This window comes from Bacillus pfraonensis (assembly GCF_050768835.1).
GTDB classification, from domain to species: Bacteria; Bacillota; Bacilli; order Bacillales; family Bacillaceae_G; genus Bacillus_A; species Bacillus_A pfraonensis.
On the sequence record NZ_JAHCDO010000018.1, the window covers coordinates 1 to 57671 of the forward strand.

Sequence of the window (57671 nt, forward strand, 5' to 3'; positions counted from 1 at the left end):
AGTCCCAGTGTGGCCGATCACCCTCTCAGGTCGGCTACGCATCGTCGCCTTGGTGAGCCGTTACCTCACCAACTAGCTAATGCGACGCGGGTCCATCCATAAGTGACAGCCGAAGCCGCCTTTCAATTTCGCGCCATGAGGCGCAAAATGTTATCCGGTATTAGCCCCGGTTTCCCGGAGTTATCCCAGTCTTATGGGCAGGTTACCCACGTGTTACTCACCCGTCCGCCGCTAACTTCATAAGAGCAAGCTCTTAATCGGTTCGCTCGACTTGCATGTATTAGGCACGCCGCCAGCGTTCATCCTGAGCCAGGATCAAACTCTCCAATAAAGTTTGTCTAGCATCTAAAATAAAAATTGACGTTTCACGTTGTTTGTTTCGTTCAGTTTTCAAAGAACTAAAAGCGGGTGAAGAGAATCGAACTCTCGACCAGAGCTTGGAAGGCTCTTGTTTTACCACTAAACTACACCCGCATGGTCGGGAAGACAGGATTTGAACCTGCGACCCCCTGGTCCCAAACCAGGTGCTCTACCAAGCTGAGCCACTTCCCGTTATGGCGCGCCCGAGAGGAGTCGAACCCCTAACCTCTTGATCCGTAGTCAAACGCTCTATCCAATTGAGCTACGGGCGCTTATTCATGATGTTTTGTCGTTGTTGTATTTCAGCGACTCAATTATCTTATCATACTGCTTTTTCAAATGCAAGTACTTTTTTATTTTTTCTTTGGTGCGGCCGAGAGGACTTGAACCTCCACGGGGTTTCCCCCACTAGGCCCTCAACCTAGCGCGTCTGCCATTCCGCCACGACCGCATAATGCGGGTGAAGGGAGTCGAACCCCCACGCCAAAGGCGCCAGATCCTAAGTCTGGTGCGTCTGCCAATTCCGCCACACCCGCGGAAATAAAAAAGTGAGCCATGAAGGACTCGAACCTTCGACCCTCTGATTAAAAGTCAGATGCTCTACCAACTGAGCTAATGGCTCGTAAATGGCTGGGCTAGCTGGATTCGAACCAGCGCATGACGGAGTCAAAGTCCGTTGCCTTACCGCTTGGCTATAGCCCATCGGAAGATATTCCTTTTTAGTGACAAAAAACATTTTATCACAACAAGAAATAAAAACCAACTGCTTATTAGCAGAGGTTAAAATGGCGGTCCCGACCGGGGTCGAACCGGCGATCTCCTGCGTGACAGGCAGGCATGTTAACCACTACACCACGGGACCATTGGTTGCGGGGACAGGATTTGAACCTGCGACCTTCGGGTTATGAGCCCGACGAGCTACCGGACTGCTCCACCCCGCGACGATACTACTTATATATTATATGGTGGAGGATGACGGGATCGAACCGCCGACCCCCTGCTTGTAAGGCAGGTGCTCTCCCAGCTGAGCTAATCCTCCAAAAGTGGTGACCCGTACGGGATTCGAACCCGTGTTACCGCCGTGAAAGGGCGGTGTCTTAACCACTTGACCAACGGGCCAATATGAATGGCAGAGAAGAAGGGATTCGAACCCTCGCACCGCGTTAGCGATCTACTCCCTTAGCAGGGGAGCCCCTTGAGCCACTTGGGTACTTCTCTGTATGGCTCCGCAGGTAGGACTCGAACCTACGACCGATCGGTTAACAGCCGATAGCTCTACCACTGAGCTACTGCGGAATAAGAAAGACAATTTAAATTTTATATAAATACATATGATAAGTCAAGTCGTTTATACAATATCTTGTACAAACGTGACATGTTTATAATATACTGGATTGCTTTTTAACTGTCAAGGTGTTTTTTTATCTCTTTTAATCTACCTTTACACTTTCCGCAAACATATTTTTTTGTATTCATTTGACGTCTTCTTACATATTGAAGAGTACACTCTATACATTCATACACATGTGTTTTAGACTCTTTTTTCACTCCTGGTATTCTCTTGCAAAACCTAGGGGCTCCAACTTCCTTCAACAACTGCCGAAAATCTCGATCACGATGTTGATACCCCTTCCCCATAATATGCAAATGATAATGACACAACTCATGCTTAATAACGCCAATTAATTCTTCTTTTCCATACACTTCATAATAATGATAGTTTAATTCTATATTATGACTTCGTAACAAATACCTTCCACCAGTTATGCGTAATCGTTTATTGAACATTGCTTCATGTAAAAAATCCCTCCCGAAATATTGTAACGATATTTCTTCTACAAGTTTTTGAATTTCTTCTTCATTCATTTTATTCCTCCCAAAAACTAAAAATAAACTTACACTTTTCTTCTTTCTTATACATATATTAAATAGTACATATACCCATCCTCATTCAAAAAGTGTAGCTTCTATGAAACACCTTCTTCCTCGTTTATTCATAGAACTTCACTAACCAAACTCTTATAAGCAGTTCCCAAGACGGAGCTTTTCACTCACTTCAAATCTTTATCTCAGTCCATAGGGGACTATTTGTTAGAGCCGGATTAAACAAGGAGGGATTCTCATGCCTACATGGCTCCGAAAACAAATGCAACGCGCATATTTCGAAAAAAACCGGTATCAAATTAAGTTACTAAATGAATGCTGGTTTTATTATAGCAAAATACATCAAAATTCCTGATAAAGTGAATGTTTAATCGGCGGGGGTTGAATCCTCCCCCACCGATTAAATTCTCAATAACATCCGTTCATGAAAAAAGAGCAGTGCTATACCTGCCCTCTTCCCATTATTATTCAATAGGTAACATCGATAAGGCAACGCGCCCTTTTTTCATATCAACATCATCTACCCATACCTTTACAATCTGTCCGACAGATACCACATCTAACGGATGCTTTACAAACTGTTTGCTCAGTTTAGAAATATGCACTAAACCATCCTGCTTCACACCAATATCAACAAACGCGCCGAAATCAACAACATTTCGAACTGTTCCTTCCAACTCCATGCCACGCTTTAAATCTTCTAATTTGAGAATTCCCTTTTTCAAAAGTGGTTTTGGTAATTCATCACGCATATCTCGTTCTGGACTAATTAAAGCGTCTATAATATCGATTAATGTTGGCTCCCCAATATTCGTGTCTTGAGATAATTTAGAAAGTTCCACTCCCTCTAAACACTTTTGTAAATGTGGTTGTCCTACATCATCAAGCGATAACCCTAGGCTTTTTAATAACAATTCAACATTTTTATACTGCTCTGGATGAATACTTGTTCTATCAAGTGGATTTTTACCTTCTAGTATGCGTAAGAAACCAATACACTGCTCATACGTTTTGGCACCTAAACGTGGTATTTTCTTTAACTCTGTGCGCTTTGTAAATTTCCCTTCTTCTTCACGTTTGTTTACAATATTTTTCGCAACTGTTTTTGATAATCCTGAAACGTATTGCAATAGTGCCACAGAAGCTGTATTCACATTCACTCCTACTTGGTTAACAGCTGTTTCCACGACAAATGTTAAAGATTCATTCAATTTCTTTTGTGATACATCATGTTGATATTGTCCTACCCCAACTGATTTCGGATCAATTTTCACAAGTTCAGCAAGCGGATCTTGCAAACGCCGTCCAATCGAAACAGCACTTCTTTCCTCAACTTGAAGATCTGGAAATTCTTCACGAGCCAAATCAGAAGCGGAATATACACTAGCACCGGCTTCATTGACAATAATATAAAATACATCTTGTTGTACAAATTGTAAAACATCTACTATAAACTCTTCTGTTTCTCTAGAAGCTGTACCATTTCCAATCGCAATCATCTGAACTTGATATTTGTCTATAATAGAAATAACTTTTGTTTTTGCATCTTCATATTTCCGAACAGGCGGATGTGGATAAATAACATCAATATGCAGAACTTTGCCTGTATCATCTACTACTGCTAACTTACACCCTGTTCGATACGCAGGATCTACGGCCAATACTACTTTCCCCTTCATTGGTGGCTGTAATAATAAATTACGTAAATTCTCAGAGAAAATGTGAATCGCTTGCTCTTCTGCAGTTTCAGTTAATTCTTTACGAATCTCCCTTTCGATTGACGGTTGAATTAATCGCTTATATCCATCTTCAATTGCTAGCTGTACATATAATGCACTTTTAGAAGAATCATCAAGAATCACTTTTTTATGTAAAAATCGAATAATTTCTTCTGTCGGTGGTGCAACAGAAACTTTTAAAACCTCTTCTTTTTCACCACGGTTCATAGCCAACACACGATGTGGCACAACCTTTTGCAAAGGCTCTTCATAGCCGTAATACATTTCATATATATTTTTTTCATCTTTTTCTTCATCTTTTACAGAGGACACAACCATTCCTTTTCTAAAGGTGATATTTCGAATCCAGCTGCGGTACGTCGCATCATCCGATACAATTTCTGCAATAATATCTTGCGAAAATTGCAATGCTTCTTGAGCAGATTGCACTTCTTTCTCAGCATCAATAAATTCCTTCGCCTTTTCTTCCGGATCTTCTTTTGTAAACAGAAGTAACCACTCTGCTAAAGGTTCAAGTCCCTTATCCTTTGCAATTGTCGCTTTTGTTCTTCTTTTTTCTTTATAAGGACGATACAAATCTTCTACTTCTTGTAGCTTTGTTGCAGATACAATATGGTGACGCAGATCTTCTGTTAATTTTCCCTTTTCATGAATCAGACGAAGAACTTCTTCTTTCCGATCTTCGAGTTGCATCATATATTGCCATCTTTCTAAGATTGTACGAATTTGTACTTCATCTAAAGAACCTGTCCACTCTTTTCGGTAACGAGCAATAAATGGAACTGTGTTACCTTCTTCTGTTAATTGAATAACATGACGAACTTGCTTTTCTGTAAAGCCTAATTCTTTCACTAACATTTTCATTAACGCTTGTCGATTATCTACCATTTCCATATACAACCGAAACCTCCTCTAATAAAAAAAGTTGCCCCTATAAAGAGCAACTTAAACTGCCGATTTAAAAATCTATTAGTCCTAAACTAATTTGCAGAGCTTCGTCTACACGACTCATCATCACTTCATCTAAATGAGTGATTTTGTCCGTTAAGCGCTGTTTATCGATTGTTCGGATCTGCTCGAGCAAGATAACTGAATCCCTCTCAAACCCATACTTTTTCGCATCAATTTCCACATGTGTGGGCAATTTCGCTTTCTGAATCTGTGCAGTAATAGCCGCCACAATCACAGTCGGACTAAAACGATTTCCGATGTCATTTTGAATGACAAGAACCGGACGAACGCCTCCTTGCTCAGAACCAACAACTGGGGAAAGGTCTGCAAAATACACGTCGCCGCGTTTTACAATCAAAATATTACCCCCCGCTAACTAAGCGTTCTACTGTATGCGCTGCTTCATACTCTGCTAAGAAAGCTTCAGATGCAATACCAAGATTAATTTTTCCCATTTCAATATACCCACGTCGCATAGATTCATGTTGGTAGCGTTTCTTCGTCTTATGTTGACGCAATAACAGTTGTGTTGCCTGGCAAATTAGTTCATGGCGATTCTTATTCTCTTGTTTTCCAATTCCGTCCAATTCCGTTACCACTTGCTTCGGCAACCGAACCACGATTTCAGTAGTTACACTTGATTCGGACACAAAAATACACCTCCACCGTCAACTACACACCCAAATATATATATGACACCTATTGTAATAATACCATTGTATGGGGCCTGTTGCAAAGACTTCCTTATTCCTTGTTTATGTTTTCCAATTCACAAACAAAACATTCACTCTCTTTTACTTTTTATCTCTTTCTAATAAGAAATGAAGCGAAATCCCCATATGCGGGAGCTTCCATCACTATTGATAACTAACAAGGTAATAGCTACCGCAAAGCCTCTTTCTTATATGTCATTCAAATAATTGATGACTTCGACAACTTTACCATGTCGAATAAATATACGAGGAACTCGAAAGCTTATTGTTGTAATAATTTCATAGTTAATGGTCCCCGAATACTCTGCAACCTCAGTGGCACTAATATATTGGTCATCCTGCCTTCCAATAAGCGTTACCTTTGTTCCAAGAGGAACCTTACAAGGAAGATGGATCATAAATTGATCCATTGTAATCCGGCCTACAATCGGAACTCTTTTCCCATCCACAAGTACTTTAAATCCTTGCAATCTTCTAAGCCAACCATCTGCATATCCAATTGGCACCGTTGCTATCCACTCTTCTGTCTTCGTTCGATAAGTGACACCATAACTAATTCCATCACCTTTAATAACTTGTTTAATATGAGCAACAGTCGTATGAAGTGAAAGAGCAGGCTCTAATTTAATCGGTAAGAAGGGACGTATTTCTACAGAAGGAGTTAACCCGTACATTACAATCCCCAGTCTAACAGCATTAAATGTAATACCATGGAATCTCATAGTAGCTGCACTATTAGCTGCATGAATAAACTCTGGGTCTACTCCAAATTCCTCAAGCCAACTTAACTGTTCCAAAAAAGTATTATATTGCTTATCAAAATAAGAGGTTTCCACTTCATCTGCTGTTGAAAAATGCGTATACACTCCTTCTAATTCGAAAAACGGAGCATCTTCTAAGCTATGCAAAAAACCTTTTAATTCTTTGCGTTCTCGAATTCCGATTCTTCCCATACCGCTATCGAAATTAATATGAAAATGTAATGGTACCGAGCTATCCCAGATCTCTACCGCTTCCTTGACCCACTCTTTTTGGAAAACAGTTAGTGCCACATTATTTTCAGCAGCTACATTCACAACACGCGGTGATGATGGACCTAATACTAAAATTGGTGCAGTAATACCTGCCCGGCGAAGCACTAATGCTTCATCTAAAAAGGCAACTGCTAACCTTGTTGCTCCAGCCTCTAACGCAGTTTGAGCCACCGGAACATAGTCATGTCCATATGCATTCCCTTTTACTACAGCAAAAACCTCAACACTTTCCGGGATAATTTCTTTAATGTGCATTACATTGTTATAAATAGCGTCCAAATTCACTTCTACCCACGTATCACGGTAAAATGATGATTCTTCCATAAAAACACTTCCTTATATACGATATGCGAAGCTTATTCTTTTATATTCGTCTTTTTAGGAAATCCGTTCTTCAAAACAAGAAAAAACGCGGTGCATATACATCACCACGTCTAAGAAGTTTATTTCACCTGTTTTGCCGCAACAGAACGTGCTATCATTAATAATTCATCCGGTTTTAAACCTTTAGACACGAGCATATATTCCACTCCGTTATGTGACCATGTTAACGAGTCTTTTGCCAGAGCACCGATTGTAAAACCAAGATCAACTAACTCTCCACTTACACTTATCGACGCTGAGGCTTCAGCAACCTTCGCCTTTTCTTGTATTAATGTAAAGGATTTCTTATTCCCAGTGTATGTGAGTATTGCGCGTTTGCCACTGTCTGTCTTTAGCTCTTTCTCTTCATTTAAAACCATCCCTTGCGGAGTATCACGCGGATATAGAACAGCAAATGGTTTGTCTTCTTTCACTGTTGTTTGTACATCCACTTGCGCCCTAGACATATTTTGCTTCGTATCAAATGCACCCTTATCAAATTTTGTGTCAAACTTTACTTTTGAAAAATCTACTTTCACAAGAACATTTTGATCATTATCCATCAATTTGACTGAAACAGGCGCTAAATCACTTTTATTAAATTTAATTTCTTGCTTCGGTAGCATATTTTGATGATGGTAATTCGTTTTTGTCTTAAACACGTAATATTTATCTGTCTTCTCAAATGAAAGATTTTTCTTATCCTTTAAAATGTCTCTTACAAGTGATTCATATAAGTAAGCTTGACTGCTATTTTGCGGCCAGTCACTTTGAAATCGAAAACTTTTATTAAGAGCTGGTGTTAATACAAATACACCTTCATTATTTCTTAAAATGATTTGACTCTGATCTTTCTTTGTATTTTTTAAGTTCACACGATAATAAGAAGGTTCTTTATGCCAAACTTCTACATTATACTCTTGTGGTTCATTCCCCGTTTTAATAGATAATTTCGCTTCAGCTTGATAGCTCTTCATGCCCTTAACCTTCGCTTCTAAATCTCGCACGACATCTTCTTGTTTCTTTTCCATACAACCCGCTAACACGAAAACGGTCAATAAACCGACAATCACTAAAAATAGCCGCCTTTTCATCCTTTCAGCCCCTTTGCCCCTATAAATGAATGGAAGATATTCCTTCCTTATCGCTAACTCAAATATATGAGACAAAGATATAAAATATGCAGACTAGCGTGACGAGCTTTCTAAAACAACCTGGGCCACTGCAAATTCTCTACTATGACTAATTGATAAATGAACGATATGTTCCGTATTTGCAGTGAGAATTGGCTTACCTCTATCATCATTCTTTATTTCAATGTCTAAAAAGCTCACTTCTTTTCCGATACCAGTTCCAACAGCTTTAGAATATGCTTCTTTCGCCGCGAACCTTCCCGCTACAAATTCTACAAGACGTTTCCCTTTTAATTCAGAAGCAACACTACGTTCCTCATCTGTTAAAATGCGATCCATAAATTTAAGCTTTCCATCTAACATTTTTTCAATTCGATCCAGTTCGATAATATCAATTCCAATCCCTATAATCATTTCAAAAGTCCCCTTCTTCTATTTGTCTTCCTTCATTCATATTGTAAGAATAACAGAGAATCTTTCTAATGCAAAAGGAGTGAAAATATAAAATGCCAACATCACATATGCGGACCACCTTACAACCCGTCGTTCTCTCTTTACTTTGCTTGCAACTCATCATGATGATACTAGGGGATTTTTTCTTTTCTGATTTAGCTGCTTACAATGAATATATTTCTGTGGGTGAATGGTGGCGACTTATAACTTCTCTATTTATACATGTAGACTTTCAGCACTTTCTTTCCAACAGCATTTGCCTATTTCTCCTCGGTCAATCAATCGAAAAGCAGCTAGGTAGCATTCGCTTCCCTATTTTATTTTTCACCGCCGGCATTAGCAGCAATATTTTTTCTTATATGATTATGCCTGTCGGGTATATTCATGCCGGTGCATCAGGTGGAATTTTTGGTTTACTTGGTGCACAACTTTTTCTTTTATATAGTCGCTATCGTTCTTTTCAACCCAAAGAGTTAATTTTCTTTTCTTCAATTATATTTCTATTACTTCTTTTCACCTTCTTTAATCCTTCTGCTAATCCTATCAGCCATTTAACAGGACTACTAATTGGGGGGATTTGCACTCCATTTTTAACAAAAAAAACGATGGTGTAGAGCTTATTTCACATAAAAGCTCCCACCATCGATTATTTCCACCTCTGATTTTGTACCAAGACCTCGTATTAATTGAAATAAAGCCTCATCCTTTTTCTTCGCTTCTATCATACAATCAATTTGCGGAACACTACCTTTGATTTTCTGTAAAAAGGATAAAAATGTACCTGTATCAATAAAATCCGCATGAGCTCTAGGATCATTTCCTTCTCGCGGACTAGAAATATGCATTTTAATTGGCAATAAAGAAGCTTTCCATGTATCCACTACACGATCCCAATGTTCATACCAATCTTCTTCATCGTTATTCATCATATGGTGATGCAAGTCAAATACGACGGGAACCGCCAACTTTCCACCTAGATATAACGTTTCTTTTAAGGAAAAAGTCGTATCATCATTTTCTAACATAATCATTTCTTGAATACTTGCAGGAACATTTGACCAATTTTCAATAAAACGTTCTAACGCAAGTTCTTTATCATCATATCCACCGCCAACATGTAACACGCAGCGATGCCTCTGCTTTATCCCCATTCCTTTTAGTAACTTCCGATGCATTTGAAGCGTCTTTATCGACTGTTTAAAAATATGTTCTTGCGGCGAATTTAATACAACAAAATGATCCGGATGAAAATCGAGCCGCATCTTCATCTGACGTGCAACTTCCCCTAACTCTTTTAACTTCTCTTTTATAGGACGAATATAGTTCCAATCCAGTAATTCTTCATGGTTTGCTAAAGGAATTAATTTTGAGCTCAGCCGAAAAAAAGACACATCATGTCCCTTATTATGCTTTAATAATCGCAAACAGTTATCCAAATTAGAATTCGCAATTCTTTCTAGTTTATGAATCGCTGCCTCTCGATCTTTAATACGTTGAAACTGCGCGTATGTCATCGTTTGAGATGGAGATGCATTTTTCAAATGTACACTCATCGCTACATAACCAAGTCTTACAAGCATAAAATCCCTCTTTTCTATACAACCCACTATATAGTATGTACAATTACACAAATAAAAAAAGAGGATATCCTTTTTGGGACATCCTCACTTTTATTAAGCTTGTGGCTTACGGCTATGATGTTTTCTTTCGCCACGACCATTTGAAGATCCTGGGCGACCTTGACCTTCACCTTTACGACCACGGTTACGGTTACCATCGCGATTGCGACCATCACGGTTGCGATCACGATTACGACCATCGCCGCTACGTCCGTCACGATTACGGTTACGGTTACCATCACGGTATCCATTTCCGTTACCACCACGTTTTTTAGGACCTCTTGAAACAACTGGTGGTTCTGATGTTAAAGAAATTGGTGTTGTATCCGGCTCTTTTGTCATCATTTTTAAAGCAGCTGCTACTACAGTTACAGAGTCATTTTCTTCTAACATTTCTTCTGCAATACGTTTGTAGTATGATAAGTTATCATTTTCAATTGTGCTTTGAAGTTTTTCCGCGATTAAACGTTGTTGACCTTCTAATGCCTCATCAAGTGTAGGAGCATTCATGCGGTCCATTTTGCGTTTTGTTGTACGCTCGATATTTTTTAATTGTCCTGATTCACGTGGTGTTACAAATAACATTGCAATACCTTTTTTACCAGCACGACCAGTACGGCCAATACGGTGAACATATGATTCTGGATCTTGTGGAATATCGAAGTTGTATACGTGTGTTACACCTGAAATATCAAGACCACGCGCCGCAACGTCCGTTGCAACAAGAACTTCGATAGAACCTTCTTTAAATTTACGTAATACAGACATACGTTTCGCTTGAGTTAAATCACCATGAATACCCTCTGCTGCATAACCACGTAAGTTCAATGCTTCTGATAATTCATCAACACGACGCTTTGTGCGACCGAATACGATTGCAAGCTCTGGAGATTGAATATCTAACAAGCGTGTTAATACGTCAAACTTTTTCTTTTCTTGCACTTCTAAATAGAACTGCTGAATGTTTGGCATTGTTACTTCTTTTGCTTTTACTTTAATGTGTTGAGGCTCAGTCATAAAACGCTCAGCAATACGACGGATTGGATCTGGCATTGTTGCTGAGAATAATAATGTTTGATGTGTTTCTGGCACATCTGTTAAAATCGCTTCAATATCTTCAATGAAGCCCATGTTTAACATTTCATCCGCTTCGTCAAGAACAACAGTTTCTACGTTTTGTAGACGAAGTGTTTTACGGTTAATATGATCTAAAATACGACCCGGCGTACCAACAATAATGTGTGGGTGTTTTTTTAGAGCACGAATTTGGCGGTTAATATCTTGGCCACCATAGATTGGTAAAATACGAACACGTTTATGCTTACCGATTTTGTAAAGCTCTTCTCCAACTTGAATTGCTAATTCACGCGTTGGCGCGATAACAATACCTTGAACCGATTCTTTATGTGTATCCACTTTGTCTAATAGTGGTAATCCGAATGCCGCTGTTTTCCCTGTACCTGTTTGTGCCTGTCCAATAATGTCTTTACCTTGCAATGCATGTGGAATTGTTTCAGCCTGAATTGGCGTAGCCTCTTCAAAGCCCATGCTTTCAACAGATTGCAGTAAAGAATCACTTAATCCTAATTCTCGAAATGTTGTCAATGTTACTTCTCCTTTTCTATCCTATACTTATCATTTAAAAAAAGGCATTTTCCGTGTTTGCGGAAAAGCCCTTTTCCTGAATGCTCACGTATATAAACGGGCGTATATTCTTCACGAAAATACTTCTAAACGTTATTACACTTTATCAATTATAAGTTTTGTATGTGTAAAAAGCAAACCCAACTGTTACCTTATTTCATAATAAAGGGCTTTTTCTTTACTTTTATTTTTCAATTATTTACTGTAAGCGCTTATTAGAAGTTTTCGCTATTTTTTCATCTGTCATTCCTATTTATATCCACCAATTATTTCAACATCGTAATAACTTCTTCTAACTTCATCCCGCGAGATGCTTTTACTAATACAACATCTTTCACATCAACAACTGCTTGTAAATCTTTCACAAGCTCTTCTTTATTGTCATATGCTTTTACACGCTCATTAGAAAAGTTAATTTTTGCCCCTTCAGCAATTTGCGCTCCTAATTTACCGTACGTAAATACATAAGAAATTCGAGCTGGATCAATTAACTTACCCACTTCATAATGAAATTGTACTTCTTGATCACCAAGTTCTAACATATCACCAAGAACAACAACTTTTTTCGAAAATCCATTCAAACCATTCATTAAATGGAACGCTGCTTCCATTGCCGTTGGACTTGCATTATATGCGTCATTAATAATCGTTAATCCACTATCTGTTTTTACAATTTCCATACGCATACCCGTCATTTGAAGTGTTACTAAACCTTGTTTCATTTCTTCCCATGTTACACCAAAGTATTTCGCAATCGCCATTGATGCAAGTGTATTATATACATTATGTTTCCCAAGAACCGGTAGATAAAATACAGCATTCTCATCCTGATTCATCTTAAAGTACGTTCCTGTTGCCTGCAATGTTACAGAAGTTGGATAATAATCATTCGCCATTGCATCACCAAATGTAATCTTCTCAACAGCTAGGTCCATGTTCGGAACACGATTTGTTAAAAGCGGCTCATCACCATTGTATACAAATACTCCACCATCTTGTAATCCTGTAACAATTTCAAGTTTCGCTTCAGCAATCGCATCGCGAGATCCTAAATCCATTAAATGCGCTTCTCCGATATTCGTAATGATTGCAGCATTTGGACGAGCTAACTTAGATAAAAATTCAATTTCACCGCGGCTAGACATTCCCATCTCTAATACAGCCATTTCTGTATTTTCTTCTAGATTTAAAATAGTAAGCGGCAAACCGATATGGTTATTAAAGTTCCCCTCTGTTTTTTGAACCTTGAATTTGGTTGCAAGGAGACTTGTCACAATATCCTTCGTAGACGTTTTACCGTTACTTCCTGTTACCCCTATAACTTTCACATCTAACTGATCACGATAGCTTTTCGCTAATGTTTGTAACGCCTCAAGTGTATCTTCTACAAAGATCACCGGTATATTCGTAGGAGGGTTTTGTACATCCTTTTTCCAAAGCGTAGCTACAGCACCATTTTCAATTGCTTTTTCTACAAAAGAATGACCGTCAAAACGATCCCCTTGAATCGGAACATATAAATTACCTTTTTCAATTTTTCGTGTATCGATTGATACACCTTGTATAGTAATTTCAGCATATTCCTCTACTAAATCCGTTCCATTCGTCATTTGCTCTACTTGTTTTAACGTTCGCTTTATCATAAAAACACTCCTTACATAGAGGAAGCACTATTCTCTTGAATAGTGCTTCCTCCTTTTTTTGTTAGATTGTATATTTAATTTTTTGCTTTTCTTCGTGACGCTCAATCGCCAAACGAATTAATTCTTCAATTAATTCTGGATACGGCAAGTCAGTATGTTGCCATAATAATGGGAACATACTAAATGGTGTAAATCCTGGCATTGTATTTACTTCATTAATATATACTTCTCCATCTTTCGTTAAGAAGAAATCAGCTCTTGTTAAGCCCGCACCATCTAAAGACTGGAATGCACGAATTGCATCTCTTTGAATCGTAGCTGATTCTTCTTCTGTAATTTCAGCTGGAATGATTAATGCCGTATCACCATCGATGTATTTTGATTTATAATCATAGAACTCTTTCTTCGGTACAATCTCGCCTACAACCGAACATTTTGGCTCATCATTACCTAAAACGCCAACTTCCACTTCACGACCTACAATGTTTTCTTCTACGATAATTTTGCGGTCAAATTGGAATGCTTCCTCAAACGCTTTTTCTAATTCTTCACGATCTTTACATTTATTAATCCCAACACTTGAACCAAGATTTGCTGGTTTTACAAAGCATGGGTATCCTAATTTTTCTTCTACATTCTCATAAGCTAATTGAGGATTTTTCTCCCATACACTACGAATGAAAGATGCATACTTCGCTTGCTTCAATCCTGCTTCAGCAAAAATGTTTTTCATAACAACTTTATCCATACCAGCTGCAGATGCTAATACACCGTTACCAACGTATGGAATATTCATTAATTCTAGTAATCCTTGTACTGTTCCATCTTCACCATTCGGTCCATGTAACAGTGGAAAAATAACATCAATTGCATCTCCTTGATTAGAAGAAGCAGCCGGGATAATTTCTGTACTTAATGCTAATGGAGAGATTGCATTTTCCTCACCATTCATTTGCAATGCTTGCACATTCGTTACTTCACCTTCAATGCGTTCACCGCGCATCCATTGGCCTTGCTCTGTAATATAAATTGGATGAATCTCGAATTTTTCTTGATTTAATGCTTTAATAGCAGCAAGAGCTGTTTGTAATGAAACTTGATGCTCCGCTGATTTCCCACCATATAATAAACCTAATTTAATTTTCGTCAATGAAATCACCCTAACCAATTGTTTTCATTTTTCTATTTTAGCACTTTTTATAGAAATAGGTAGTTCCTATTTGAAATAAAGTGAAACTTTTCTCAACACTGGTCTTACTACCTGTGGGCAATGAACCAAAACGAAATTCCCATAAATTACATTATGATTTCATCAATCGTATTTTTATGAACAGTTATTCTAAATTCATAGATTTTCCTTATAACAAAGCTGTGTTATGACCTATTCTATATAAATCCATTTTGATTTTTCAACATATAAGTCGCGGTTATGAAGAACAAAAGGTGATCTCACTCATTTTTCTCTCTTTGTTTTAACTTGGTATGGGACAGGAAGAGAATCTGATCGCTTCTATGCATGGACGGATACTCTCTCTCGCACCAAAAGGATTGTATATCGATTTTCCATTTGTATTTATATCGTTATGTACCTAATATATATGAAGAAATACCACTTTTTGTGTATGTCACCTATTGATTAAGAAGAGTGTTTTACCGCTGTTCCTTTTTGTCCCCGTTCTACAAGGCGATCTAAAGAAATATATACAAGCCCCGCTACAATACAGCCCACCCCTAATATCGTAAACAATAAATGCCCTAACAATCGATCAAGTAAAAACCCGCCAAGAAGCGGTCCAAATGCATTTCCTGTAATCCACTGTAAACTTGCTGCCCCCATATATGTCCCGCGTAAATGTTCTGGTGCTAAATTGGCCACAAATGTCATTTGCACAGGTGACATAATCATTTCACCTAGCGTATATACCGCATAAACGACTAATAATGTTATTAAAATAATCGTAGCACTTGTACCAAACCCACCAAACCACTTTGGAAGCCAACCGATGAAAAATAATCCAATTCCAAATAACCACGCCCCATATAACATCGTCCTTCCAACAGGTTTATCTGTTGCCCATTTTGAAATTTGGAATTGGAATAAGACAACTAGTAAGCCATTTAAAGCCATTAAATATGGATAAGGGTTATTTTTACCAAATATCTCTTTCATTTCATTATCAAAATGAAGGGGAAGCATACCTTCTGTTTGGGAAAAACCCATGGAAATAATAATACCTGCCAACAAATAAATCATTAGTACCTTATCTCGCAGGACAATTTTCCAGACGGCTTCCGATTCCTTTTCCTTATCCTTTTGTTCTTTCAATACAGTTTTCGGCATCGTTTCTTGAATAAGTATTAACACAAGAAGCGCATAAAGTAGCATTGTGGATGAAGCAATAATAAAAACTAGATTTTTTGAAAGTACAACTACCGAAGCCCCCATAATGGGCCCGATTGCTGCCCCAATATTATGCCCCATTCGTAATAAACCGTACGCCTCCGTCCTCTTTTCAGGTACCGTCACATCCGCTACCATTGCCGATGCCGCTGGATGAAATAGCGAATTACTTAATCCTAAAAGAATAGACAAAATAGCATAAGGAATAAATCCTTCTATAAATAAAAAGCCGAGCATCAACACTGCATTACTTGCCATAGAAACAATCATAATCGGCTTTCTACCATATATATCAGCAATCCTGCCTCCTATCAAAGAACCAAAACTTGCTGCAATCGGAGAAAGTGCCATAATAATCCCCACTTGTAATAAGGAATCTACTTTATCTTTTAAATACAACGCAAAAAATGGCATTAACATCATCATTGCAATTCCATTCAATGTTTCTCCGATAAAACGGATCCATACGTTGCGATCCATCGCTTGTAACTCACGCCATGTCTGTTTCATTTACAACACTCCTTTAATCGACCACTCCTTATCTTATATTAATTTTAGAAAAATGTAAATTTTCAAAAACAAAAGATCCGTTCTATTCTATTTAGAACGGATCTTTTCTCTATAAATTCGCTACATCTTCTTCATCTTTTTTATTATTTAAAACACTATGCTTTCGACTATATAGGAAGTAAACAGCTACACCAATCACCATCCATATGCCGAAGCTCATCCATGCAGTTCCTGATAATTGAAGCATTAAATATAAACAAAAGATAACTGTTAACGCAGGTAAAACTGGTACAAGTGGTGCTTTAAAAGCACGTGGTAGATCTGGATGTGTTTTTCTCATTACGATAACTGCAACTGCTACAAGTGCAAAAGCAGATAATGTTCCCATGTTTACAAGATGTGCTAATACATTTAAGTCGATAAGCCCCGAAATAAGCGCTGCAATAATCCCTGTTGTCCATGTATTTAAAAATGGTGTTTTAAATTTCGGATGAACTTTTGCAAGACGCTTCGGCAATAGTCCATCACGACTCATTGCATATGAAACACGAACTTGCCCATACATCATAACTAACATTACAGTTGTAATCCCTGTAATTGCTCCTACCGAGATAACACCCGCTAAACCATCTTGTCCAATAAACTGAAGTGCGAAAGCTACCGGATCAGAAATATTCAGCTGACCATAAGGTACAATCCCTGTCAAAATAAGTGAAACAATGATATAAAGAATTGTACAAGTAAGTAATGATGCTATAATGCCAATTGGTAAATCACGTTGCGGACGTTTTACCTCCTCAGCTGCCGTTGATACAGCATCAAATCCAATGAATGCAAAGAATACTGTTGCAGCCCCAGCCATTACACCATCAAGACCAAACGGCATGAACGGTGTCCAGTTTTCCGGCTTTACATAATTAAAGCCAGCAAAGATAAAGAGTAATACAACTGCTATCTTAATAAAAACCATAATATTGTTTACACGGGCACTTTCACGTACACCTCTAGATAAAAGAGCAGTCATAATTAAAATGATAATGACAGCTGGTAAATCGATAAGGCCACCCTTTCCTGTTCCAGGTGCAGAAGATAAAATGGTCGGAATATGAATTCCAAAGCCTTTTAATAAGGATTGGAAATAAGCAGACCATCCATTGGCTACCGCAGATGTCGCTAATAAATATTCCAACATTAAATCCCATCCAATTAAAAATGCAAACACCTCTCCCATCGTCGCGTACGTATACGTGTAAACGCTTCCCGAAACTGGGACAGAAGATGCAAATTCTGCGTAGCAAAATGCAGCAAAGGCACATGCTAATGCAGCTATAGCAAATGATAAAATGATAGCTGGTCCAGAATGTTTCGCTGCCACAACACCAGTAAGAACAAAAATCCCTGTTCCGACAATAGCTCCAATCCCAAGCATTGTTAAATCCAGTGCTCCCAATGTTCTCGCTAATGTTTTTTGTTTACTTTCTTGCATTAGTTTCGCAATCGGCTTTTTTTGAAAAATTTGCTTCATAGCATGCACCTCTAGTTTTTAATTTTCAGAAAATTTTTAATTCGTGTTTTCATTTTACTCATAACATGTTTTTTAGTCAACACTTTTGTCGAAATAAACAGAAAAATATCTAACCAACAAAAAGAATGTAATATAATCAATGTATAGCATCCTTCGTTATCCTATTTGTTCACCAAATTAAACAAATTTATCATTCGACATAAAAAGATAAATAATATACAAATAATGTATATATTTATATCCCTATATCTTTTTATAATTATTTTTGATATTCTATACATTGTCGATTCCAACTAAAAAAGAGGAATGCTCAGAAAATGAGCATTCCTCTTTTTTTATTTCGTAGTATATGAACCTTCCTCAATCCAACTATACATATATTTCTCATCTTCCGTCTCATGCGCTTGTTTCACAATGCGAAGCGGACGGAATGTATCGATCATCACTGCTAATTCAATTGTTTCTTTTTTCCCTAAGCTCGCTTCTGTTTTTCCAGGATGTGGCCCATGCGGGATACCACTTGGATGAAGGGTAATTGAACCTTCTTCTACACCTTTTCTACTCATGAAGTTACCTTCTACATAATAAAGAACTTCATCACTATTTACGTTACTATGATAATACGGCGCTGGAATTGCGTCTGGATGATAATCATATAAACGCGGCACAAAAGAACAAATCACAAAGTTATGCCCTTCAAAAGTTTGATGGACTGGCGGTGGCTGATGAATACGACCTGTAATTGGTTCAAAATCCTCCACATTAAAGACCCAAGGATATAAATATCCATCCCATCCGACAACATCTAACGGGTGATGCTGCATAATATGTTTATGCATGTAACCTCTCGACTTTGTCATGACGACAAACTCGCCTTTTTCGTCATATGTCTCTAACTTCTCTGGTCCTCTAATATCCCTTTCACAGAAAGGACTATGTTCTAACAATTGACCATACTCATTACGATAACGACGTGGCGTTGTAATTTGGCTATTCGCTTCTACAACAAGAAACTTAGACTCTCCCTCATCTGGAATAACACGATAAATTGTTCCGATCGGAATCGTTACATAATCACCTTTACGGTAATGAATCGTTCCAAACATTGTCTCAATTTTCCCAGTTCCATAATGAACAAATAACATTTCATCTCCATCACCATTGCGATAGAAATAATCCATTTTTTCTGTCGGATTCACAACACCGATTAATAAATCCTCATTCCCTAATATAAAGTTCCTTCCACTTACTGCATCACCAGTTTTTCTATTTTCCTTCGTACGAAAATGACGATGAGCAAGCGCTACATCTTCTTCATACTGCAACTGACAGGAATGCGCTAGCGCGGCGTGTCCTACTTCAGTTGGCATATAATGATGATACAAAATAGATTGTGTACCAGAGAAACCTTTCGTTCCCATCACCTGTTCACGATAAAGTGATCCATCTTCTTTACGAAATTGCACATGTCGTTTATGAGGAAGCTCCCCCATGTGACGATAATACATGCCCATCACCCGCTTTCATTTCTTTTTTCACTGTATTACGTAATGTGCCAAGTCCAGTGATTGTAAGTTCTACAACGTCACCATCTTGTAACCACTTTTCTGTACCAAGTTCTAAAATACAGCCAGTACCAACCGTTCCCGAACCAATTACATCTCCTGGATATAACGTAACATCCGCTGAGGCACGTTCTATCATTTCTGCAAACGTATAGTAAATATCCTGAAGATTCCCTTTAGACAAAAGTTCTCCGTTGACGTGAGTAGTCATTTCTAAGTTATACTGTTCACCTATGCGATAAGCTTCTAACTCCTCTTTCGTAACAAGATATGCTCCTAATGAAGTCGCAAAGTCTTTTCCTTTTGCAGGACCAAGCCCCACTTTCATTTCCTTAGCTTGCAAATCCCTTGCACTCCAATCATTCATAATACAGTAACCAAAAATATATTCTTCGGCTTGTTCACGCGAAATATTTCTTCCCTCTTTCCCAATGACACAAGCAATTTCTAATTCATAGTCAAGCTTTTGCGATTGTTTCGGGCAAGAAACTGTAACGTCTGGTCCAATAACAGCACGGTGATTTGTAAAATAAAAAACCGGAATATCATACCACTCAGGAACAACATCTAAACCACGTCGCCCGCGAGCCGTTTTGACATGTTGCTCAAACGCATAAAAATCACGAATACTACCTGGATTAGGAATGGCTGCACAAAGCTGCACATCTTCCAAAGCGTACACGCCACTTGTTGGTTTTCGAATACCACGTACGATTTCTATATATTCATCCGCTTTCTCTAAAAAAGCGAGCATAGATGAAGGAAGAGTTCCATTACTTGCTAGATTCATATCGATGACTTTGTCACCTTCCAGCCAACCTGCACGCATTTCTCCTGAAGGAAGACGAAATGTAATAAATTTCATCACTATTCCTCCTCACCGTTTATATAAAGTGAAACTTTAATCAGTGAGGGTTTTCTCTATCCCCCACTGACCGATAACAATTTTATAGATTTCCGCGGCGCTCTTGTTCTCTTTCAATGGATTCAAATAAAGCCTTAAAGTTTCCTTCCCCGAATCCACGAGAACCTTTACGCTGAATAATTTCAATAAATAATGTTGGACGATCCACGATTGGCTTCGTAAAGATTTGTAGCAAGTAACCTTCTTCATCACGATCCACAAGAATCTTAAGTTCTTTTAACTTATCAACTTCTTCATCGATTTCACCGACGCGCGCTGTTAACTCATCATAATACGTGTCTGGTGTATCTAAAAACTCAACTCCATTGGCACGAAGCGCTTTAACTGTTTTCACAATATCATTTGTCAATAATGCTAAATGTTGTACACCTGCACCATTATAAAACTCTAAGTATTCTTGGATTTGTGATTTACGCTTTCCATCTGCCGGTTCATTAATTGGAAACTTAATACGACTTCCATTTGTCATAACTTTTGACATTAAAGCGGAATATTCCGTACTAATATCATCATCATCAAAATGAATCATTTGTTTAAAGCCCATAACATTTTCATAATAGCTAACCCATTCTTCCATTTTTTCAACGTTACCAACAACATGATCCACAGCGATTAATCCTGATTCTTCACTCGGAATATTGAATTCAACTTCTTCATAACCAGGCATAAATTTACCTTTATAATTTTTACGCTCCACAAGAGTATGGATTGTATCGCCATACGTACCGATAACCGCCTTTTTTAATGTCCCATGCTCATCCGTTAATTCTTCCGGCGGAGCAATCGCAACAGCACCTCGTTTTACAGCTTCTGAATAGGCCTTTTCAACATCGTCAACAAGTAAAGCTACGTCTTTTACTCCATCACCATGAGTTTTTACAAATTCCGCAATACGACTTTCACTATTTAAAGTTCCAGACACAACAAAACGCATGTTTTTTTGCACAAGAACATACGATACCTTTTCGCGATTTCCTGTTTCCAATCCAGAATAGGCAACAATTTTAAACCCAAACGCTCTCGCAAGGTAATAACTCGATTGCTTTGCATTTCCTACATAAAATTCTAAATGATCGACATCACGTACCGGAAAGAAATCCTCCATTTGTGCAGCTAACGTATCCATAGATTTTTGTTTCATAAATTCCTCATCCCCCTGTAAATAAATTAAATATTACATACTTTAAACCAATCGAAAGCGCTTCCAGCTATCACTAAAAAAATTAGTTAGCAAGCTAACAAATTTCTGACTCTTAAAATTTTCTATCTTTTCTGTCAAATTCCTCTTTTTTTCTCTCATATAAAATTCGACTTTTTTCTCTTTCAAGTAATAGGGAATTCCTACATATAAGGATATGATTGAATGCTGTGGATATAGAACAAATAAAAAACTAGTAGAATACAAAAAAGACTCTAACATATTAACAATCTATAATATGTTAGAGCCTTTATTTTTTTTGAATAATGGTACGAATAGCATATGAGAAATTCCTCTTATCTATACTCATCATACTAATACATTTGCAAGGAATACAATAAGTGATGTTAATACTACTGCTCCACCTGCTGCCCCTAAGAAATCCATCTTTGTTACTTGTAATACTTGTTCCATACTCCTCATTCTCCTTTCAACTTTACTTTAAACTCTGCATACTCTTTATCACTTATGCAAACTTCTATTATACTAAAACGTTAGAAAGAAATACGATTAATGCTGTTAATACTGCTGCTCCACCTGCTGCCCCTAAAAGATCCATTTTTGTTACTTGTAATACTTGTTCCATATTCCTCATTCTCCTTTCAACTTTATTTTAAACTCCTTATACTACTTTATTACCTGTACAAAACTTCTATTATACTAATGCACTTGAAAGAAATACGATTAATGCTGTTAATACTGTTGCTACTCCTGCTGATCCTAATAAGTCCATTTTTGTTAGTTGTAATACTTCTTTGTTTTTCATATTTCCCATTCTCCCTTCAATTCATAACTTTCTTTTTATGTAATACGATCCGTTCTACTGCTTGTACAAAGTTTCTATTATACTAAAACGTTAGAAAGAAGTACGATTAATGCTGTTAATACTGCTGCTCCACCTGCTGATCCTAAGAAATCCATTTTTGTTACTTGTAATACTTGTTCGATTTTCATATTTACTCTCTCCTTATTAATAGATATTTATATGTAATTCCGAAGAAATGATTAATTCATAGTTTTTATCTTAACGTTACATTGAATTAACTTGTGTAACGTTTGTAACATTAATGTAACATAAGTTTTTTCACACTGCAATATAAATACGTAAAATTTATTACATTTTTTTTACGAAATTATTCAAATGTATCCATAAACCCCTTTATATAGCATTTTTCAACACGTATAGACTTGTAATACTAATGTAACATTACAGTTACACAATAAAAAAAGTAGTAAAAAGAGTCATAAACAGCTCTTCTACTACTTTTTGTTAACATTAATTTAAAACTCCCTTAACATTATCCGCTTACAATGAAACTATAGCGTCTTATTGTAAAGGAAGGATATCCATTGAACACACAATCTTTCTTCAAAAAGCAACGTCTCATCGCCGCGTGCACATGCGAAAATATTAACAAAGCCCTTACCTCTGATGCTGATGCAATACTATTGATAAATGGATCATTATCATTTTTCATCAAATATAGAAAGGTATTAAAAAATGTCCAAAACCGCTCTTTATTCATCTTGATTTAATAAAAGGGTTATCTAATGATATAGAAGCAATTACTGAACAAGGTCATACAAGCACATACCTCTCTCTAAAGTAGACTGTACGCAGTCTTTTTTTATTCCTTACACTAACATTTCCATAAAGTCCAAGATAAGTTTATATGTTTCCTAAAGATAACTATGTATAATAAAAACAAAGAGGTGGTCATTTTGAAATTAATCGCACTAGATATGGATGGTACATTACTATCATCTAATCTCGAAATTTCCAAAGAAAACTTACAAGCTATCCGCACTGCTCAAGCAGCTGGTCATATTGTAATGATTTGTTCTGGTCGTGCAAAAGAAGATGCTTTAAAGCTATTGGAAGAGTATCAATTATCACTTCCAGTTGGAGCAAGCAATGGGGCAATTGTTTATGTTGATGGAAAAGTAATTAACGCACGTTGTTTACAAAACGATAAAGTATACAAACTAGCTAAATTACTAGAATCTCAAGGATTCCCATATAAACTGTACACAAACAAAGGAGTTTATTCTCCTTATAATTGGAATGAAAAGGTAATGCATACATTCGAAGAAAATAAGCATGCACTTGATGTTACAATTGAAGAACTAGAACGAATTACAGAGAAGCAAAAAAAATCGAACTTAATTACTGATTTCCAAAAAATCGAAGATGTTGTAAATAATCCAGATTTAGAAATCTCGAAATTCTTCATTTTAACATTTAATGCAGAACATCGTTCACAACTACTGCATTCTTTACAAGAAGATAAAGAAATTATGGTCACAGCATCGGCTCCAACAAATTTAGAAATTATGGACAAGCATGGCCATAAAGGAAATGGGTTGCAAGAAATGGCATCTTATTTCAACATTCCAATTCAGGATACAATTGCAATCGGTGATAACTTTAATGATGTACCAATGTTAGAAGTAGCTGGCTTATCTGTTGCAATGGGAAATGCTGAGGAAGATGTAAAGAAATTATGTGATGTTGTTACATTAACAAATGATGAGCATGGTGTTGCGCATGCAATTGAGCTGTATGTATTGCAACCATCATCAAGTAAATAAAATAAGGACTCTTCCGTATTTGGAAGGGTCCTTTTCTTAAAGCGTTGGGAAACTAAAGACAACAGATTCTTTTTCTGTATCGCTATTTGCCGAATGGTCGATACCCTCGCCGATATATGATGAGAAACGATCGATATATTCAAAAAATCGCCAATAAAATTTCATTTACCATTTTGCGCGCTCATCCTCATCTACGATATTTTTATAAAGTTTCCTTATAGTAAGTCCTTTTCTTTTATACATGATGGCAAGCAACAAGATGTCCTTCTCTAATATCACGAAATTCCGGTATAGTCTGCTTACAAATATCTGTTGCAAACGGGCAACGTGTATGAAAGCGGCAGCCTGAGGGTGGATTCGCTGGACTCGGAATATCACCTTGCAAAATAATTCGTTCGCGCTTAACAGTGGGATCTGGAATTGGTACAGCTGATAACAATGCCTTCGTATACGGATGAAGTGGATTTGCAAACAATTCATCACGAGGTGCAGTTTCCACGATTGTCCCTAAATACATAATTCCAATTTTGGTACATAAATGTTCGACGACACTTAAATCATGTGAAATGAATAAATAGGATAAACCTTTTTTCTCTTGCAATTCACTAAACAAGTTTATAATTTGCGCTTGAATCGATACATCTAATGCTGCAACGGGTTCATCAGCAACAATAAACTCTGGATTTAATACCATCGCCCTTGCAATAACAATGCGCTGACGTTGTCCTCCAGAAAATTCATGCGGATAACGATCAATATGATATGGTGCTAACCCACATAACTCTAGCACTTCTAATACTTTTTCACGAACGTTTTCTTTCGTCGCTAGCCCATGCGCCAACATTGGTTCACCAAGTGCTTCACCAATTCGCATCCGTGGATTCAATGAACTAAATGGATCTTGGAATACAAGTTGCATATTCGGACGATGTTTTCGCAGTTCTTCTTTCGATAACGTATGAACATCTTTTCCTTTAAATTTCACTTCACCTTCTGTTTTCTGAACAAGGCGAAGAATCGTTTTTCCGATTGTTGTTTTTCCGCTTCCGGATTCACCGACAAGGCCAAATACTTCGCCTTTATTAATTGTAAAACTTACTCCATCTACCGCCTTTACATGTCCAATCGTTCTACCAAATACGCCGCCTTTAATTGGAAAATGTGTTTTTAAATTCTTTACTTCTAATAACGGTTCACTCATTGCTCAGCACGCTCCTCATATAACCAGCAAGCTACTTTATGATTCTCTTCATGCACCTTAAGCTCTGGTGCTTCATTCTTGCATATGTCCATGCAATGTTCACAGCGACCACTAAAGTAGCAAAACTCTCCTAAGCCAACTAAGTTTGGAACTTGCCCCGGAATGGAATACAATTTATCTGTTCGTTTTCCCATTATCGGTTTTGACTTTAGCAACCCTTTTGTATATGGGTGTTTCGGATTTTGGAATAGCTCTAGTACAGGTGCTTCTTCAATGACTTTACCGCCATACATTACAACAACATAATCTGCCATTTCTGCGACAACACCTAAATCATGTGTAATTAATAAAATAGATGTTTTAAATTCTTCTTTTACTTGTCTTAATAAATCTAATATTTGTGCTTGAATCGTAACATCAAGAGCTGTTGTTGGTTCGTCAGCAATTAACAACTTCGGATTACAACTAAGTGCGACAGCAATCATAATTCGTTGTAACATCCCACCACTTAACTCATGTGGATAGGAATGTACAATTTCATCCGCACGCGCAATACCCACCTTACGAATGAGTTCAATCGCTTTTTTATATGCCTCATTTTTACTAAGGAGTTCATGTTCTCTTAACGTTTCCACAATTTGTTCTCCAACAGTAAATACTGGGTTAAGGGATGTCATTGGCTCTTGGAAAATCATCGCAATGTCATTTCCTCTTAAACTACGAAGTTCCTTCTCTTTCATTCCTAAAAGACTTTGCCCTTCATAAAGAATATCACCGCCAACAATGCCTCCAGATTCAGCAATAAGTCCCATAATAGATAAAGCTGTTACACTTTTCCCACAACCTGATTCTCCTACTACACAAACTGTTTCACCTTCTCGTACGGAAAAGCTAACATGATTGACGGCCTTTACCGTACCTTCTTCTGTCTGAAAGTGTGTTTGTAAATCCTTTAGCTCTACTACCGCTTTACTCATGCTTCCTCACCTACCGCTTCATCTTTGGATCTAATGCATCACGAAGTGCATCACCAAGTAAGTTAATTGATACAACTGTTATAAAAATTGCAAAACCAGGCGGAATCCATAACCATGGACGCTTTTGGAAATCAATTAATGAGTTCGCTGCACTAATCATATTCCCCCATGATGGCGTAGGAGGTACAACTCCAAGGCCTAGATAACTTAATGCTGATTCACTTAAAATAGCTCCTGCTACACCTAATGTTGCTACAACAATTAATAAAGGGAATACATTCGGAATTAAATGATGTACGATCTTTCGGTAATCCTTTAATCCTAATACATCAGCAGCTTGCATAAATGATTGTTCTCGAAGCGACAAGATCTGTCCTCGTACCAGACGTGCAAGTCCCGGCCATCCAATCAAACTTAACATGATCATAACAACATACAGTCGATATTCAGATGGAAGTTTCCATTCTGATAAAATAGCACCCATAATAATAAGTAATGGTAATCCTGGAATAGACATTAACACGTCTGCAATACGCATAATAATATGGTCTACAATACCGCGATAAAAGCCAGAGATAGCTCCTAATAATGCACCGAGTATGACAGATAATATCATCGAAGCTAAACCAATTGTTAATGAAATTCGTCCCGCTTGCATTAATCGTGTTAAAATATCTCTTCCAAGTTGATCTGTACCAAGCCAATGAGAAAAACTCGGTGGCTTATTAATTTGTGTTACTTGAATTGTTCCAGAAGCATATGGTGAAAAAAATGGTCCAATAAAACAAAATACAAACATAAAAATTAGGATATAAAAACCAAACAATGCTAATTTATTTTTCTTAATTCTAGTAAATGCTTGACCCCATGGTGAAGTCACATTTCGTTTTTCTCTTTTTTTCTTCTTTACTGTTACAATAGACTCCATCTTTCTCCCTCCTTACTTTAATCGAATACGTGGATCGACAATCGCATAAACGATATCTGCCAAAAAGTTTGCGATAATTGTTAGGCAAGAGAGAAACATTGTAAATGCCATTAACACTGTATAATCACGAAAACTCAACGCTTCTAATTGAATACTCCCAATACCTGGCCAATTAAAGATTTGCTCAATAATAATTGCACCGGAGAACAACCCTGGTAATTCAAATGCAAGTAACGTAATCGCTGGTAAAATTGCATTTTTCAATGCATGTTTATAAATGACAACTCTTTCCTTCAACCCTTTAGCACGAGCTGTTCGAATATAATCTTGTCTTACAACCTCAAGCATGCTTGTTCTAAAATAACGAGTTAATGATCCAACACCAAGAAGTGTTAAAATAAATACCGGTAAAATCATGTGCCTTAGCACTTCTAGTATGTACGTAAGACCTGTCGAATTACTTCCTATATCAATCATGCCACCAATCGGTAATAAATGAAAATCAACAGCAAATACCTTAATTAAAAACAAACCAATAAAAAATGATGGAAATGACATCGCTGCAAAGACACCAATTGTAACAAGTCCATCGAACCATGAATGCTGCCTTGTCGCCGAAACAACACCGATAATAAGAGCAATTAACCAAGTAAAAAATAAAGCGGCAACCGCAACAATAAAAGTATTCCAAATAAATTTATTAAGCAATGATGTTACAGGCTCTTGATATTGCAACGAGAAACCAAAATCTCCATGTAACGCATTACCTAACCAATGAAAGTACCTTTCAATAATAGGCTTATTTAATCCATACAGTTCTCTTAACTCTTGCGCTCTTTCTGGCGTCAACTTTGGATTTGAATCCACATAATCCCCCGGCAAGAGAGCGAATAAGAAAAAGATAATAATAGATGTACCAAAAAGTGTAGGAATCATTTGCAGAAACCTACGAATGATATATGTTTTCACCTTTTTGTCTCCCCAATCATATTGACTTAAAAATAGAAGAACACTTTTTCAAGACAGCACACTCTTATAGCTGTATGAAAAAATGTCTTCTATTTTTCCTTACTTATCCTTATTGTTCAATAGATAAAACAGGTAGGTTTGAACTAATGCTATCGTATTTTTCTGGATCAATTCCTTTTACACGTGCATTGTGCGCTGAAATACCTTTACGATAATTTAATAAAATTACTGGTGGATCATCGCTTAGTTCTTTATATAACTCTTTATAAATTGGTTTTCTTTTTTCAATATCAACTGTCTCGATACCTTTTTGAATTAATTCATCTACTTTTGGATTACTATAACCTGCTGAATTATCTGGATGTGTAGATGTAAATTCAGCTACTGCGTCATTTGGATCAGAAAGAATTGGCGTTGCAACAGCAGCTAAATCATAATCAAACTTTCCAAGCTTCGACACAAGAGTATTAAAGTCCATAATTTCCGGATTGAACTCCACACCTAATGCTTTATAGTTCTCTTTTGCAATTGGGATAAATACTTCCTCTTGCTTTCTTCCACTTGCTGCATAATAGCTTAACTTTAATTTCTGGCCATCTTTTTCACGAATACCATCAGATCCAACTTTCCAACCAGCTTCGTCTAACAATTTTTTCGCTTTCTCTAAATTGTATTCATACTGATTTATCCCCTTATCATCATATGCCCATGAAGTCGGTGAAATCGGTATATTTGCAACAGAAGCATTTCCTTGGAAGTTTGTATCTACATATTTTTTACGATCTAATCCATAAATAAGTGCTTGACGTACTTTTTTATCTTTTAAATATGGCTTTTTATTATTCATGTAAACAAATGAGTATGAACTCACTGTTTCAATATTGAAGTTAGCAAAGCCTAGACTTTTTAACTGTTCAATATTGTCATTGTTAGCAGCAAATCCATCATAATCTGTTTCTCCCGTTTGGAATAACTGGAAGCTTGTGTCCGGTGATGTAATTTTATAAATAAAGTTTTTCACTTTAGGCTTGCCAGCATAGTAGTGCTCATTTGCTACAAATCGTACCTCTTGACCTGGAACATATTTTTCAAATTTATAAGGTCCTGCCGCAATTGGCTTACCATATAAATCTTTTAAATAATCTAAACTTGTATTTTGTTTATAATCTTTCCCATAATAAGCTTTAGATAATACTGGTCCACCTAGAGCAGTTAACGCCTGAGAATTTACCTTCTCCGTCGTAATTTCAATTGTTTGTGGGTCAACAACCTTAATTCCTTCAATCGATGTTGCTTTTCCCTCTTTATAATCTTTTCCACCCTTAATTGCATATTGTGAAATATCTGAGCTCCCCTCATAAGCCTTATCGTGTAGCAATGTTAATGTGAATGCTACGTCATCTGCTGTTAACGGTGAACCATCGCTAAATTTTAAATCTTTACGTAAGTGGAACTTGTACTTCAATTGGTCAGAAGATACATCCCATTTCTCTGCAAGCTCTGGAACTGGTTTCCCTTGCTTATCTGTTGATACAAGAGAAGCAAATATAACAGATGTTACGTTACCATCCCATCCATTTTCTTGGAAATATGGTAAGAACACGCCACCAGGTTTTGAAATCCCGACAATAAGCGTATCTTTTCGTTGTTTCGCTTTCTCAGGATTTTTTGACTTGTCTGTCGCTGTAACCTTCTCTATTTTTAAATCTTTTACATCCTGCTGTTTAGCCGGCTCAGTTGAAGCCTTATCCTCCTGTCCCCCACAAGCGGATAACACAAGCGAACTACTCAGTAAGACCGAAAATACCCCAGCCCATTTTTTTGACTTTTTCTTCATTGTCCCCACCCTAACTTTTTTAATAATTACACTTTATGAACTGCTTGCCTAATGTATGCCTTCCAAGCAACATGTTTTATAATCCATCGGAAAAGTCGGTTTTAAATATAAAAAAATAGATGTTTTATGAGGGGTAACAATCTTATTCCGACTTTTCCGGTAGACTTTATGGTTATTAGCTTATATCGTTCATTATATTTTGTCAATTCTTTCTATATAAATATTTCAAGAATTTTTACAAAATTATTGTTGAATCTGTAATTTAGGTAAGCTTAATAATATTCCGTTATAATTATCTTCCTGTAATCCTTGTATTCTCGCATTATGTGCAGATACAATTTTACTATTATTTAAGAATATAACTGGCGGATCTTCACTAAGTTCTTGATACAGTTTCTTATAAATCTCTTTTCTTTTTTCAATGTCTAATGTTTGCAACGCCTCTGTTGCCAATTCATCTACTTTCGGATTATGATATCCATCATAATTTCGCTTACTTATTGAAACGAATTCTTCAATTGTTCCACTCGGATCATCAATCATTGGCGTAGATACCATCGCTAAGTCGTAATCTCCCTTAATTACTTTTGAAATCATCGTATTAAAGTCCATATATTCAGGGTTAAAGTCTACACCAAGCTTTTTATAATCTTCTTCCATAACCGGGATCATGACATCATGGATTTTACTTGCTGATGAAGCAAAGTAACTTACTTTCAATTTTTGACCATCTTTTTCACGGATTCCATCCGTGCCTTCTTTCCACCCAGCCTCATCAAGTAATTTTTTCGCCTTATTTAAATTATACTCATACTTATTAATACCTTCTTCTGTATACGCCCAAGAAACAGGAGTAATCGGTACATTAACGAGTGAAGCATATCCTTGGAAGTATGTATCAATCACTTTTTGGCGCTCTAATCCGTAAATGAATGCTTGGCGGACACGCTTATCTTTAAAGTACGGTTTCTTATAATTCATTTTAATATAGCCGTAAGAACTTCCCGTATACACATTAATATTTGCGAACCCCAATCCTTTTAACTGTTCAACCGTTTCCTCATTTGTTTGAAAACCATCATAATCTACTTCACCTGTTTGAAATTGCTGAAGCTTCGTATCACCTTTTGTAATTTTATAAATAAAATGTTCAATCTTTGGTTTTCCTTCAAAATAATTTTCATTTGCAACAAAACGAACTTCCTGCCCCGGAATATATTTATCTAATTTGTACGCCCCTGCCCCCATTGGCTTTCCGTATAACTCTTTTAAATACTCTAAATGCCCTTGCTTATATTCCTTACCATAATAAGCTTTTGATATAACTTCTCCACCTATCAGAGACAATGTTTGTGCATTTACCTTTTCTGTCGTAATTTGAATCGTTTTCGGATCAACAACTTGAATACCTTCAATTGTATTTGCTTTTCCTTCTTTATAAGCTTGACCACCTTTAATCGCAGTCTGGCTTATATCTGTTGCTCCGCTATAAGTTGGGTCATGTAATAGCGTTAATGTAAACGCCACATCATCTGCTGTTAATGGCGAACCATCACTAAATTTCAAATCGTCTTTTAAATGAAACGTATATGTAAGTTGATCAGTAGAAATATCCCATTTCTTCGCAAGAATCGGGATTGGTTTCCCTTCCTTACCTAATCCTACTAGCGGTGCAAAAATGGCTTGCGTTATATTACCATCCCAGCCATTTTCCATAAAGTGCGGCAGGAAGATTCCTCCTGGACTTGGCATTCCAATTACAAAGGTATCTTTTCGTTCTTTTGCTTTTGCCGGACTTTTTGATTTGTCACTTGCTTCAATAAATTCATCTTTTACTTTTGGTACGCTTGCCTTTTCATTTGTACTCGCTTCTTCTTGACCACATCCTGCAAGTAGTACAGAAGTACTCAAGAAAGTGGCAAGCAAGCCTGTAAATACCTTTTTCACATTCCTCACCCTTACTTTATAATTTTTGCCGATGCAACGAAGTTAGCCCCCTTCCTGTAACTATCTTTATTTTACCCATAAAAATACTATGGATTGATTTCAAGATTATTCCTTTCTTTCTATTGTGTCAATCATTCCTTTTTACAATAAAGAAATAATAAAAAGGAATTCTATTATTTGCTAGACAGGCATAGGATAATAACAACTTATCAAAAAGGGGGCGAAAATATGGACAAACTATTCCAATATGTCTTGCACTATGTTGCATTGACACTCATGATAGTTGGGGCATTGCTACTATTCCCGTTCTTCCCAAAGTTCGTCCTCTTTTTAGCATTTTTATTTATGCTCGGAATTGCAATCACTATTTCTATAGGGGAAGACGATACACAAAAAGAAAGCAGGGTTCAGCGGGCGAAGCTGTAGACTCTGCTTTCTTTTTTTCAATCATAACGGATTCTTTTTAAACCAATTACAAAGAATACACCAGCAAATAAAATGAGTACACCAACATACCCTGCTATATCTAGCAATGTGCCTCCCCTTGCAATTAATTCTGTAAATCCACGCATTGCCCAAGTTTGTGGAACAAAATTTGCTACCTGTTGCATCCATTCCGGTTCTATTTCAATTGGCCAATACAGCCCACTAATCATGCACGTTGAAATCACAACGATATTACCTAAAGCTGATTGTTGCTCAGTTGTTTTCACAATACTTGCTAATAATAATGCTAAACCAATTACCGCTAACAACAACGCTGAAACAAGTATGATAATTCCTAATAAACTTCCCCACTGAACACCGAACAAAACATTCGTTAACAACATTAAAATCCCAAACTGAATCCACCCAATTAAAAAGAAAGAAAGTATATATCCCCCAAGTATTTGAGCCTTTGAAACGGGAGCCCCTAATAACCGATACCAAACGCCAAGCTGTCTTGATTTTAAAATCGTGCCCGTTGCACTTAGCATCACAATCATTACAAACAGAATAGAAAATCCTGCAGATCGCCCTGATACGTTATTCAACTTTATCTCCCCAGAGACAATTGATTCCTTTTGAAGCGAAACTGGTTCTGCCTTTGTATGGATCGTTTCATACAGCTTCTCCCAAGACGTTCCTCCTCTTTTCTCCACATCCCTTGCTGCTGCTACTTCTATTTTCATCTTTTTCATTGCGCTTTGTAACACTTGTTCTACAGATGCTCCTCCTGTAAAATCAGCGCTTGATTGGAATTTAACCTTCTCTATCTTCCCGTCTGCCATACTCTTTTGAAATTCTTTTGGGATTATCACAATACCCGAGGACTTTTTATTTTCGATTTTCTGTTTTGCTTCTTCGTATGTTACCTTTTCTATAGAAACTAAATCACTTTTCTCTATTTCTTTATAGTAGGAGTTAGATAATATAGACCCATCTTGGTCAACTAAACTAATATTTACTTTTTCGTTTCCACTTCCACCTAAAAGCCCACCAAAAATAAGTGTAAAAATAATCGGCATTCCAAACATTACTATATAGCTCTGTGGCTTAATTAAAATTTGTTTTAATTCGAGCCAGCAAAGCGCCCAAACTTTCTTCATTGATTCTCCTCCTATCTTGCTTGCAAACGAAATGTTCCGATAATAACAGAAACAACACCTGCAATAGATAAACTTAAGATAACTGGAAGTAACGCATACCAAGATGTATCTAACATAATGTTTAAGAAACTTGTAAGTGCCCATTTATTCGGAGCGATGCCAGCAATTGTTTGAAGAGTATCCGGAAATACATAGATTGGTAACATTGATCCTCCTAATATGGCTAACAACTGAATTCCAATGCCACCCATTAAATCCGCTGTTTTTTCTTCATGAATAAATGCCGCGATAAGCATAGATAAACCAGAAACACAAATCGCATACGCAATTCCTAATACCGCAATTTGTGAAACATCTTCACCCCAATTCACATGAAATGCGTAATGGGTAGCAACTACAAATACCCCAAATTGTATACAAGCAAATAGTAATGTGCCAAAAAATTTACCTAATAAAATAGCAAAAGAGCTTGTCGGTGTGCTTAATAGTCTCGCTAATGTTTCTGTTCGTTGCTCTGTTATAATCGATTTTGCTCCTACTGTTATGTTAAATAATAAAAACATGACTAACATCGCAGCAGCATAATATTGCATCGCAGTCACTGTTTTTTTACCGATTGTTCCTTTTTCAACTCCATCGGTATTGGACGTCGCCACTGTTTGCAAATTCGTACTTATCTCTTTTGCAACCTGTTCTATACTCCCGGGCTGTAATTTTGCAACATCTGTTACGACAGTCTTAGTAGAAATAGCAATTGTTTGTGCACGATCTGTAAAAGAACGAATGAATGATTCAGCAATTTTTGTTTGTATATCTTTTGATGGATCAGTAATCAATTTCACTTCTTTTAATCTTCCATCCTTTATATGCTCGCTCCAACCGCTTGGAATTATAATCCCTACATCAACCTTCTGTTTCTTTAGCAGATTCTCTAACTCTTTTTGCGAGGCTACAATTTCTATTTTCACATCGTCTTTTATTTCTTTTGAATGTAATATATCCTTTTGAAATATATCAGCAAAATCATCTGTATCTTCTTGATAGTAACCAATTACCGTTTTCGGTAACCCTCCGTTATCAAATATGTTACTTAGTGCTGATCCTAAAATAGCTGTTAATAGAAGTGGCATAAGTAACATCATCATAAATCCACGCCGATCTATGAAACGAATTTTTAAATCTTTCCATGCAATAATAAAACTTTTCATAAGCTTATAACCTCCTCAATCACGAAGTGAACGTCCTGTTAACTGTAAAAAAAGAGCTTCTAAATTTGGTTCTTGTACTTCAAGCTTTAAAATTTGTGCCTGATTTTCTACAACTACCGAAACAACAGTACCAACAGCTTCCCCGTTCTTCAGTCCAATATCAAGAGTATTTGTTTTCTCATCAACGACAACTCGTTCTACAGTGGGAATTGTCTTTACACTCTTCAATAGCTCCTGGGTAAAGCAATTTAATTGCACCTTCACCATAAAACCATCTGCTAGACGGTTGCATAATTCCCTTTTCGTTCCTAATGCAATTACTTTTCCATGATCTACAATCGCAATCCGTTCACATAAATACTCCACTTCTTCCATGTAATGACTTGTATAAATGACGGTCATACCTTTTTCATTTAATCCCTTTACCGTTTCTAAAATATGATTTCGCGATTGCGGGTCAATCCCAACTGTCGGCTCATCCATAATTAATAGCTCTGGTTCATGCATTAATGCTGCACCAATATTAATGCGGCGTTTCATGCCCCCTGAAAATGTTTCAATTTTATCTTTTGCACGATCTTGTAACCCTACATATACTAATACTTCATCGGCTCTTTTCCTTGCAACAGCCCCGCTTAACCCATACATTTTCCCCCAAAAGATTAAATTTTCTTTCGCTGAAAGTGTAGGATATAAAGCAATATCTTGAGGAACGATTCCGATTTTCCTTTTTGCATCTAATGGATATTCTTTTACAGATCTCCCTCCAACTTTAATATCACCACCATCATATGGAATCAGCCCACAAATCATTGATATCGTCGTCGACTTTCCTGCACCATTTGGACCAAGCAAGCCAAATGTTTCTCCCTTCTTCACTTCAAAAAATACATTCTTTACAACTTCTTTCTTCCCAAACGATTTTGTAATATGATCTACGACTAACATGTCGATTCAGCCCCTTTGCATTCGTCTTCACTCTCATTTTAAAAAAATATCCTCTTTCTTCCATCACCCTTAAGATAGAAATATAAAATAAAAAAAGCAGCATCATTTGCTACTTTTTCGTTCTTCTCTATGCTAAAAGTCATGTGTATGTTGTAATACCGTATCTCACCGCGTATATAGCTGCTTGTGTCCGATCTCTTAGCTCAAGCTTACTAATTACATTAGACACATGATTTTTTACAGTTCCCTCTGTAATAAACAACTTTTCTGCAATTTCTTTATTGTTTAATCCAAATCCAAGCTCCCTTAATACATCTATTTCACGCTCTGTTAATTGTTCCATTTGCTTTGGCTGATTCTGCTCTGATATATCCATTACTTTTGTTCTTTTTAATTCCTTCACAATTTGAGCAGTTATATCTTGTGGAAGAACAGCTCCGCCTCCATGGACTGTTAATATTGCCTGAACAATTACATCTGTCTCCATATCCTTTAATAAATAACCACTTGCTCCTTGTTCCAAAGCTTCAAAAATAAGTTCACTATCATTAAATGTCGTCAGCATAAGAACTTTCATATTGGGAAACCTTTCCCTTATAAGACGAGTTCCTTCAACTCCATTGGTACGAGACATACGAATATCCATTAAAATAATTTCAGGTTGTAATTGTTCTGCTCTTTGAACTACTTCATCCCCATCATTCGCAGTTCCTACCACTTCAAGTTCTGGGCGTAGATTTAATAACATTGCTAAACCATCCCGAATCAGTGACTGATCATCAACGATCATAATACGAATCATATCGTTCCTCCTATTACCCACAATTTCTCCTTAAGTGGGAATTCAACCTTTAATCGAAATCCCTTTTCACTTTCACTCTCAAATCGAATCATTCCACCATGTTCCTCTACGCGCTCTTTCATATTCATTAATCCAAAACCAGGACTCACTTCATTTACACCGATGCCATTATCAGAGATCGATAATATCACTTTTTCATCTAGACAAGATAACTTTACTTCACATAAACTAGCTTTCCCATGGCGTTTCGCGTTCGTTAATGACTCTTGCATAGTACGTAACAATGTAGGTTGCAATGACAACGGAATGATAATTGGGTCACCTTGTAAATGAAAAGTTACTTGTACTTTTGTTACTTTTGAAAAGTCTTGGATCATTTCTTTCATACTTTCTATTATATTTCCTACATTTTTTTCTTCCTTCAATGCACGGACTGAAGCTCTTACCTCTTGAAGGGACTTTCTAGCTAATTCATGACATGTATGTAACACTTCTTCCGTAATATCTGACTTTTGCTTCCATAAAGCCTCCGCTAGCTGTAACTGAACAAGCAATGCCGTCATATTATGACCGACTGTATCATGAATTTCTCGGGCAATATCGTTCCTCTCTCGAACTGTAGTTAATTCCTCTACTTCTTTTGCATAAAGCTGCAACTGTTCATGCGCTTCTTTTAGAGCTGTATGTGATAATGCCAATTTTTCATATTGATCATCAACAGTTTGGCGAGCTACTGTAAGTTTTTTAATTAAGTTTCCCGCTAAAGCACTGAAGACAATGAACATAAAATTAATAGCATTTTCCCAACCCCTTATCTCTCCAACATCCCAATATGTATATAGTAAAATAGCAAACCAACATACAAAGAAAAAACTCACAAAAAAATATACAACTATTTTCCGCTGTACATTTATAAATAATCCTACTGCATCAATTCCAAATATAATTAAATATAAAGATGTTTCTGGAAATAAAAACCCTAACAGAGCTGTAATTACTCCATTTGAAAGTAATATATATATATCACGCCGCTTTCCTTGATGTGGTTGCATAAGTAAAATATGATTTACAATGTAAACAAATAATGAAAAACCAACAAAGATTTTCAAATCTACTGTTTCACGTGAAACATAAATCATATATACAATGCAAATAATAACAATCGTAATGATACGCGCATACCCTAACATACAATTCTCCTCACATTTTGAAATATTATTTTCAATCACACTAACTTTTTTATAAAGTGAAACTTTAATCAGCCCTCACCAATTGGGCTGTTACGGGCAGTTTATAGTTTATCTCCCACCTACCTTCTTTAGAAAAGCGGAAGCAGCTCGCTCAGAATCGTAGGACGCCCGCGCCCCTGGCAGAGAGGCGCTTTTTGCCTCGTCCGAGGGGGCGGAACGACCGGAGATTCTAGCTGCTAGAGTTGGACAATGCTTTCGCCGAATTTTGAGGTGGGAGTATTACTGCTCGTTAATGCGGGGTAAACTGTTCTCATAATATAACAACAAGAAAATTATACCATTTACACCTCAATTTAATAAAACAAGTCACCCCCACATATGTTGAGAGGATGACTCGTTTTTTCATCTATTCCATCATACTATCTAATCGATTATATAATTCCGCCCGTAATCGTTCTTTTTCTGTCTTCTCTTTGTATAACTGTTCCAATACTTCAACCTCACTTGTTTCTTCCATTATACACTCCAGTCCATATATCTCTTCTTCTATATGCACAAGCTTATTTTCAAGTTCGGCTATACCACTAAATTCTTTCTCTTTTACTCTTACATTCATTCCTTTAATTTTTGGAGTCCTTTGTTGTTTCACTTCTTCTTTCTCTATTCTTTCTGCCCATTTCTGACGTGCCCAAGCATAATTCCCCGCAAATTCAAATAATCTATGTTCATCAATCCAATACGTTTTCTCAAATAACTTATTTAAAAAATAACGGTCATGTGAAACAGCAAGGATTGTTCCATTATATTGTTCGATTGCTTCTTCTAGCACTTCCCTTGATTCGATATCAAGGTGATTTGTAGGTTCGTCTAACACAAGGAAATTTATATCTTGATACATAAGTTGTGCCAAACGCAATCTCATCCGTTCACCACCACTAAGCTGATTGACCTTTTTAAAAACGGCTGGACCATAAAATAAAAAGCGAGCTAATATATGGCGAGCTTCTCCTTCACTTACAGCTACATATTCTCTAAATTCTTCTAACACATTACATTTCACATTCCCATATGCATGCTGCGATAAATAACCAACTTTCACACCACTACCAATTCGAATCTCGCCAGTATCCGGTTTCATTTCCTCTAACAATAGCTTTAATAATGTTGTTTTTCCTGTACCGTTACGTCCAACAATAGCAGCGCGCTCTTGAAAACGAACATGTAAATTTACTTTTTGGAATAAAGTACGATTAGCAAAACCTTTGCTAACTTCCTTCATTACAACAACATCTTTCCCACTTCTCTCTTGTCCTTCAAATTGGAGCCCCATCTGTTTTCTTTCTAAAATCGGCTTTTTTAACTTTTCCATTCTTTCTAATGCACGTTCCATATTTCTTGCTCTCTTATGCAACCCTTCATTCGGAGGATTCGCTTGATTCGCCCATTCTCTTAAACGCTTAATTGCTTCCTTCATTTTCTTTATTTTCTTTTGCTGTTCTTGATAAGATTGAAACTCTTGCAGCAGTCTTTCTTCCTTCTCTTTCACAAACTGCGAGTAATTCGTATGATAGACATGAAGTTCTCCGTCTTCTAAATCAAAAATTTTCGTAACAACTTCATCAAGAAAATAACGATCATGCGAAATGACAACAACTGTTCCTATATACTCTTTTAAAAATTGTTCAAGCCACTCCACTGCAAATAAATCTAAATGATTCGTTGGTTCATCTAACAGCAATAAATCTGGTTTCTGCAATAACATATAGGCCAAACTCACCTTTGTTTGTTCTCCACCACTTAACTGCGTAAAAATTCGTGGAAATAGCTCCTTCACTTGTAAACCATTTGCTACCTTCATGATATTCGCTTCTATTTCATAGCCGCCCAAGAACGCGAATTGTTCCTGTACCGCTCCATATTTCTCCATCAATTTTTGTAAATCAGCTGGTTCTTGTTCCTTCGTCATACGTTTCTCTAAACGACGCATTTCTATTTCTAATTCTTTCTCTTTTACAAAAGCAGCGCTTAATACATCATATACAGTCATTTCATCAGCGAACTTCGGAATTTGTGCTACGTGACCAATACGGGTTCCTTTCTTCATATGAATAGCACCCGCATCTACGTTCTCAGTTCCTGTTAACAATTGAAAAATCGTCGTCTTTCCGCTACCATTTCGGCCAACTAATCCAATTCGTTCACCAGTCTTAATTTCAAGTGATATATTTTCAAATATGATGTTTCCACCAAAAGATTTCGTTATATTGTTTACACTACAAATTGTCATTTTCCGTACTCCTTTCAACGTAAAAAAAACCATGAGGAAAGAAACTTTCCCCATGGTTTTTGGCATAGAAAAAGGAAGCAAAATAGCCTCCCTTTTCACACGTTTATAAAATGGGTGAAGAGATTTCTATCGTTCAATAGCTACTATGCAATTGCTAAAAAAGGGCATACGTATCCCGTTAGCAACCACATCATGAAAAATCGCACGACAAAAATAAATAAAATCTAAAAATTTTGCGCGCGCAGCTAAAGAACGTTTCATCTCATTCACTCCTTTCGTACGAAATTTAATACTTACTTCTATATTATACTGCCCCATTCCATGTTTGAATAGTCATTTTTCTGAAAATAATGAAGATAGACTAAACATTTCAACAAATGACATCCAATCTTACAAAACTGTTATGTTCACGTAATGGAAAGCGATAGTACGAAACGGTGCCTCCCTTTACAATAAAGATGTAAACAAGAGATAAACAAAAGGAGGAACCAATCATGATGAAAGAAATCGTAAAAGCAATCTTCGAAACGTTAGTGAACGGACAAGCAGTGGTAAAAGAACTAAACCAACTATAAAAGGAGGAATAAAAATGATGAACATGGTAAAAATGCTTCTCCACGCTTTAATTGATGCAAAAGCAGTTAGCCAAGAATTAAATGAAAAGTAAAAAGGGGTAAAGGAATATGAAGAAAGCTATTATTACAATCGCAAGCACAATTGTCACTCTGTACACACTAAAAAATAGAAAAAAGAAACAGAATGAAAATAATCTATATTATCCATACACATTATTACAGAAAAAATAAAAGACAAGATACCCTCATGCAACTAGGATATCTTGTCTTTTGTTTTTTTGTTGTTCCTTCTCCTCTTCTCACGATACAGGATTTCTCTTCTCCTTTCACGAATATAGTAAACGGGAATTTTACATACATTTTCAAAGGGGCATATACGAATGGATACACAACAACTTTATTTTTTAAATGATATTAGCAAACAAAAACCAGAAAGCATTCACAACAAAAATACCGCTTGTCCTTTTTGCGATAGAGATAGTCTTACTGATATTTTAGAAACAGAAGGTTCTATTATTTGGTTAAAAAATAAATTTCCAACACTGAAAGATACATTCCAAACCGTTCTTATTGAAACAGATAATTGTGATGATCATATTGCAACCTATACACAAGAGCATATGCAGAAATTAATTCATTTCTCAATTAAACATTGGCTCGCATTAGAGAATAGTAATGAATTTACTTCTGTTATTTTATATAAAAATCACGGTCCATTTTCAGGCGGGAGCTTGCATCATGCACATATGCAAATTATCGGAATGAAATATGTAGACTACTTGGAAAATATCGCACCTGAAAACTTTCAAGGTGTAATTGTTGAAAGAGATGAACAGATTGAACTCAATATTTCTACACGACCAATTATCGGATTTACGGAATTTAACATCGTCATTAAAAACATCAAAGCCATCGACATAATGGCACATTATATTCAGCAAACTGTGCGTTATGTACTCACAGACTTTCACAAAGGGTGCAGCAGCTATAATTTATTCTTCTATCACCTTGATGAAAAAATTATTTGTAAGGTGGTTCCACGCTTTGTCGTTTCACCATTATATGTCGGATATAAAATCCCTCAAGTTTCTACAAAGCTAGAAGATGTAAAGCAACAACTCGAACAATACTTTATAAATAAAGGTGAGGAAAATAGAACTTTTTCTAATAAAAAAATAGAGTAGGTGCGAGGCCCCTACTCTTTCATTATCCCTTTATTTCGATAGTACACGTCCTCTAGCCCAACGTTATACTTCATATTTTTATCTGTCCACTCAGGTCCTAAATTACCTGGCCATCCAGATGTATTTGCTATATATTTTAGTAATTGGAAATCAGTCAAACCTTTTTCCATACCTCTTTTATACCCTTTCATTAAATGAGGCATGGCAATTTGAGCATTTGTCCGTGGATCTTTCAATTGATCGTCCGTTAAGTGATCAGGAGCAAGCCCCCCACCTCGATGTAACTGAAACAATCCAAAAGAAGTACCATTGTCCCCAATACTTCGTGGATTCAAACGACTTTCATGCTCGGCAATTGTAAGAGGTATCCATTCTGGAAGATTTACTTTTTTTGCTTCTTCAATAATAATTTGTTTCATTTGTTTAGCTTCCTCTGAATCAACATAACTTACTTGATTCTTCGATCTTTCCATTCCTTCAGACTCTCCTTGGAAATACAAATACATCCCAAGAACAACTAAAAATCCTACAAAGAATTTTTTCACTACTTCTACCTCTTTCTCTGCTGAAATTTTTCCCCTTTCAGCCTTTCCTTACAATCACCTGCATTCTATTACTCTTCAATCATACCAGACAATTATCTACCTTCACATCATTCTTGAGACTGATTTTCTAAGAAATAAACCGTGAAACATAATAAGGAATGTAACATTCTTTCATGTGTAATTTCTTCCAATCTCTATTTCAAATGGATTCCCTCTGCCCCTTTATATATAATTAATTGAATTCTATTTACAGAATAGGAGACTGACCATATGAAAAGAAAGTTATTAATCTTTCTCACTATTTTACTACTCGTTCCTATCCATACTTCTGCTCAAATAACAAAAGTACCAAAAGTACTAGTTTTATATAGCACAGAAAACGGACAAGTTACAAATAATATTCAAATTTTAAATACGCTACTCGGACACTTTACAGGTGATGTGACACTGAAAAATGCAAATCAATCAATGGAACACATCGCACAATCCTCTTATACACATGTCATTTACATAGGAGAGAAAAGGGAACACTTGCCCGATGGAGCAAAACAATTTTTAGAAAGCTTTTCTGGTCCCTTATTATTTCTTGGACAGAATATAGAACAGTTCTCAAGCCGCTTTTCTTTTATTACACTTAAGGAAGAGCAAGTACAAATCCGGAACTTGCAATACCCTACACGTCATTTCAAAAACAGCTTGCATGAAGAGCGTTTGATTCAACAATTTGATACAACGGGAGAACCTCCAATTGCATATGCAATTGGTTCAAACGGTACATATCCCTTTATCGTCAAACAAAATCAATCATACTACGTAGCAACATCCCAACTTTTTGATTGGACATCTCATTATGTTGGCGAAATGCTTTTTTCTTACTTTGGCCAACAGCCAGAAACTAGTAAACATCGTGCTTATTTACGCTTAGAAGATGTACACCCAGCAGCTGATCCGAAACAATTACAAACAATCGCTGAATTATTGAAGGAAAAGAATATACCTTATATGATTGCTGTCATCCCAGTATATAAAGATCCAAACACAGGGAAAACAATACATTTCCAAGATAAACCTGAGTTATTAGATGTGTTACGTTTTATGCAGAATAATGGTGGTTCTATTATTATGCATGGTTATACACACCAATTTTATGATAGTGAAACCGGAGAAGGATTTGAATTTTGGGATATAAAAACGGATCAACCTATCCGTTATCCGAATCATGAAATGCCAAAAACAATACGGGATTTCAAGTCAAAGGAAGCTTATGACAAATACATGAAAAATGCTAAAAATTTCGAAGAAGCTTATATAACAGAACGAATCGAAAAAGGAATTGAAGAGCTCACATTAGCTAAATTATACCCGCTCGCTTTTGAAGCACCGCACTATGCGATATCACAAAAGGGATATGAAATCTTATCGCGTTACTTTTCAACTTATGTAGGCCAATTACAGTTAGAGGATACAACATGGAAAGCTATGCACGCTCCAGCCTTTCCCAGTAAGCCATCCTTTTTACATGGAATGAATCTACTTCCTGAAACTGTCGGATTCATAGAACCTAATCAGCCCCATGCAGCTTCTAAGATGAAGGAACATGCCTTATCGGTCACAAAACTATCAGATGGTATCATTGGTGCCTTTTATCATCCATACTTAGGTGTCAAACCTTTCAAGGAACTATTAAATGAGCTAGAAACGATTCCAAATATAGAATGGATCGATTTACAAAGAGAATCAAATGAAGTGAAGATGAAAGATATCCATATTACCTCTAATAAAGATGGTATCCATATTGATAAACCTTTTTCCTTAAGTGACACGATTGAACCTCTGAAAAAGTATGGTTTTTTCCTCATACTTGGCATCATCATGATTGTATTTCTTTTATTAGTACGACGGGCAAAGCGACTCGAATCATAAAGTGAAACTTTAATCAGTAGGGGGTTCTTCATCCTCCGTTGATTATTAGCCCTCACCAATCGGACTTTTACGGGATAAAAAATACCAAGCACAAATTTGTGCTTGGTATTTTTTTATTCTAAATCAAAACGAGGAATGTTATCTACTACCCATTGCTTATTTTCATAGATAAACTCTATTTCTACTTCTTTTTTCGCATCTTCATAATCATTATATGTTTCTGCCGTTGTCAAGATTTTTCCTTCTTTTAGCTTAGCAGAAATAATTTTTGTATATTTCGTACCCGCTCCCGATCCTAGATCTCCAACCACATAATGCATTTTTCCACCTATTTCTTTCACATATTCACTTTTCATATACTTCGTAATAAAATCTGTTGAGAAATAAGTAGCTAATGATGTCTCTAATGCTGCCTTCGTATTATATGCAGGAGGTGTTAATTCTCCATATGAAAAACGGTCTATTGGTTTCGTATTCTCTGGTGATGCTGAAACTGAAATTTTAATAATTTCTTGCTGAGCGTTAACTACCTTTTGTAGTAGTACATTATTAGATGGCTTTTTCTCTTGCTTTTCATTTGATTTTTTTGTATCAAGATTTAGAATTAGACCATTATCTGTATACAAATACATATCACCGTCTATAAAGTATAAATAAGATTTAGATGGTTCAACAACTCCATCATAAATTTGCTTTTCATTGCCACCAGTAATTTTCCGCTTATAGACACCGTCTTTTTTTAAGTAATAGAAGAAATCTCCTTTTATATTCATCTTTAAAGCATCTTTTATTTCTAATGTCTCTTTATTTTGTTGAATATCTAACTCATATATACCATTATCTCTTTTTTGATTATCTAAACTTAGCGAAAAATCTACAATTGCATACAATTTGTCTTTATTGTATGTACCACTGGATATTTCTGCAAAACTTTCCTTTGACCAAGTTTTGTCACCTTTACTTACTTGTGTGCCACGAAATTTATTCCAGTACACAATACTATCATCGATTGTTTCAGCCCAACCAGATGTTTTAATCGGTGACTCTTCTGCTTGTCCTGTTTTCAAATCCTTTTTTACAATTCCTACAATATCAAATCCACCATGTTCAGAATACTTTTTCTGATAGAACAACGATTGATCCTTTACGTAAACATAATTTGTATTTGTTTTCAGTGTATCTAGTTTTTTTGTAGAAATATCATACTTCATTAAAGAAGGCATTACATTTGTATTTGTATTTTTGTCCTGATCCCAATGGATAAAATATAAAATCTTATCTTTTATATTTATATAAGAAGCATTTACCCCTTTTACAATATGCTCTGATGTTTGAAACTTATCTTTCGTACGATAAATGCCCCCCGTGTTTTTATTACCATTTACCGCATAATACACCCAGCCATCACTATCTGCCATTTTTCCCTCATTAGAGATATTGCCAACTACATTTCCCCTTTTCTCATTTTCTTTCATTTGTTCTTTTACTACTGAATCAATTTGTTCTTCTTTTGTTTCTTGCCCCATACTTGTAGTCGAAGTTTTCTTCTCTGTTCCACATCCTAATACAGAAATTGACATGGCTGCCGTCATAATAGTAGCCGCTATTTTTTTATATACTCTCCCCACTCTTTTTCCCCTTTCCTTTTATTAAAACATCGATGTATATAATAAATTATAGAAAACCAAGAAATTTATATCCATATATTTCAAACAAAAAGGTAGAGGCTTTTCTTTACCTCTACCTTTTCCCATAAAATTGAACTGTATTTTGATATATTTGCTCTGCAACCTTAGCTATAGAAATATTTTTTATCAAGCTAATTTCTTTTAACACATCTTCAATCATATACGGATGTGTCATAATACCTGATTGAAATTCCCAAGGTCCATCAGTTTCTACCATCATATATTCTAGTGGATAGAACGATACGATTTTTCTAATTTTCTCCTTCTGTAAAACATCCGGTGTAATTGAAATGTAGTATCCGTTTTGAATCATGCGCTCCATCGTTTCTTTACTTCCCTTAAACCAATGAAAATGTGCACGTGCAATCTTATACTGCTCAAGTAGATCACATACAATGTCAGCATCTTCATAAACTGCATGTAGCACAATTGGTAAGTCGTACCTTTTTGCTAAATCCACAAATTTCTCTAATATTTCCATATAAGGCTCTATTACAATACCTTTCTTTTCTTGATGTAAATAATACGGTAAGCCCACCTCACCTATCGCAACAAGCTGTTCTACATTTGCTTCAATTAACTTATAAATTTCTTCGCATTCTTTTTTGTTAATTTCCTGCTCTGGATGAAATCCAAGTGCCGGATATACAAATGTATGTTGCCCCGCTAAAGACAGTGTTTGTTGACAAGAACGATAGTTCATGGACACCGAAATCAATCCAGCAATCTCAGTACTTCTTTTCACATCATCAATGAGTTTCATTTGCTCTTTATGCTTATATTGATCCAAATGGATATGACTATCAATCCACTTCATTTCTGTCACCTCTCTTATCTATATAAATCCAATTTGATTTTTCAACATATAAATTACGGCTATGAAAAATAAAAAGAGACTTCCACTCATTTCCTCCTTCTGTTTTCACATGGCATGGGACTAAAAAAGGAACTGACCACTTCTATCCACTGGCGGATCCTCTCTACCATCTAAAAAGAATGGTTTTATGTCGTTTTTCCAATCCTTATTTATATATTTTAATGCACTGCTCCAAATTAAGGACAATAAAAAAACAAGAAGGAATCACCTTCTTGTTTCATCATCTATATTATTTAACAATTAAATTTGTAATGATATCAAAAAGTCCAATACATATGGCAGCAACAGTAAAGTAGCTACAGAAATCTTTTACTTGAAACTTAACTACTTCTTCTTTTCGCATCCCATTCTTCTCCCTTCGCAGTCTCTCCCTAATTTCTTATCTTTTTTTATTATGCAAAAAATATGACAAACAAGCCATCGAATTAACTTACGTAAATCTTACAATGTTGTAAGGTTTAAAAAAATAGCCTCATCTCATAAAGAGAAGAGACCTATTCAATCATTAGTTGGTTTTCAAACATTCATCATCATTTCAGACAGAAAGTTGTATGTTCAAACTTTCTACTTGTATTGTAATAGAATTCGTAAATGCAAACTATCGAATTACCTTACATGTACCTTACAATATTGTCATGAACAATATCACTTTTAACAAATTAACTATAATCGTAAATTTCTATTTTTAAATTTATATATAATAAAAAACACTGTAACATACTCAATGTGACAGTGCTTTACAATAACTTTACCTCATCAACAAAAGCTTACTTCTTGCCTGCACAGGAATACTTTGAGCATCTATCTCTACGAACGATTCACCATAACGTCCTTTTGCGAAAATCTTCAAAGGTTCATCTCTCTTTAACATATGTTTTACAGTTTTCTTTATCTTTTGTTTTCTTCCTTTTTCATCGTAAGCGACAAATTCATATTCATACCAATCATTACCAACATGCTGACCAATACCATTTACAATCGTATAATATTCTTTCGTTTTATAAAATGGATTATATTTATCAATTACTGGTCCAAGCTTTGTTGGTAATAGTAGTATAATTACTACTACCGCCGCAATTACAGTAGCTATTACTCTCTTTTTTATTCTTCCCCGCCTCAAGGTAGCTTCCTCCTCCACACAATTATGTGTAGTTTTCTATAAACTTATTTTAAAGAGAATCCTTTCATTCTGCTATTGATTCCTATTACATTTCCCTTACATTTTTGTAAGAATCCAAGTGGAATTTTATATGATTTTTAACAATTTGTGAACCCTCCAAAACTGTGATAAACATCACACTCTCTATTTTCTAAAGGTTTTATAATACAAATATAAAAATTTGTTAAACATTTCACATTTAAGAGGGGAAATGAATATGAAAAAACGTTTAGTCATGGTCGGGAATGGTATGGCTGGTATACGCTGCATCGAAGAAATTTTAAAGCAAGATCCAGAGCTTTATAATATTACTATTTTTGGTGATGAACCTCATCCAAACTACAACCGCATTATGTTATCTCACGTCTTACAAGGAAAAACAAACATCCAAGATATCATTATGAACGAATACAGTTGGTACGAAGAAAATGACATTACGCTGTATACAAATGAAAAAGTAATAAATATTGATCGGGAAGAACAAGTCATTGTTACAGAAAAGAACCGTATTGTTATGTACGACAAGCTTATTATCGCAACAGGTTCTAGCGCATTTATCTTACCTGTTGAAGGTTCACAGCTTCCAGGTGTAACAGGCTTTCGTACAATTGAAGATACACAATTTATGATAGATACTGCTAAGCAATATAAAAAAGCTGTTGTCATCGGCGGAGGATTGCTTGGTTTAGAGGCCGCACGAGGGCTTATTGATTTAGGAATGGACGTACATGTTGTCCACTTAATGCCTTATTTAATGGAGCAACAACTCGACGCCAAAGCTGCTTCATTACTACGTGAAGATTTAGAAGCACAAGGCATGAAGTTTCTTATGGAAAAGAAAACAGTGAAAATTCTTGGTACTGACCATGTTGAAGGTATTCAATTTGAAGATGGCAGTGTTGCAGAATGCGACTTAATTGTAATGGCTGTTGGGATACGTCCAAATACACAGGTAGCTAAAGATGCTGGTTTACTTGTGAACCGCGGCATCGTTACAAATGACTATATGCAAACAGATGATGAATCCATCTATGCAGTTGGCGAATGTGCCGAGCATGACGGTATTGCCTATGGTCTTGTCGCTCCTTTATACGAACAAGGTGCCATACTGGCAAAACATATAACGAACTCACAAACAGATGGGTATACAGGTAGTATTGTCGGCACACAACTTAAAGTTGCAGGATGCGATTTATTCTCTGCCGGACAAATTTATGAAGATGATAAAACAAAAGCAATCTCAATTTTTAATGAGTGTACACGTTCCTATAAAAAAGTATTCATTCGTGATAATAAAGTCGTTGGTATTGTTTTATATGGAGACACTGCTGAAGGTACACGTCTCTTTAGCATGTTAAAAAAGGAAGAAGATATACAAGAATACAAACCAGTCTCTCTACTTCATAAAGATGGTGAAGAAAACGGCATTGATGTTGCAAGTATGAGTGCTGATGATACCATTTGCGGGTGTAACGGTGTGACAAAAGGTGCAATTGTCCATGCCATCTTAGAACAAGATTTAACAACTTTTGAAGAAGTAAAAGGATGCACAAAAGCTGCTGGATCATGTGGGAAATGTCGTCCACTTGTTGAACAAATTTTATCTCATACACTCGGGGATAGCTTCGATGCATCTGCGCAATCTGTTGGTATGTGCGTATGTACAACTTTATCGCGCGACGAAGTTATAACAGCAATTCACGAGAAAGGTTTAAAATCGCCAAAAGAAGTACGAAATGTCCTTGGTTTCGCACATGAAGACGGCTGTTCAAAATGCCGCCCTGCATTAAACTACTATTTACGTATGACGCGCCCAGAAGAATATGCAGATGATAAATCATCTCGCTTCGTAAACGAAAGAATGAACGGTAATATTCAGCATGATGGTACATTTTCTGTTATTCCTCGCATGTACGGCGGCGTTACTACTGCAGATGACTTAATGAAAATTGCCGAAGTTGCGAAAAAATACGATGTACCGCTCGTAAAAATAACAGGTGCAAGTCGAATCGGCTTATACGGCGTTAAAAAAGAAGATTTACCAAAAGTTTGGGCTGACCTTGATATGACTTCAGGTTATGCTTATTCGAAATCCCTTCGCAATGTAAAATCATGCGTCGGCTCTCGCTTCTGCCGCTTTGGTACAAAAGATTCATTAGGCCTTGGTATGTTACTGGAACAATCGCTAGAAATGGTAGATACACCTCACAAAATGAAAATGGGTGTAACGGGTTGCCCACGTAACTGTGCGGAAGCATTAACGAAAGACTTCGGCGTCGTTTGTGTTGAAAATGGATTCCAACTTTATATTGGTGGTAACGGTGGTACAGAAGTTCGTGAAGCTGATTTTGTCATGATTGTCCCTACGGAAGAAGATGTACTGCGCATTGCCACAGCTTATGTACAACATTACCGTGAAACTGGTATTTATGGTGAACGAACAGCTCCTTGGGTGGAACGAATGGGCTTGGATTGCATAAAAGAAATACTGCAAGATAAGCAAATGGTCACTATGCTAAATGAACGTTTCCAAAAAGCACGTAACACATATGAAGAAGCTTGGGGACAAGCGCTAGAAACTCAGTCACTAAAAGCCATGTATGAAGTAGAAACTGTAAAGTAAGGAGAGATCTACATGTTACAAACGAAAGAAAAAATAAAAATAATGCGTGCCGAAGATCTTCCCGTGCAAATCGGTAAGGAAGTGCGAATAAGGGATTTGTCCATCGCCTTATTTCACCTTTCAAATGGTGACATTCATGCTGTAGAAAATCGTTGTCCTCATAAAAATGGGCCTTTGGCTGAAGGAATTGTTTCTGGAGAATTTGTCTTCTGTCCGTTACATGATTGGAAAATTTCCTTAATAACAGGTGAAGTTCAAAAACCTGATGATGGTTGTATTCAAACATATGAAGTAGAAGTTATTGATGGGGATATTTATATATATATGTAACTTGTACAGGAAATCCCTTTTGGGGTTTCCTTTCAAGTAAAAATAGATGAGGTGTAGAGATGAACGGATACGTATATTTAGTTGGTGCAGGGCCTGGTGATGAAGAACTTATTACAAAAAAAGCAATAAATTGCCTAAAAAAAGCAGATGTTGTTTTATATGACCGCTTATTGAATCAAAATTTACTTCGCTATACAAAGCCAACATGCGAACTCGTTTACTGCGGGAAAATGCCAACAAATCATATTATGCGACAAGAAATGATTAACGCGCATTTAATTCAGTCTGCCAAAGAAGGTAAAATTGTCGTCCGCTTAAAAGGCGGAGATCCATCGATTTTTGGCCGCGTTGGTGAAGAAGCTGCAGCTTTAGCAACGGAAAATATTCTATATGAAATTGTTCCAGGGATTACATCTAGTATTGCCGCTAGTGCGTATGCCGGCATCCCTCTTACCCATCGCAACTATAGTAATAGTGTAACGTTGCTAACTGGTCATACAAAGGGAGCAATTAGCGACCAAGTCAACTACAGTGCCCTCTTAAACAGCGATACAATCGCCTTTTACATGGGTGTTAAAAACTTACCGATCATTTGCGAGAACTTATTGCAAACAGGAAGAAAAAAAGATACACCCGTAGCAGTCATTGAATGGGGTACAACGGGAAAACAACGAGTTGTTACAGGTACATTGTCTACAATCGTTGATTCCGTAAAGAAAGAACATATTTTAAACCCTTCGATGACAATCGTTGGTGAGGTTGTATCTTTACGTAAACAAATTGCTTGGCAAGAACACAAATCACTACACGGAAAAAAAGTTTTATTTGCCTCTGCAACAAACAAAATAAGTATACTAGCGCAAAAGTTACAAACAAATGGAGCAGAAATATATCAAATACCAACTTTCAAAAAGCAGGAATATCAGTTAACATTCGGGCAACTCTGTGAAATATTTAAAGCCGAGCGCCTTGTTTTCTGTTCACCTGAAAGTGTAGCAATCTTATTACAATCATGTGCGCAATATCAAAAAGATATTCGCTCCTTACAAGCAACACTACAACATATGAATAGCACTACTCAAAAAGCACTTATGCAGTATGGATTACTAAGCGAATCAGCAAGATTCTCTACCGAAACAACTATTTACTTAGGACGAAATATTAATCGCATTGCCATCATTCAAGAAAAAATAGGTGCGGGTTCTCATATTATGACGCATGAATATCAAATTGATCATCGTTTTGATGAAATTCATACACGTACACTAACTGAATTCAAATGGGATAGTATTGTATTCGAAGGACGCGCTGCAATTGATACGTTTATAACAGAAGTAAATCGCCTCGGGTTCATGGATGTTCTTCATTTACCATTCTCATATGCCGACGAACCAACTCTGCAATATGCAAATAAAGTCGGCTTCCATAATACCGATACTCAGCTGCAAGCTATCATCGATGAGAAAGAAGTGGTGGCAGAGTGAAAGGTATCGTTTATATGGGACATGGTAGCCGATTACACGAAGGCAACGAACAGTTCATTCACTTTGTTAAGTCCGTTATAAAAGAACGAAGCGAAAGCATCCAAAAAATTGGATTTCTTGAACTAACCACACCGACTGTACAAGATGCAATTGTAGCAGCCATCCAAGACGGTGCGACTGAGGTTTTACTTGTCCCTGTTTTATTATTTGCAGCAGCCCATTATAAACGTGATGTCCCTTTTGAAATTGAAAAAATAAAAAAGCTCTATCCACACAGTACATTTTCAGTTGTACCACCCTTTAGTACGCATCCGCTTATGATTGAACTTGTCGTAAAACGAATACGTGAAGCTATGCCAATGCAAAATAGTGAAATCTTACTTGTCGGTCGTGGTAGCAGCGATTCTCAACCTATACATGAATTAAAACAAATTGGAGCAGCTGTCGAGCAAAGGCTTTCCTTGCCAGTTTCCTGCTCCTTCTTAACAAAAGGAACACCTTCTTTTCCTGATGAACTCAATGAAAAAGCAGCACACGCAAGGCATGTATATGTCATGCCTTACCTGCTCTTCACCGGGTTATTACTTCAAAAAATAAATCGGTATGCAGAAAAATACGCAAACGCTACAACTTGTAACTGTCTTCAATTTGATTCCTATATGAAGTCCGCTTTATTAGAGCGAATGGAGGAACATGTACATGCATAACATCTATCCTATTATGTGTAATCTTGAGGGCAAAACGGTTGTAATTATAGGTGGTGGAAAAATTGCATACCGAAAGGCAGCTGGATTAAAAAATACAGGAGCTTTTGTCACTGTGGTGAGCCCAAATATTTGTGAAGAAATGGAGTCTCTTTCCTACATTATGTGGAAACAAAAAACATTTTCAGAAGAAGATATTAAAGGTGCACACCTCATCTATGCGGCAACAAATCATCACGATACAAATATGATGGTCAAACAAGCTGCACACGATTTCCAATGGGTGAATGTTGTAAGTGATGGAAAAAAATCATCCTTTCATACCCCCGCAGTTATTCGCAGTGATGAATATGTTATAAGCATATCCACTTCGGGTAAAAGCCCATCCTTTGCAAAACGAATAAAAGAAAAACTAATGCAGATTCTTCCTCAAATTATAAAATAAAAAAGATGAACGAAATCCCTCGTTCATCTTTTTAGCTTGCTTTAAAACCACCGCCAAGTACATCTCGTACGTCATGAATAACAACAAACGCATCTTCATCCACGTTACTGATTACTTGTTTTAATTTCACAAGCTCTTGCTTATTAATTACGACATATAGTACTTCTTTATTTTTCCCAGTATAGCCACCGCGTCCTTCTAAGACAGTCACACCGCGTGTCATATGTTTCGTAATCGTTTCACGAATTAAATCTGGTTGACTTGATATAATTGTAACTGCTGTTTTCGTATTAATTCCTTCCACAATGAAGTCGATTACTTTTGCTCCGACAAATACTGCAACGAGCGTATACATTGCTTTTTCTTGTCCAATGATAAATACCGATCCTACAATTACAACAATATCAATAATAAGAACACCTTTCCCAACGCTCCATCCTAAATATTGATTTGCTAATTGCGCTAAAATTGCTGATCCTCCAGACGTACCTCCCGCTCGGAACATACAGCCTAATCCAATACCAACAAACACCCCAGCAAATAAAGCTGCTAATAACGTATCGCTATTTACCCTGTGTCCAATGTGTTCTGTAGCATATAAAAACAAAGAGGTTTCTACAATACCAAGGATTGTGTAAACCATCGTTTTTTTATCAAAAAATTTATAACCAATAGCTAATAGAACCGCATTGAATACAAAGTTCATAATCCCTGGTGACCATCCAAATAAATAGTAGGTGACGACTGTTAAACCGATGATTCCACCTTCCGATAAACGGTTTGGAATCGCAAAATAGTTAATACCAATCGCAAATAATAATGAACCAATTGTAATTAATGCAATTTCTTTCATTCGTTGATTAAACATAAGTTGTAACCTCCTCCATTTGACATTGTATCACTATCTTACAGAGGCATAGAAATAGTTTTTACCACACTCTTTTTTCTTATAACAGCTATATAATTATGTTTACATAAACATTTGTTTAGTTATGCAAATTCGCCCTAACAGCATCAACAAACTTCTTCACGTTTCCCGCCTGAATATACTTAGCCACCACAACTTCACTATTATGAATAAATGCTAAACGCGGAAACATTTCTATTTCATCTATACAAAAATACGAATATTCTTCAAGAATTATAGGATAATACAGGCGTTTCCCATAAAAAAGAATTCGCTTATTAGTAGCAACAAATATACCTTGTTGATATGAAAAGGTGAAGTTATCTCTCTCAAATATTCCTACCACAAAAGATAAAATTTGTTCATCAGATTCTACATACTTTTTTACATTCAATAATAGTTCTTTCATGAATATTCCCCCAAATTCAATTCATTGTCGTAACATTTGAAAAGAATCCATGGATTACTACATAACCGGTGTAAATTAGTTATAAAGTATGAAACGCGTTTCCAGTCAAATACATTCTCAAAAAAATCCGTTATGTGTCATTACACATAACGGATTTCAACTAAACAGTAGAGCGTTCTACCAATCTATAAGGAATCTCCACTTTTTCTTGTTTCCGATCATCATTACTTATTTGTTTGTAAAATAGTCCAAAAGCACTTTTACCAATCTCTTTCACATGTTGATCAATTGTGGTGATTTGTAACACTTGGGAAATTGGCTGATTATCAAAACCAATAATCGCTAAATCCTGTGGAACACTTATGCCTAATTTTTTAGCTTCTGTCATAATTCCAATAGCAACTTCATCCCCAGCTACTAGCAACGCTTCAGGAGAATTCTCCATCTCTTTTAACTTATGGGCGACCTTCACACCATCCTCTAACGTAAAGCATTCCGTAAAGATTCGATTTTCGATAATTTCTTCATCTATCAGTTGTAAGGCTTGCTTATAGGCCTCAAATCGCTTTTTACTACTAGCTCCTTGCTTCCTCCCTGTACAATATCCAATTTTTTTGTAGCCTTTCTTGATTAAATAATTCATCCCTAATTGAAAAGCCCCAAAATGATTTATATATACGCTGGATATGCCCAAAACATCAGTCTCTTCACAAGCAATAATCGTCCCATATGAAGCATAGTGCTTAATTACATCCCAATCATTCGCACGTGAACAAATTATAATACCGTCTAGTTGTTTTGTTTTCAACATATGTAAACTTTCTCTTTCTTCTCGCTTGTTATAATTTGTCTGACACAGAAGAACTCGGTAATTATGAGCTAATGCCCCTTCCATAACTCCTCCAACAATCCTATCGAAGTGCGGGTGGTCAATGTAGGGCAAGATCACACCAACAATATTCGTTCTTCCTTTTGATAAATGAACCGCATTTGCATTTTGTGAGTAATTCAATTTTTCAACTACTTCTAAAACTGCTTTCCGTTTTTCCTCACTTACGTATGGATGATCATTCAACACCCGTGAAACAGTCGTAACCGAAACACCTGCTAACTTCGCAATATCTTTAATATTAGCCATATGCTCACCTCTTTTCTTAACGTAATCAAATTCATAAGTATGTGTCAAATGTTCTCATCCTTACATCTCCATGCAATTCTCTTACAAAAGTGTAATCTTTCTGTAAGCTAATTCGATAGTGACTTCTCTCTACATTTCGTACAATTAAGTCAGAAAGTAACTCAGAACATTCGAAAAGGAGCGGATACACATGATGAACAAAATGAAATCAAACAAATTCGTAAATACAATGAGCATGGTGCTATCCACTCTTGTCGATGCAAAAGCAGTTGCTCATTCATTAAACAAGTAAGGAGAGATTAACTATGAACAAAATTACTTTTAACAAATTTGACTTTATTGGACTAGCTAGCGGCTCTGCTCTTCTTACAGCTTTCATTTATGCTGCTACGCTTATTTAACTTTGTGTCCCCTTTCCCCTTTATATAGATAGTAATAGAAAAGACGACCGTCTATGCCCGGTCGTCTTTTCCTATTTGCTATTTTTTTTTAATGTTTCTGTTAGTTCTTCAAATGTTTCGTTCAATTGATCCGTCATCATTTTCATCGCTGTTTTTCGATCCACTGTCTCTCCCACTTCTACTTGAATTGGATCACCGAAAATCAATTGTGCCCTTTTTCCTTTCATTAATTCTTTTACACTTGATGGACCAACATAAGCTGCCGGTACTAAAGGAACATTAGAGCGCATTGCGATTGTAACAGCTCCTGCTTTCAATGAAACATCCTCAGTTGATCTCGTTCCACTTGGAAAAATCCCTACTACTTTACCGTCTTTTAATAAACGGGATGGAATCTTTAGCGTACTTGGCCCTGGATTTGCACGATCTACCGGAAAAGCATTTACATTATTAAAAAACCAATTTGTAAACTTACCTTCAAACAATTCTTTTTTCGCCATATAATGAATTTCTGTTGGATACATGCCTGTTGCTAACATTAATACATCCATAAAGCTTGTGTGTGTGCACGCAACAACATATGGTCCACCTTCAGGTAATTTTTCTCTTCCTTGAACCTCCACTTTCCCAAGCGTTTTAAATATATATTTCAACAAAAATGTAATTAATTTATACATTCGTTTCGTCCCTTTCTAAACATTCAAAGTTTAATCATATCTTTAAAACAATTATAACACTAACCCCTAGTAGTTGGTAATAAAATTAAGTATTAATTTTCAAAATTTAATTCTTACAAAATTGTAATCTTACTGTAAGCTAATTCAATAGTGACTTTCCTCTATATTTCGTACAATTAAGTCAGAAAGTAACAAGCAATCATTCGAAAAGGAGCGGATACACATGTTAAACAAAATGAAAACAAATAAATTTGTAAATACAATGGGCATGGTATTAACCGTTCTTGTCGATGCTAAAGCTGTTGCTACTTCATTAAACAAGTAAGGAGAGATTATGATGAACAACATTACTTTTAACAAATTAGATTTTATCGGACTAGCTAGTGGCTCTGCTCTTCTTACAGCTTTCATTTATGCTGCTACGCTTATTTAACTTTGTGTCCCCTTTCCCCTTTATATAGATAGTA

55 protein-coding genes, 13 tRNA genes and 1 rRNA gene are annotated in these 57671 nt (G+C 36.4%); 14 read left to right on the plus strand and 55 right to left on the minus strand.

Features of this window, described 5'->3' with window-relative positions:
• The 15 genes from KFD70_RS17940 to KFD70_RS18010 all read right to left on the minus strand — a co-directional run.
• A 16S ribosomal RNA gene (locus tag KFD70_RS17940) occupies positions 1-331 on the minus strand; the annotation flags it as partial.
• A 72-nt stretch (positions 332-403) separates the two neighbouring features.
• Positions 404-474: transfer RNA gene (locus tag KFD70_RS17945), tRNA-Gly, on the minus strand.
• A 1-nt stretch (position 475) separates the two neighbouring features.
• A tRNA-Pro gene (locus tag KFD70_RS17950) sits at positions 476-552 on the minus strand.
• 3 nt (positions 553-555) lie between these two features.
• A tRNA-Arg gene (locus KFD70_RS17955) sits at positions 556-632 on the minus strand.
• Between the two features lie 93 nt (positions 633-725).
• Positions 726-811 (minus strand) — tRNA-Leu (locus KFD70_RS17960).
• 4 nt (positions 812-815) lie between these two features.
• Positions 816-896 (minus strand) — tRNA-Leu (locus KFD70_RS17965).
• Positions 897-909: 13 nt separating this feature from the next.
• Positions 910-982 (minus strand) — tRNA-Lys (locus KFD70_RS17970).
• Between the two features lie 5 nt (positions 983-987).
• Positions 988-1062: transfer RNA gene (locus KFD70_RS17975), tRNA-Gln, on the minus strand.
• A gap of 84 nt (positions 1063-1146) precedes the next feature.
• Positions 1147-1222: transfer RNA gene (locus KFD70_RS17980), tRNA-Asp, on the minus strand.
• Between the two features lie 2 nt (positions 1223-1224).
• A tRNA-Met gene (locus KFD70_RS17985) sits at positions 1225-1301 on the minus strand.
• A 22-nt stretch (positions 1302-1323) separates the two neighbouring features.
• A tRNA-Val gene (locus KFD70_RS17990) sits at positions 1324-1399 on the minus strand.
• 5 nt (positions 1400-1404) lie between these two features.
• Positions 1405-1479, minus strand: a tRNA-Glu gene (locus KFD70_RS17995).
• Between the two features lie 8 nt (positions 1480-1487).
• A tRNA-Ser gene (locus KFD70_RS18000) sits at positions 1488-1578 on the minus strand.
• Between the two features lie 3 nt (positions 1579-1581).
• A tRNA-Asn gene (locus KFD70_RS18005) sits at positions 1582-1656 on the minus strand.
• A gap of 105 nt (positions 1657-1761) precedes the next feature.
• A complete protein-coding gene (locus KFD70_RS18010) occupies positions 1762-2226 on the minus strand; it encodes a SprT family protein (RefSeq protein WP_336453722.1) in 465 nt (154 codons plus the stop codon).
• Between the two features lie 256 nt (positions 2227-2482).
• On the opposite strand from KFD70_RS18010, the gene cmpA reads away from it, so the two are divergent.
• A complete protein-coding gene (gene cmpA, locus KFD70_RS18015; protein WP_174103523.1) occupies positions 2483-2599 on the plus strand; it encodes a cortex morphogenetic protein CmpA in 117 nt (38 codons plus the stop codon).
• 109 nt (positions 2600-2708) lie between these two features.
• Here cmpA and KFD70_RS18020 read toward each other — a convergent pair whose 3' ends face one another.
• The 6 genes from KFD70_RS18020 to acpS form a co-directional block, all read right to left on the minus strand.
• Complete coding sequence (locus KFD70_RS18020) at positions 2709-4877, minus strand: Tex family protein (RefSeq protein WP_336453723.1); 2169 nt, start codon at positions 4875-4877, stop codon at positions 2709-2711.
• 64 nt (positions 4878-4941) lie between these two features.
• On the minus strand, positions 4942-5292 hold the full coding sequence (gene ndoA, locus KFD70_RS18025) for a type II toxin-antitoxin system endoribonuclease NdoA (protein WP_000635965.1): 351 nt from the start codon (positions 5290-5292) through the stop codon (positions 4942-4944).
• Positions 5293-5296: 4 nt separating this feature from the next.
• On the minus strand, positions 5297-5584 hold the full coding sequence (locus KFD70_RS18030; RefSeq protein ID WP_000004571.1) for an antitoxin EndoAI: 288 nt from the start codon (positions 5582-5584) through the stop codon (positions 5297-5299).
• Positions 5585-5835: 251 nt separating this feature from the next.
• Positions 5836-7005, minus strand: coding sequence for an alanine racemase (gene alr, locus KFD70_RS18035; RefSeq protein ID WP_336453724.1), 1170 nt, complete (start codon positions 7003-7005; stop codon positions 5836-5838).
• 119 nt (positions 7006-7124) lie between these two features.
• Complete coding sequence (locus KFD70_RS18040) at positions 7125-8138, minus strand: LolA family protein (RefSeq protein WP_489618141.1); 1014 nt, start codon at positions 8136-8138, stop codon at positions 7125-7127.
• A gap of 93 nt (positions 8139-8231) precedes the next feature.
• Positions 8232-8591, minus strand: coding sequence for a holo-ACP synthase (gene acpS, locus KFD70_RS18045; RefSeq protein WP_336453725.1), 360 nt, complete (start codon positions 8589-8591; stop codon positions 8232-8234).
• Between the two features lie 92 nt (positions 8592-8683).
• Between acpS and KFD70_RS18050 the strand changes: the two genes are divergently transcribed.
• Positions 8684-9244 (plus strand): rhomboid family intramembrane serine protease, encoded by a 561-nt coding sequence (locus tag KFD70_RS18050; protein ID WP_336453726.1) that lies wholly within the window; start codon positions 8684-8686, stop codon positions 9242-9244.
• A 3-nt stretch (positions 9245-9247) separates the two neighbouring features.
• Here KFD70_RS18050 and uvsE read toward each other — a convergent pair whose 3' ends face one another.
• The 13 genes from uvsE to KFD70_RS18115 form a co-directional block, all read right to left on the minus strand.
• The gene (uvsE, locus tag KFD70_RS18055; protein WP_336453727.1) at positions 9248-10210 is read right to left on the minus strand and encodes a UV DNA damage repair endonuclease UvsE; all 963 of its coding nucleotides are present in this window, start codon (positions 10208-10210) and stop codon (positions 9248-9250) included.
• A 93-nt stretch (positions 10211-10303) separates the two neighbouring features.
• Positions 10304-11854 (minus strand): degradosome RNA helicase CshA, encoded by a 1551-nt coding sequence (cshA, locus tag KFD70_RS18060; protein WP_336453728.1) that lies wholly within the window; start codon positions 11852-11854, stop codon positions 10304-10306.
• A gap of 305 nt (positions 11855-12159) precedes the next feature.
• Positions 12160-13536, minus strand: coding sequence for a UDP-N-acetylmuramoyl-tripeptide--D-alanyl-D-alanine ligase (locus tag KFD70_RS18065; protein ID WP_336453729.1), 1377 nt, complete (start codon positions 13534-13536; stop codon positions 12160-12162).
• Positions 13537-13597: 61 nt separating this feature from the next.
• Positions 13598-14686 (minus strand): D-alanine--D-alanine ligase, encoded by a 1089-nt coding sequence (locus tag KFD70_RS18070; RefSeq protein ID WP_336453730.1) that lies wholly within the window; start codon positions 14684-14686, stop codon positions 13598-13600.
• Between the two features lie 486 nt (positions 14687-15172).
• Entirely contained in the window at positions 15173-16447 is a 1275-nt protein-coding gene (locus KFD70_RS18075) for an MDR family MFS transporter (protein WP_336453731.1), read from the minus strand.
• Positions 16448-16556: 109 nt separating this feature from the next.
• Positions 16557-17972, minus strand: a complete 1416-nt coding sequence (bcaP, locus tag KFD70_RS18080) for a branched-chain amino acid transporter BcaP (protein ID WP_336453732.1) — start codon at positions 17970-17972, stop codon at positions 16557-16559.
• Positions 17973-18307: 335 nt separating this feature from the next.
• Positions 18308-19480: a homogentisate 1,2-dioxygenase gene (locus KFD70_RS18085; RefSeq protein WP_336453733.1), complete on the minus strand. Its 1173-nt coding sequence runs from the start codon at positions 19478-19480 to the stop codon at positions 18308-18310.
• Positions 19446-20402 (minus strand): fumarylacetoacetate hydrolase family protein, encoded by a 957-nt coding sequence (locus KFD70_RS18090; protein WP_336453734.1) that lies wholly within the window; start codon positions 20400-20402, stop codon positions 19446-19448. Before KFD70_RS18090 ends, KFD70_RS18085 begins: the two co-directional genes overlap by 35 nt.
• An 82-nt stretch (positions 20403-20484) precedes the next feature.
• Positions 20485-21603 (minus strand): 4-hydroxyphenylpyruvate dioxygenase, encoded by a 1119-nt coding sequence (gene hppD / locus KFD70_RS18095; protein WP_017154241.1) that lies wholly within the window; start codon positions 21601-21603, stop codon positions 20485-20487.
• A 366-nt stretch (positions 21604-21969) separates the two neighbouring features.
• The gene (locus KFD70_RS18100) at positions 21970-22083 is read right to left on the minus strand and encodes a DUF3948 family protein (RefSeq protein ID WP_336453735.1); all 114 of its coding nucleotides are present in this window, start codon (positions 22081-22083) and stop codon (positions 21970-21972) included.
• A 58-nt stretch (positions 22084-22141) separates the two neighbouring features.
• Positions 22142-22255: a DUF3948 family protein gene (locus tag KFD70_RS18105; RefSeq protein WP_336453736.1), complete on the minus strand. Its 114-nt coding sequence runs from the start codon at positions 22253-22255 to the stop codon at positions 22142-22144.
• Positions 22256-22315: 60 nt separating this feature from the next.
• The gene (locus KFD70_RS18110; protein WP_336453737.1) at positions 22316-22426 is read right to left on the minus strand and encodes a DUF3948 family protein; all 111 of its coding nucleotides are present in this window, start codon (positions 22424-22426) and stop codon (positions 22316-22318) included.
• A gap of 77 nt (positions 22427-22503) precedes the next feature.
• The gene (locus KFD70_RS18115; protein WP_018782013.1) at positions 22504-22614 is read right to left on the minus strand and encodes a DUF3948 family protein; all 111 of its coding nucleotides are present in this window, start codon (positions 22612-22614) and stop codon (positions 22504-22506) included.
• Positions 22615-23382: 768 nt separating this feature from the next.
• Between KFD70_RS18115 and KFD70_RS18120 the strand changes: the two genes are divergently transcribed.
• Complete coding sequence (locus tag KFD70_RS18120) at positions 23383-24252, plus strand: Cof-type HAD-IIB family hydrolase (RefSeq protein WP_420792374.1); 870 nt, start codon at positions 23383-23385, stop codon at positions 24250-24252.
• A gap of 235 nt (positions 24253-24487) precedes the next feature.
• On the opposite strand, the gene KFD70_RS18125 is transcribed toward KFD70_RS18120, so the two are convergent.
• From KFD70_RS18125 to KFD70_RS18150, 6 genes are all read right to left on the minus strand, one after another.
• On the minus strand, positions 24488-25453 hold the full coding sequence (locus tag KFD70_RS18125; RefSeq protein ID WP_336453739.1) for an ABC transporter ATP-binding protein: 966 nt from the start codon (positions 25451-25453) through the stop codon (positions 24488-24490).
• Complete coding sequence (locus tag KFD70_RS18130; protein WP_336453740.1) at positions 25450-26430, minus strand: ABC transporter ATP-binding protein; 981 nt, start codon at positions 26428-26430, stop codon at positions 25450-25452. The genes KFD70_RS18125 and KFD70_RS18130 overlap by 4 nt, the downstream gene beginning before the upstream one ends.
• Positions 26431-26440: 10 nt before the next feature.
• Positions 26441-27358 carry an oligopeptide ABC transporter permease gene (gene opp4C, locus KFD70_RS18135; RefSeq protein WP_336453741.1) on the minus strand — a complete coding sequence of 306 codons (918 nt, stop codon included), beginning with the start codon at positions 27356-27358 and terminating at the stop codon, positions 26441-26443.
• A gap of 12 nt (positions 27359-27370) precedes the next feature.
• Positions 27371-28327, minus strand: coding sequence for an ABC transporter permease (locus KFD70_RS18140; RefSeq protein ID WP_336453742.1), 957 nt, complete (start codon positions 28325-28327; stop codon positions 27371-27373).
• A 109-nt stretch (positions 28328-28436) separates the two neighbouring features.
• Entirely contained in the window at positions 28437-30164 is a 1728-nt protein-coding gene (locus KFD70_RS18145) for an ABC transporter substrate-binding protein (RefSeq protein ID WP_336453743.1), read from the minus strand.
• 243 nt (positions 30165-30407) lie between these two features.
• Positions 30408-32111 (minus strand): ABC transporter substrate-binding protein, encoded by a 1704-nt coding sequence (locus KFD70_RS18150; protein WP_336453744.1) that lies wholly within the window; start codon positions 32109-32111, stop codon positions 30408-30410.
• 228 nt (positions 32112-32339) lie between these two features.
• Here KFD70_RS18150 and KFD70_RS18155 point away from each other — a divergent pair, with 228 nt between their 5' ends.
• On the plus strand, positions 32340-32537 hold the full coding sequence (locus KFD70_RS18155; protein ID WP_336453745.1) for a hypothetical protein: 198 nt from the start codon (positions 32340-32342) through the stop codon (positions 32535-32537).
• 17 nt (positions 32538-32554) lie between these two features.
• Here the strand turns inward: KFD70_RS18155 and KFD70_RS18160 are convergent, their stop codons facing one another.
• The 7 genes from KFD70_RS18160 to KFD70_RS18190 form a co-directional block, all read right to left on the minus strand.
• Positions 32555-33700 (minus strand): ABC transporter permease, encoded by a 1146-nt coding sequence (locus KFD70_RS18160; RefSeq protein ID WP_336453746.1) that lies wholly within the window; start codon positions 33698-33700, stop codon positions 32555-32557.
• 11 nt (positions 33701-33711) lie between these two features.
• Entirely contained in the window at positions 33712-34908 is a 1197-nt protein-coding gene (locus KFD70_RS18165) for an ABC transporter permease (RefSeq protein ID WP_336453747.1), read from the minus strand.
• A gap of 15 nt (positions 34909-34923) precedes the next feature.
• Complete coding sequence (locus tag KFD70_RS18170) at positions 34924-35856, minus strand: ABC transporter ATP-binding protein (protein ID WP_336453748.1); 933 nt, start codon at positions 35854-35856, stop codon at positions 34924-34926.
• Between the two features lie 139 nt (positions 35857-35995).
• The gene (locus KFD70_RS18175; RefSeq protein WP_336453749.1) at positions 35996-36658 is read right to left on the minus strand and encodes a response regulator; all 663 of its coding nucleotides are present in this window, start codon (positions 36656-36658) and stop codon (positions 35996-35998) included.
• The gene (locus KFD70_RS18180; RefSeq protein WP_336453750.1) at positions 36655-37848 is read right to left on the minus strand and encodes a sensor histidine kinase; all 1194 of its coding nucleotides are present in this window, start codon (positions 37846-37848) and stop codon (positions 36655-36657) included. The genes KFD70_RS18175 and KFD70_RS18180 overlap by 4 nt, the downstream gene beginning before the upstream one ends.
• Positions 37849-38254: 406 nt before the next feature.
• Positions 38255-40189, minus strand: a complete 1935-nt coding sequence (gene abc-f, locus KFD70_RS18185) for a ribosomal protection-like ABC-F family protein (RefSeq protein WP_336453794.1) — start codon at positions 40187-40189, stop codon at positions 38255-38257.
• 72 nt (positions 40190-40261) lie between these two features.
• Positions 40262-40396: an RAxF-45 family protein gene (locus tag KFD70_RS18190; protein ID WP_309232263.1), complete on the minus strand. Its 135-nt coding sequence runs from the start codon at positions 40394-40396 to the stop codon at positions 40262-40264.
• Positions 40397-40818: 422 nt separating this feature from the next.
• On the opposite strand from KFD70_RS18190, the gene KFD70_RS18195 reads away from it, so the two are divergent.
• Entirely contained in the window at positions 40819-40941 is a 123-nt protein-coding gene (locus KFD70_RS18195) for a spore coat protein B (protein WP_336453751.1), read from the plus strand.
• 149 nt (positions 40942-41090) lie between these two features.
• Positions 41091-41894, plus strand: a complete 804-nt coding sequence (locus KFD70_RS18200; protein WP_336453752.1) for a DUF4931 domain-containing protein — start codon at positions 41091-41093, stop codon at positions 41892-41894.
• Positions 41895-41905: 11 nt separating this feature from the next.
• Here the strand turns inward: KFD70_RS18200 and KFD70_RS18205 are convergent, their stop codons facing one another.
• A complete protein-coding gene (locus KFD70_RS18205) occupies positions 41906-42439 on the minus strand; it encodes a transglycosylase SLT domain-containing protein (RefSeq protein WP_336453753.1) in 534 nt (177 codons plus the stop codon).
• Positions 42440-42709: 270 nt separating this feature from the next.
• On the opposite strand from KFD70_RS18205, the gene KFD70_RS18210 reads away from it, so the two are divergent.
• Positions 42710-44362, plus strand: coding sequence for a DUF2334 domain-containing protein (locus KFD70_RS18210; RefSeq protein ID WP_336453754.1), 1653 nt, complete (start codon positions 42710-42712; stop codon positions 44360-44362).
• Positions 44363-44475: 113 nt separating this feature from the next.
• Here KFD70_RS18210 and KFD70_RS18215 read toward each other — a convergent pair whose 3' ends face one another.
• The 3 genes from KFD70_RS18215 to KFD70_RS18225 form a co-directional block, all read right to left on the minus strand.
• The gene (locus tag KFD70_RS18215; RefSeq protein ID WP_336453755.1) at positions 44476-45990 is read right to left on the minus strand and encodes a DL-endopeptidase inhibitor IseA family protein; all 1515 of its coding nucleotides are present in this window, start codon (positions 45988-45990) and stop codon (positions 44476-44478) included.
• A 112-nt stretch (positions 45991-46102) separates the two neighbouring features.
• Positions 46103-46867, minus strand: a complete 765-nt coding sequence (locus KFD70_RS18220; protein WP_431613269.1) for a TatD family hydrolase — start codon at positions 46865-46867, stop codon at positions 46103-46105.
• Between the two features lie 808 nt (positions 46868-47675).
• Positions 47676-48032 (minus strand): YxeA family protein, encoded by a 357-nt coding sequence (locus tag KFD70_RS18225; RefSeq protein WP_336453795.1) that lies wholly within the window; start codon positions 48030-48032, stop codon positions 47676-47678.
• 271 nt (positions 48033-48303) lie between these two features.
• Between KFD70_RS18225 and nirB the strand changes: the two genes are divergently transcribed.
• From nirB to KFD70_RS18250, 5 genes are read left to right on the plus strand one after another with little or no spacing between them, the layout of a single operon-like run.
• Positions 48304-50709 carry a nitrite reductase large subunit NirB gene (gene nirB, locus KFD70_RS18230; protein WP_336453757.1) on the plus strand — a complete coding sequence of 802 codons (2406 nt, stop codon included), beginning with the start codon at positions 48304-48306 and terminating at the stop codon, positions 50707-50709.
• A 12-nt stretch (positions 50710-50721) separates the two neighbouring features.
• On the plus strand, positions 50722-51039 hold the full coding sequence (nirD, locus tag KFD70_RS18235) for a nitrite reductase small subunit NirD (protein ID WP_336453758.1): 318 nt from the start codon (positions 50722-50724) through the stop codon (positions 51037-51039).
• Positions 51040-51098: 59 nt separating this feature from the next.
• Positions 51099-52523, plus strand: coding sequence for a uroporphyrin-III C-methyltransferase (locus tag KFD70_RS18240; protein ID WP_336453759.1), 1425 nt, complete (start codon positions 51099-51101; stop codon positions 52521-52523).
• On the plus strand, positions 52520-53230 hold the full coding sequence (locus KFD70_RS18245; protein ID WP_336453760.1) for a sirohydrochlorin chelatase: 711 nt from the start codon (positions 52520-52522) through the stop codon (positions 53228-53230). The genes KFD70_RS18240 and KFD70_RS18245 overlap by 4 nt, the downstream gene beginning before the upstream one ends.
• Entirely contained in the window at positions 53223-53672 is a 450-nt protein-coding gene (locus KFD70_RS18250) for a precorrin-2 dehydrogenase (RefSeq protein WP_336453761.1), read from the plus strand. The genes KFD70_RS18245 and KFD70_RS18250 overlap by 8 nt, the downstream gene beginning before the upstream one ends.
• Before the next feature lie 31 nt (positions 53673-53703).
• Here KFD70_RS18250 and KFD70_RS18255 read toward each other — a convergent pair whose 3' ends face one another.
• The 3 genes from KFD70_RS18255 to KFD70_RS18265 all read right to left on the minus strand — a co-directional run bounded on the left by KFD70_RS18255 (position 53704) and on the right by KFD70_RS18265 (position 56126).
• Positions 53704-54540, minus strand: coding sequence for a YitT family protein (locus KFD70_RS18255; protein WP_336453762.1), 837 nt, complete (start codon positions 54538-54540; stop codon positions 53704-53706).
• Positions 54541-54658: 118 nt separating this feature from the next.
• A complete protein-coding gene (locus tag KFD70_RS18260; protein WP_336453763.1) occupies positions 54659-54988 on the minus strand; it encodes a PH domain-containing protein in 330 nt (109 codons plus the stop codon).
• 160 nt (positions 54989-55148) lie between these two features.
• The gene (locus KFD70_RS18265; RefSeq protein WP_336453764.1) at positions 55149-56126 is read right to left on the minus strand and encodes a LacI family DNA-binding transcriptional regulator; all 978 of its coding nucleotides are present in this window, start codon (positions 56124-56126) and stop codon (positions 55149-55151) included.
• A gap of 305 nt (positions 56127-56431) precedes the next feature.
• Between KFD70_RS18265 and KFD70_RS18270 the strand changes: the two genes are divergently transcribed.
• On the plus strand, positions 56432-56527 hold the full coding sequence (locus KFD70_RS18270) for a DUF3948 family protein (protein WP_336453765.1): 96 nt from the start codon (positions 56432-56434) through the stop codon (positions 56525-56527).
• Positions 56528-56598: 71 nt separating this feature from the next.
• On the opposite strand, the gene KFD70_RS18275 is transcribed toward KFD70_RS18270, so the two are convergent.
• Positions 56599-57204 carry a lysophospholipid acyltransferase family protein gene (locus tag KFD70_RS18275; RefSeq protein ID WP_336453766.1) on the minus strand — a complete coding sequence of 202 codons (606 nt, stop codon included), beginning with the start codon at positions 57202-57204 and terminating at the stop codon, positions 56599-56601.
• A gap of 337 nt (positions 57205-57541) precedes the next feature.
• On the opposite strand from KFD70_RS18275, the gene KFD70_RS18280 reads away from it, so the two are divergent.
• Positions 57542-57637, plus strand: a complete 96-nt coding sequence (locus tag KFD70_RS18280; protein ID WP_336453767.1) for a DUF3948 family protein — start codon at positions 57542-57544, stop codon at positions 57635-57637.
• The last annotated feature ends 34 nt before the right edge of the window (positions 57638-57671 follow it).

Excerpts from the sequence above, each read along its gene's own strand:
- KFD70_RS18010 (WP_336453722.1), bottom strand. The coding sequence starts at position 2,226 with ATGAATGAAGAAGAAATTCAAAAACTTGTAGAAGAAATATCGTTACAA.
- cmpA (WP_174103523.1), top strand. The coding sequence starts at position 2,483 with ATGCCTACATGGCTCCGAAAACAAATGCAACGCGCATATTTCGAAAAA.
- KFD70_RS18020 (WP_336453723.1), bottom strand. The coding sequence starts at position 4,877 with ATGGAAATGGTAGATAATCGACAAGCGTTAATGAAAATGTTAGTGAAA.
- alr (WP_336453724.1), bottom strand. The coding sequence starts at position 7,005 with ATGGAAGAATCATCATTTTACCGTGATACGTGGGTAGAAGTGAATTTG.
- KFD70_RS18040 (WP_489618141.1), bottom strand. The coding sequence starts at position 8,138 with ATGAAAAGGCGGCTATTTTTAGTGATTGTCGGTTTATTGACCGTTTTC.
- acpS (WP_336453725.1), bottom strand. The coding sequence starts at position 8,591 with ATGATTATAGGGATTGGAATTGATATTATCGAACTGGATCGAATTGAA.
- KFD70_RS18050 (WP_336453726.1), top strand. The coding sequence starts at position 8,684 with ATGCCAACATCACATATGCGGACCACCTTACAACCCGTCGTTCTCTCT.
- uvsE (WP_336453727.1), bottom strand. The coding sequence starts at position 10,210 with ATGCTTGTAAGACTTGGTTATGTAGCGATGAGTGTACATTTGAAAAAT.
- KFD70_RS18065 (WP_336453729.1), bottom strand. The coding sequence starts at position 13,536 with ATGATAAAGCGAACGTTAAAACAAGTAGAGCAAATGACGAATGGAACG.
- KFD70_RS18075 (WP_336453731.1), bottom strand. The coding sequence starts at position 16,447 with ATGAAACAGACATGGCGTGAGTTACAAGCGATGGATCGCAACGTATGG.
- bcaP (WP_336453732.1), bottom strand. The coding sequence starts at position 17,972 with ATGAAGCAAATTTTTCAAAAAAAGCCGATTGCGAAACTAATGCAAGAA.
- KFD70_RS18085 (WP_336453733.1), bottom strand. The coding sequence starts at position 19,480 with ATGTATTATCGTCACATGGGGGAGCTTCCTCATAAACGACATGTGCAA.
- KFD70_RS18090 (WP_336453734.1), bottom strand. The coding sequence starts at position 20,402 with ATGAAATTTATTACATTTCGTCTTCCTTCAGGAGAAATGCGTGCAGGT.
- hppD (WP_017154241.1), bottom strand. The coding sequence starts at position 21,603 with ATGAAACAAAAATCTATGGATACGTTAGCTGCACAAATGGAGGATTTC.
- KFD70_RS18100 (WP_336453735.1), bottom strand. The coding sequence starts at position 22,083 with ATGAGGAGTATGGAACAAGTATTACAAGTAACAAAGATGGATTTCTTA.
- KFD70_RS18105 (WP_336453736.1), bottom strand. The coding sequence starts at position 22,255 with ATGAGGAATATGGAACAAGTATTACAAGTAACAAAAATGGATCTTTTA.
- KFD70_RS18110 (WP_336453737.1), bottom strand. The coding sequence starts at position 22,426 with ATGAAAAACAAAGAAGTATTACAACTAACAAAAATGGACTTATTAGGA.
- KFD70_RS18115 (WP_018782013.1), bottom strand. The coding sequence starts at position 22,614 with ATGAAAATCGAACAAGTATTACAAGTAACAAAAATGGATTTCTTAGGA.
- KFD70_RS18125 (WP_336453739.1), bottom strand. The coding sequence starts at position 25,453 with ATGAGTGAACCGTTATTAGAAGTAAAGAATTTAAAAACACATTTTCCA.
- KFD70_RS18130 (WP_336453740.1), bottom strand. The coding sequence starts at position 26,430 with ATGAGTAAAGCGGTAGTAGAGCTAAAGGATTTACAAACACACTTTCAG.
- opp4C (WP_336453741.1), bottom strand. The coding sequence starts at position 27,358 with ATGGAGTCTATTGTAACAGTAAAGAAGAAAAAAAGAGAAAAACGAAAT.
- KFD70_RS18145 (WP_336453743.1), bottom strand. The coding sequence starts at position 30,164 with ATGAAGAAAAAGTCAAAAAAATGGGCTGGGGTATTTTCGGTCTTACTG.
- KFD70_RS18155 (WP_336453745.1), top strand. The coding sequence starts at position 32,340 with ATGGACAAACTATTCCAATATGTCTTGCACTATGTTGCATTGACACTC.
- KFD70_RS18160 (WP_336453746.1), bottom strand. The coding sequence starts at position 33,700 with ATGAAGAAAGTTTGGGCGCTTTGCTGGCTCGAATTAAAACAAATTTTA.
- KFD70_RS18165 (WP_336453747.1), bottom strand. The coding sequence starts at position 34,908 with ATGAAAAGTTTTATTATTGCATGGAAAGATTTAAAAATTCGTTTCATA.
- KFD70_RS18170 (WP_336453748.1), bottom strand. The coding sequence starts at position 35,856 with ATGTTAGTCGTAGATCATATTACAAAATCGTTTGGGAAGAAAGAAGTT.
- KFD70_RS18175 (WP_336453749.1), bottom strand. The coding sequence starts at position 36,658 with ATGATTCGTATTATGATCGTTGATGATCAGTCACTGATTCGGGATGGT.
- KFD70_RS18180 (WP_336453750.1), bottom strand. The coding sequence starts at position 37,848 with ATGTTAGGGTATGCGCGTATCATTACGATTGTTATTATTTGCATTGTA.
- abc-f (WP_336453794.1), bottom strand. The coding sequence starts at position 40,189 with ATGGGGAAAGTTTCTTTCCTCATGGTTTTTTTTACGTTGAAAGGAGTA.
- KFD70_RS18190 (WP_309232263.1), bottom strand. The coding sequence starts at position 40,396 with ATGAAACGTTCTTTAGCTGCGCGCGCAAAATTTTTAGATTTTATTTAT.
- KFD70_RS18195 (WP_336453751.1), top strand. The coding sequence starts at position 40,819 with ATGAAGAAAGCTATTATTACAATCGCAAGCACAATTGTCACTCTGTAC.
- KFD70_RS18200 (WP_336453752.1), top strand. The coding sequence starts at position 41,091 with ATGGATACACAACAACTTTATTTTTTAAATGATATTAGCAAACAAAAA.
- KFD70_RS18210 (WP_336453754.1), top strand. The coding sequence starts at position 42,710 with ATGAAAAGAAAGTTATTAATCTTTCTCACTATTTTACTACTCGTTCCT.
- KFD70_RS18220 (WP_431613269.1), bottom strand. The coding sequence starts at position 46,867 with ATGAAGTGGATTGATAGTCATATCCATTTGGATCAATATAAGCATAAA.
- nirB (WP_336453757.1), top strand. The coding sequence starts at position 48,304 with ATGAAAAAACGTTTAGTCATGGTCGGGAATGGTATGGCTGGTATACGC.
- nirD (WP_336453758.1), top strand. The coding sequence starts at position 50,722 with ATGTTACAAACGAAAGAAAAAATAAAAATAATGCGTGCCGAAGATCTT.
- KFD70_RS18240 (WP_336453759.1), top strand. The coding sequence starts at position 51,099 with ATGAACGGATACGTATATTTAGTTGGTGCAGGGCCTGGTGATGAAGAA.
- KFD70_RS18250 (WP_336453761.1), top strand. The coding sequence starts at position 53,223 with ATGCATAACATCTATCCTATTATGTGTAATCTTGAGGGCAAAACGGTT.
- KFD70_RS18255 (WP_336453762.1), bottom strand. The coding sequence starts at position 54,540 with ATGTTTAATCAACGAATGAAAGAAATTGCATTAATTACAATTGGTTCA.
- KFD70_RS18260 (WP_336453763.1), bottom strand. The coding sequence starts at position 54,988 with ATGAAAGAACTATTATTGAATGTAAAAAAGTATGTAGAATCTGATGAA.
- KFD70_RS18265 (WP_336453764.1), bottom strand. The coding sequence starts at position 56,126 with ATGGCTAATATTAAAGATATTGCGAAGTTAGCAGGTGTTTCGGTTACG.
- KFD70_RS18270 (WP_336453765.1), top strand. The coding sequence starts at position 56,432 with ATGAACAAAATTACTTTTAACAAATTTGACTTTATTGGACTAGCTAGC.
- KFD70_RS18275 (WP_336453766.1), bottom strand. The coding sequence starts at position 57,204 with ATGTATAAATTAATTACATTTTTGTTGAAATATATATTTAAAACGCTT.
- KFD70_RS18280 (WP_336453767.1), top strand. The coding sequence starts at position 57,542 with ATGAACAACATTACTTTTAACAAATTAGATTTTATCGGACTAGCTAGT.